The 57,143-nt window shown below is 58.7% G+C and carries 54 protein-coding genes, 1 tRNA gene and 2 riboswitches (2 of these 57 running past the window's edge); of the genes, 30 read left to right on the top strand and 25 right to left on the bottom strand.

Annotated features, from left to right (window positions below):
* Positions 1-1,100, bottom strand: the 5' portion of a protein-coding gene (locus JQR87_RS08860) for an acetyl-CoA C-acyltransferase family protein (RefSeq protein ID WP_407290838.1). The gene continues 88 nt to the left of window position 1, outside the view; the window shows 1,100 of its 1,188 coding nt (coding positions 1-1,100); it begins with the start codon at positions 1,098-1,100; its stop codon lies beyond the left edge, outside the window.
* Between the two features lie 305 nt (positions 1,101-1,405).
* Here JQR87_RS08860 and JQR87_RS08855 point away from each other — a divergent pair, with 305 nt between their 5' ends.
* The 5 genes from JQR87_RS08855 (at position 1,406) to JQR87_RS08835 (ending at position 6,017) form a co-directional block, all read left to right on the top strand.
* On the top strand, positions 1,406-1,717 hold the full coding sequence (locus JQR87_RS08855; RefSeq protein ID WP_407290839.1) for a hypothetical protein: 312 nt from the start codon (positions 1,406-1,408) through the stop codon (positions 1,715-1,717).
* A gap of 77 nt (positions 1,718-1,794) precedes the next feature.
* Positions 1,795-2,088 (top strand): GNAT family N-acetyltransferase, encoded by a 294-nt coding sequence (locus JQR87_RS08850; protein WP_407290840.1) that lies wholly within the window; start codon positions 1,795-1,797, stop codon positions 2,086-2,088.
* Between the two features lie 69 nt (positions 2,089-2,157).
* Complete coding sequence (locus JQR87_RS08845) at positions 2,158-2,511, top strand: YkgJ family cysteine cluster protein (protein WP_407297771.1); 354 nt, start codon at positions 2,158-2,160, stop codon at positions 2,509-2,511.
* Positions 2,512-2,532: 21 nt separating this feature from the next.
* Positions 2,533-2,874, top strand: coding sequence for an FKBP-type peptidyl-prolyl cis-trans isomerase (locus tag JQR87_RS08840; RefSeq protein WP_407290843.1), 342 nt, complete (start codon positions 2,533-2,535; stop codon positions 2,872-2,874).
* A gap of 179 nt (positions 2,875-3,053) precedes the next feature.
* Positions 3,054-6,017 (top strand): PAS domain-containing protein, encoded by a 2,964-nt coding sequence (locus tag JQR87_RS08835; protein ID WP_407290844.1) that lies wholly within the window; start codon positions 3,054-3,056, stop codon positions 6,015-6,017.
* Positions 6,018-6,061: 44 nt separating this feature from the next.
* Here JQR87_RS08835 and JQR87_RS08830 read toward each other — a convergent pair whose 3' ends face one another.
* The 7 genes from JQR87_RS08830 to JQR87_RS08800 form a co-directional block, all read right to left on the bottom strand.
* Positions 6,062-7,324, bottom strand: a complete 1,263-nt coding sequence (locus JQR87_RS08830) for a D-amino acid dehydrogenase (protein ID WP_407290846.1) — start codon at positions 7,322-7,324, stop codon at positions 6,062-6,064.
* 60 nt (positions 7,325-7,384) lie between these two features.
* A riboswitch (glycine riboswitch) is annotated at positions 7,385-7,471 on the bottom strand.
* Positions 7,472-7,475: 4 nt separating this feature from the next.
* Positions 7,476-7,571: riboswitch (glycine riboswitch) on the bottom strand.
* Positions 7,572-7,767: 196 nt separating this feature from the next.
* Positions 7,768-10,878 (bottom strand): ATP-binding protein, encoded by a 3,111-nt coding sequence (locus JQR87_RS08825; RefSeq protein WP_407290847.1) that lies wholly within the window; start codon positions 10,876-10,878, stop codon positions 7,768-7,770.
* A 175-nt stretch (positions 10,879-11,053) separates the two neighbouring features.
* Positions 11,054-11,404: a hypothetical protein gene (locus tag JQR87_RS08820; protein ID WP_407290848.1), complete on the bottom strand. Its 351-nt coding sequence runs from the start codon at positions 11,402-11,404 to the stop codon at positions 11,054-11,056.
* 166 nt (positions 11,405-11,570) lie between these two features.
* The gene (locus JQR87_RS08815) at positions 11,571-12,980 is read right to left on the bottom strand and encodes a DegQ family serine endoprotease (protein WP_407290849.1); all 1,410 of its coding nucleotides are present in this window, start codon (positions 12,978-12,980) and stop codon (positions 11,571-11,573) included.
* Positions 12,981-13,264: 284 nt separating this feature from the next.
* Complete coding sequence (locus tag JQR87_RS08810; protein WP_407290851.1) at positions 13,265-14,527, bottom strand: DUF2254 domain-containing protein; 1,263 nt, start codon at positions 14,525-14,527, stop codon at positions 13,265-13,267.
* Between the two features lie 94 nt (positions 14,528-14,621).
* A complete protein-coding gene (locus JQR87_RS08805) occupies positions 14,622-15,293 on the bottom strand; it encodes an HAD family hydrolase (protein ID WP_407290853.1) in 672 nt (223 codons plus the stop codon).
* Positions 15,294-15,516: 223 nt separating this feature from the next.
* Positions 15,517-16,215, bottom strand: a complete 699-nt coding sequence (locus tag JQR87_RS08800) for an AraC family transcriptional regulator (protein WP_407290854.1) — start codon at positions 16,213-16,215, stop codon at positions 15,517-15,519.
* A gap of 162 nt (positions 16,216-16,377) precedes the next feature.
* Here JQR87_RS08800 and JQR87_RS08795 point away from each other — a divergent pair, with 162 nt between their 5' ends.
* On the top strand, positions 16,378-16,770 hold the full coding sequence (locus JQR87_RS08795; RefSeq protein WP_407290856.1) for a hypothetical protein: 393 nt from the start codon (positions 16,378-16,380) through the stop codon (positions 16,768-16,770).
* Positions 16,771-16,896: 126 nt separating this feature from the next.
* Positions 16,897-17,484 (top strand): LysE family translocator, encoded by a 588-nt coding sequence (locus tag JQR87_RS08790; protein ID WP_407290859.1) that lies wholly within the window; start codon positions 16,897-16,899, stop codon positions 17,482-17,484.
* On the opposite strand, the gene JQR87_RS08785 is transcribed toward JQR87_RS08790, so the two are convergent.
* Entirely contained in the window at positions 17,466-18,344 is an 879-nt protein-coding gene (locus JQR87_RS08785; protein WP_407290861.1) for a helix-turn-helix domain-containing protein, read from the bottom strand. The two genes, JQR87_RS08790 and JQR87_RS08785, sit on opposite strands and share 19 nt — an antisense overlap.
* A gap of 116 nt (positions 18,345-18,460) precedes the next feature.
* Positions 18,461-19,423: a hypothetical protein gene (locus tag JQR87_RS08780; RefSeq protein ID WP_407290863.1), complete on the bottom strand. Its 963-nt coding sequence runs from the start codon at positions 19,421-19,423 to the stop codon at positions 18,461-18,463.
* Between the two features lie 174 nt (positions 19,424-19,597).
* Between JQR87_RS08780 and JQR87_RS08775 the strand changes: the two genes are divergently transcribed.
* A complete protein-coding gene (locus tag JQR87_RS08775) occupies positions 19,598-20,767 on the top strand; it encodes a DUF1615 domain-containing protein (protein ID WP_407290865.1) in 1,170 nt (389 codons plus the stop codon).
* A gap of 58 nt (positions 20,768-20,825) precedes the next feature.
* A complete protein-coding gene (locus tag JQR87_RS08770) occupies positions 20,826-22,079 on the top strand; it encodes a cation:proton antiporter domain-containing protein (protein ID WP_407290866.1) in 1,254 nt (417 codons plus the stop codon).
* Between the two features lie 55 nt (positions 22,080-22,134).
* Here the strand turns inward: JQR87_RS08770 and JQR87_RS08765 are convergent, their stop codons facing one another.
* Together JQR87_RS08765 and JQR87_RS08760 are read right to left on the bottom strand one after the other, a co-directional pair.
* On the bottom strand, positions 22,135-22,746 hold the full coding sequence (locus JQR87_RS08765; RefSeq protein ID WP_407290868.1) for an exopolysaccharide biosynthesis protein: 612 nt from the start codon (positions 22,744-22,746) through the stop codon (positions 22,135-22,137).
* 278 nt (positions 22,747-23,024) lie between these two features.
* Positions 23,025-23,336: a general stress protein gene (locus JQR87_RS08760; protein WP_019339525.1), complete on the bottom strand. Its 312-nt coding sequence runs from the start codon at positions 23,334-23,336 to the stop codon at positions 23,025-23,027.
* A gap of 433 nt (positions 23,337-23,769) precedes the next feature.
* On the opposite strand from JQR87_RS08760, the gene JQR87_RS08755 reads away from it, so the two are divergent.
* Positions 23,770-23,940, top strand: coding sequence for a hypothetical protein (locus JQR87_RS08755; RefSeq protein WP_407290870.1), 171 nt, complete (start codon positions 23,770-23,772; stop codon positions 23,938-23,940).
* 28 nt (positions 23,941-23,968) lie between these two features.
* Here the strand turns inward: JQR87_RS08755 and JQR87_RS08750 are convergent, their stop codons facing one another.
* From JQR87_RS08750 to JQR87_RS08740, 3 genes are all read right to left on the bottom strand, one after another.
* Positions 23,969-25,156 carry an MFS transporter gene (locus tag JQR87_RS08750; RefSeq protein WP_407290871.1) on the bottom strand — a complete coding sequence of 396 codons (1,188 nt, stop codon included), beginning with the start codon at positions 25,154-25,156 and terminating at the stop codon, positions 23,969-23,971.
* 161 nt (positions 25,157-25,317) lie between these two features.
* Positions 25,318-26,223, bottom strand: a complete 906-nt coding sequence (yedA, locus tag JQR87_RS08745) for a drug/metabolite exporter YedA (RefSeq protein ID WP_407290873.1) — start codon at positions 26,221-26,223, stop codon at positions 25,318-25,320.
* 110 nt (positions 26,224-26,333) lie between these two features.
* The gene (locus JQR87_RS08740; protein WP_407290874.1) at positions 26,334-27,563 is read right to left on the bottom strand and encodes a M24 family metallopeptidase; all 1,230 of its coding nucleotides are present in this window, start codon (positions 27,561-27,563) and stop codon (positions 26,334-26,336) included.
* Between the two features lie 162 nt (positions 27,564-27,725).
* Here JQR87_RS08740 and JQR87_RS08735 point away from each other — a divergent pair, with 162 nt between their 5' ends.
* The 6 genes from JQR87_RS08735 to JQR87_RS08710 all read left to right on the top strand — a co-directional run bounded on the left by JQR87_RS08735 (position 27,726) and on the right by JQR87_RS08710 (position 34,328).
* Positions 27,726-28,289 (top strand): cupin domain-containing protein, encoded by a 564-nt coding sequence (locus JQR87_RS08735; protein ID WP_407290875.1) that lies wholly within the window; start codon positions 27,726-27,728, stop codon positions 28,287-28,289.
* A gap of 251 nt (positions 28,290-28,540) precedes the next feature.
* Positions 28,541-30,142, top strand: a complete 1,602-nt coding sequence (locus JQR87_RS08730; protein WP_407290876.1) for an ABC transporter substrate-binding protein — start codon at positions 28,541-28,543, stop codon at positions 30,140-30,142.
* Between the two features lie 171 nt (positions 30,143-30,313).
* Positions 30,314-31,324, top strand: coding sequence for an ABC transporter permease subunit (locus tag JQR87_RS08725; RefSeq protein ID WP_407290877.1), 1,011 nt, complete (start codon positions 30,314-30,316; stop codon positions 31,322-31,324).
* An 11-nt stretch (positions 31,325-31,335) separates the two neighbouring features.
* Positions 31,336-32,247: an ABC transporter permease subunit gene (locus JQR87_RS08720; protein WP_407290879.1), complete on the top strand. Its 912-nt coding sequence runs from the start codon at positions 31,336-31,338 to the stop codon at positions 32,245-32,247.
* A 46-nt stretch (positions 32,248-32,293) separates the two neighbouring features.
* The gene (locus JQR87_RS08715; RefSeq protein ID WP_407290880.1) at positions 32,294-33,322 is read left to right on the top strand and encodes an ABC transporter ATP-binding protein; all 1,029 of its coding nucleotides are present in this window, start codon (positions 32,294-32,296) and stop codon (positions 33,320-33,322) included.
* Positions 33,312-34,328 carry a peptide ABC transporter ATP-binding protein gene (locus tag JQR87_RS08710; protein ID WP_407290881.1) on the top strand — a complete coding sequence of 339 codons (1,017 nt, stop codon included), beginning with the start codon at positions 33,312-33,314 and terminating at the stop codon, positions 34,326-34,328. Before JQR87_RS08715 ends, JQR87_RS08710 begins: the two co-directional genes overlap by 11 nt.
* A 58-nt stretch (positions 34,329-34,386) precedes the next feature.
* On the opposite strand, the gene JQR87_RS08705 is transcribed toward JQR87_RS08710, so the two are convergent.
* Positions 34,387-34,476 (bottom strand) — tRNA-Ser (locus tag JQR87_RS08705).
* A gap of 127 nt (positions 34,477-34,603) precedes the next feature.
* Between JQR87_RS08705 and JQR87_RS08700 the strand changes: the two genes are divergently transcribed.
* From JQR87_RS08700 to JQR87_RS08670, 7 genes are all read left to right on the top strand, one after another.
* Positions 34,604-35,272: a Bax inhibitor-1/YccA family protein gene (locus JQR87_RS08700; RefSeq protein ID WP_407290883.1), complete on the top strand. Its 669-nt coding sequence runs from the start codon at positions 34,604-34,606 to the stop codon at positions 35,270-35,272.
* 87 nt (positions 35,273-35,359) lie between these two features.
* The gene (gene tusD, locus JQR87_RS08695) at positions 35,360-35,752 is read left to right on the top strand and encodes a sulfurtransferase complex subunit TusD (protein ID WP_407290884.1); all 393 of its coding nucleotides are present in this window, start codon (positions 35,360-35,362) and stop codon (positions 35,750-35,752) included.
* A complete protein-coding gene (gene tusC, locus JQR87_RS08690; RefSeq protein ID WP_407290885.1) occupies positions 35,752-36,111 on the top strand; it encodes a sulfurtransferase complex subunit TusC in 360 nt (119 codons plus the stop codon). Before tusD ends, tusC begins: the two co-directional genes overlap by 1 nt.
* On the top strand, positions 36,111-36,413 hold the full coding sequence (gene tusB, locus JQR87_RS08685; RefSeq protein ID WP_407290886.1) for a sulfurtransferase complex subunit TusB: 303 nt from the start codon (positions 36,111-36,113) through the stop codon (positions 36,411-36,413). Before tusC ends, tusB begins: the two co-directional genes overlap by 1 nt.
* Positions 36,410-36,745, top strand: a complete 336-nt coding sequence (locus JQR87_RS08680) for a TusE/DsrC/DsvC family sulfur relay protein (RefSeq protein ID WP_407290888.1) — start codon at positions 36,410-36,412, stop codon at positions 36,743-36,745. The genes tusB and JQR87_RS08680 overlap by 4 nt, the downstream gene beginning before the upstream one ends.
* On the top strand, positions 36,742-37,722 hold the full coding sequence (locus JQR87_RS08675) for a glycosyl transferase family protein (protein WP_407290890.1): 981 nt from the start codon (positions 36,742-36,744) through the stop codon (positions 37,720-37,722). The genes JQR87_RS08680 and JQR87_RS08675 overlap by 4 nt, the downstream gene beginning before the upstream one ends.
* A gap of 84 nt (positions 37,723-37,806) precedes the next feature.
* Positions 37,807-38,805: a glutathione S-transferase family protein gene (locus JQR87_RS08670; RefSeq protein ID WP_407290891.1), complete on the top strand. Its 999-nt coding sequence runs from the start codon at positions 37,807-37,809 to the stop codon at positions 38,803-38,805.
* Position 38,806: 1 nt separating this feature from the next.
* Here the strand turns inward: JQR87_RS08670 and cysG are convergent, their stop codons facing one another.
* The 6 genes from cysG to ftsK all read right to left on the bottom strand — a co-directional run bounded on the left by cysG (position 38,807) and on the right by ftsK (position 46,531).
* Complete coding sequence (gene cysG, locus JQR87_RS08665; protein WP_407290892.1) at positions 38,807-40,204, bottom strand: siroheme synthase CysG; 1,398 nt, start codon at positions 40,202-40,204, stop codon at positions 38,807-38,809.
* Positions 40,205-40,354: 150 nt separating this feature from the next.
* Positions 40,355-41,635 carry a serine--tRNA ligase gene (gene serS, locus JQR87_RS08660; RefSeq protein ID WP_407290894.1) on the bottom strand — a complete coding sequence of 427 codons (1,281 nt, stop codon included), beginning with the start codon at positions 41,633-41,635 and terminating at the stop codon, positions 40,355-40,357.
* A gap of 72 nt (positions 41,636-41,707) precedes the next feature.
* Positions 41,708-42,082, bottom strand: coding sequence for a fluoride efflux transporter CrcB (gene crcB, locus JQR87_RS08655; protein WP_407290895.1), 375 nt, complete (start codon positions 42,080-42,082; stop codon positions 41,708-41,710).
* Positions 42,079-43,404 (bottom strand): replication-associated recombination protein A, encoded by a 1,326-nt coding sequence (locus JQR87_RS08650; RefSeq protein ID WP_407290896.1) that lies wholly within the window; start codon positions 43,402-43,404, stop codon positions 42,079-42,081. The genes crcB and JQR87_RS08650 overlap by 4 nt, the downstream gene beginning before the upstream one ends.
* A 79-nt stretch (positions 43,405-43,483) precedes the next feature.
* Complete coding sequence (gene lolA / locus JQR87_RS08645) at positions 43,484-44,110, bottom strand: outer membrane lipoprotein chaperone LolA (RefSeq protein WP_407290898.1); 627 nt, start codon at positions 44,108-44,110, stop codon at positions 43,484-43,486.
* Positions 44,111-44,125: 15 nt separating this feature from the next.
* A complete protein-coding gene (gene ftsK / locus JQR87_RS08640) occupies positions 44,126-46,531 on the bottom strand; it encodes a DNA translocase FtsK (RefSeq protein ID WP_407290899.1) in 2,406 nt (801 codons plus the stop codon).
* Positions 46,532-46,745: 214 nt separating this feature from the next.
* Here ftsK and trxB point away from each other — a divergent pair, with 214 nt between their 5' ends.
* The 4 genes from trxB (at position 46,746) to infA (ending at position 49,497) form a co-directional block, all read left to right on the top strand.
* Entirely contained in the window at positions 46,746-47,693 is a 948-nt protein-coding gene (gene trxB / locus JQR87_RS08635) for a thioredoxin-disulfide reductase (protein WP_407290901.1), read from the top strand.
* A gap of 46 nt (positions 47,694-47,739) precedes the next feature.
* Positions 47,740-48,420, top strand: a complete 681-nt coding sequence (gene aat, locus JQR87_RS08630) for a leucyl/phenylalanyl-tRNA--protein transferase (protein ID WP_407290903.1) — start codon at positions 47,740-47,742, stop codon at positions 48,418-48,420.
* A gap of 52 nt (positions 48,421-48,472) precedes the next feature.
* The gene (locus JQR87_RS08625) at positions 48,473-49,180 is read left to right on the top strand and encodes an arginyltransferase (protein ID WP_407290905.1); all 708 of its coding nucleotides are present in this window, start codon (positions 48,473-48,475) and stop codon (positions 49,178-49,180) included.
* A 98-nt stretch (positions 49,181-49,278) separates the two neighbouring features.
* Entirely contained in the window at positions 49,279-49,497 is a 219-nt protein-coding gene (infA, locus tag JQR87_RS08620) for a translation initiation factor IF-1 (RefSeq protein WP_002553999.1), read from the top strand.
* A 186-nt stretch (positions 49,498-49,683) separates the two neighbouring features.
* On the opposite strand, the gene clpA is transcribed toward infA, so the two are convergent.
* Positions 49,684-51,954, bottom strand: coding sequence for an ATP-dependent Clp protease ATP-binding subunit ClpA (clpA, locus tag JQR87_RS08615; RefSeq protein WP_407290906.1), 2,271 nt, complete (start codon positions 51,952-51,954; stop codon positions 49,684-49,686).
* A gap of 29 nt (positions 51,955-51,983) precedes the next feature.
* A complete protein-coding gene (gene clpS / locus JQR87_RS08610) occupies positions 51,984-52,346 on the bottom strand; it encodes an ATP-dependent Clp protease adapter ClpS (protein ID WP_407290907.1) in 363 nt (120 codons plus the stop codon).
* A 212-nt stretch (positions 52,347-52,558) separates the two neighbouring features.
* Here clpS and cspD point away from each other — a divergent pair, with 212 nt between their 5' ends.
* Positions 52,559-52,816: a cold shock domain-containing protein CspD gene (gene cspD / locus JQR87_RS08605; RefSeq protein ID WP_407290908.1), complete on the top strand. Its 258-nt coding sequence runs from the start codon at positions 52,559-52,561 to the stop codon at positions 52,814-52,816.
* 58 nt (positions 52,817-52,874) lie between these two features.
* Here cspD and icd read toward each other — a convergent pair whose 3' ends face one another.
* Positions 52,875-54,131 carry an NADP-dependent isocitrate dehydrogenase gene (icd, locus tag JQR87_RS08600; protein ID WP_407290909.1) on the bottom strand — a complete coding sequence of 419 codons (1,257 nt, stop codon included), beginning with the start codon at positions 54,129-54,131 and terminating at the stop codon, positions 52,875-52,877.
* Between the two features lie 367 nt (positions 54,132-54,498).
* Here icd and JQR87_RS08595 point away from each other — a divergent pair, with 367 nt between their 5' ends.
* Both JQR87_RS08595 and JQR87_RS08590 read left to right on the top strand, forming a co-directional pair.
* Positions 54,499-56,724 carry an NADP-dependent isocitrate dehydrogenase gene (locus tag JQR87_RS08595; RefSeq protein WP_407290910.1) on the top strand — a complete coding sequence of 742 codons (2,226 nt, stop codon included), beginning with the start codon at positions 54,499-54,501 and terminating at the stop codon, positions 56,722-56,724.
* A gap of 117 nt (positions 56,725-56,841) precedes the next feature.
* On the top strand, positions 56,842-57,143 hold the 5' portion of the coding sequence (locus JQR87_RS08590) for an NUDIX hydrolase (protein ID WP_407290912.1). 139 nt of this gene lie beyond the right edge of the window; only the first 302 of its 441 coding nucleotides appear in the window; the start codon lies at positions 56,842-56,844; the stop codon falls past the right edge of the window.

The raw sequence follows: 57,143 nt of genomic DNA, 5'->3' as shown, positions 1-57,143 counted from the left end.
TCATGCACCGCTTTGACGGAGATGATCGCGCCGGTCGCACCCACCGGATGCCCAAGCGATATGCCAGAGCCATTCGGATTGACCTTCGCCGGGTCCATGCCCAACTCTTTCATCACGGCGCAGGCCTGGGCAGCAAAGGCCTCGTTGGCCTCGATCAGGTCCATATCCTCCAGACTGAGCCCCGTGCGCTCCAGCACCATGCGCACCGCAGGCACAGGCCCTATTCCCATGTACGCCGGGTCTACACCCGCATGGGCATACCCGACCAACCGAGCCATGGGCTTGAGTCCCAACGCTTGGGCTCGACCAGCCTCTGCAAGTACCAGCGCAGCGGCACCATCGTTCAGACCGGAGGCGTTACCGGCTGTCACGGTGCCGTTCTCCTTGCGGAAGACTGGTTTCAACGCGGCGAGTCGCTCAGCGGTCAGGTCTGAGCGAAGGTGCTCGTCGGTATCGAATAGAACGCTCCCCTTGCGAGTCGTGACGGCCACCGGGACGATCTGACCGCGGAAACGACCGTCCTCCACCGCTCGCGCCGCGCGTTGCTGGCTTTCCAGCGCCAGCTCATCTTGCTGCTTACGGCTGATGCCGTAGCGCTCGGCCACGTTTTCGGCCGTCACGCCCATATGGAATTTGCCCCAAGGGTCATGCAAGAGCGTGTTCATATAGTCGATCGCCTGACCGTCCCCCAACCGTGCGCCCCACCGCATGTTCGGCAGGATGAACGGCCCGCGGCTCATGCTTTCAGCGCCGCCAGCGATCGCCACATCGGTATCGCCCAGCAGAATCGCCTGCGCCGCTGAAATGACGGCCTGCAGGCCAGAGCCGCACAAGCGATTGACATTGAATGCGGGCGTCTTCAACGGGATGCCGGCGTCGACCGCAGCGACGCGCGCCAGGTAGCCATCCCGTGGTTCGGTGGGTATGACATTGCCCATGACGACGTGGCCGACCGCATCGGGCGGCGTACCAGAGCGCTCCAGTGCGCCGCGACAGGCAGTAGTGGCGAGAGAAATCAGGTCGACATCCTTCAGCCCGCCGCCAAAAGAGCCAATCGCCGTGCGCACCGCGCCGACTATTACAATGTCGCGTTGAGCCATGAGCTTTGATCCGTTTGGCAAGCCAGGACCCGATCCTAGCCGGATCAACCAGGAGAGCAATACGCAGCAGTCCAGAAATACTCTGCGTATTTGCAGAACCTGACGGTCTATTTCTGTCTGGCGCGGCACTGCTCTTGTCATGGCGGCAGGCGCACCTTGGGTGTCCCTGCAGTCAAGGCGTCCGCACCCGTTAACAGGGGATGGCACGCCCTGCTGAGTGATGCGCCCGTCGCGCGCTTCGGTCCTGACGGAACGATGCATGCCAAGACCCGGCCCAAGCTAGACAACACAGCGGAGGCCCAGCGATGACCAAGGCAGTCAAACCGGACGCCGAACAACCGTATTTCGATACGCCAGCGCACATCCCCGACGGCAGCGATCACCAAATTCCGCATAGCCACCGACTGGCCTACCGAGACCATGACGTGATCGTGCACCTAACCGGCTATGAATACGAAACCTTTGGCGAAACGCTCTGGGCCGTTGGCGCGGAAGTGGTCAAGGGTTTCGAGATCATCGTCCCGGTGAGCGTGGACCACACGCAACACTACCGCAGCTACGAAGAAGCCCTGGCGCGCGGAACAGAGCTGGGCAAACGCTTGGTCGATGCGCTCTAGCCAGCCGACCAAACGGCTTCATAACGTCCACTCTACCGGCAGCTTGATACTGCCCGAACAAACCGGAGGGTTTATCGATGAACGACACCAACGCCAACGTGCGCCATGACGAAACCGAGCAACGTTACGTACTCGAGGTCGGGGGCGAACAGCTGGGTATGGCCGGCTATCAGGATGACGGGCAACGTAGGATCTTTACCCACACCGAGGTTGACCCGAGCCTTGAGGGTAAGGGAATGGGTAGCAAGCTGGTCCGCGAAGCACTGGAAGATACGCGTCAAAGCGGCAAGCGCATCGTGCCGGTCTGCGAGTTCGTGGCTGCGTATGTGAACAAGCATCACGACTGGGACGACATCATCGACGCCCAATAACATAGCGGGGGGCAGGCACGGCCCGCGCGGGGCGCTACCATGCGCCCCCCTTTGGCTGAAGCACCGCGTATGAGCTGTACCGACCGCACGATAGATCACCTCCGCCGACGCATCCCGGGCTTTGCCTGTGAGCCAGGCTGCCATGACTGCTGCGGCCCTGTTACCGCCTCATCGGAGGAAATGGCCCGGCTGCCTCATAAAAGCGCTGCGGAACATGGCGCCGCACTGGAACAGTGGAACTGTGTGCATTTGGGCCCCGACGGCTGCGAGGTCTATGACGAACGCCCGCTGATCTGTCGGTTGTTCGGTACAACGCCCAGCCTGCCTTGTCCACGGGGTCGCGGCCCGGAATCGCCCACCTCGCCCCAAGTGGAAAAACAAGTGCACCAACTCATTGCCAGTACCCGCCAGGTACTGGTCTAGCCCACATGATCGAGAGAGACGATGAGCGACGAATTACAGATCGAAGACATCCAGCTCGGCGACGGAAAGGCCGTCGTCAAAGGCGCGTTGATTACCACCCACTATCACGGTCAGCTTGATGACGGCACTACCTTCGACTCTTCCTATGACCGGGGCAAACCCTTCCAGTGCGTGATCGGAACGGGTCGGGTAATCAAGGGCTGGGATATCGGCCTGATGGGCATGAAAGTCGGCGGTAAACGAAAGCTCTTTGTGCCCGCCCATCTCGCCTATGGCGATCGTCAGATCGGTGAACACATCAAACCGAACTCGAATCTGATGTTCGAAATCGAGCTGCTCGAAGTGCTTACCCGCGACGATTGAACGTGAAGCCTCGCACAAACAGCAGGGACACGCCCAACTTTGCCGGCTCGCTGCAATCAAAGCGTTTGCAGACACCGGTTTTCAACGTGTTTCGCTAACCAGCCGATTCCTCTGCAGCGTAGACTGCAGGCAACAGGCCAGTATTTCTTTCTCCTTTCGAATCTAAAACGAACCCGTCGATGACAGCAGAAGTTCCCACGGCGCCCGCTGCCGTTCGCCAAGCCGCCTTTCCCATCGAAGGCGGCAAGCTGGGCGAACTCATCCGCGCTCACGACTGGTCTCGCACAGAACTCGGCCCTCCGGAACAATGGCCGCAAAGCCTGAAAACCATCACTTCGATGTTGTTGTCATCGCCCGTCCCCATCGTCCTGCTATGGGGAACCAAGGGCATCATGCTCTACAACGATGCGTATTCGGTGTTCGCTGCAGGTAGACACCCCAAGCTCCTCGGCTCGGAAGTGAGGGCGGGCTGGCCAGAGGTGGCAGAGTTCAATGACCGCGTCATGAGGGTCTGCCTGGCGGGCGGGACCCTCGCCTACCGGGACCAGGAGCTGACCTTGCTCCGCAATGGCCAGCCTGAACAGGTCTGGATGAACCTGGACTACTCACCGGTGCTGGACGAGTCGGGGCAGCCCGCTGGGGTTATCGCCTTCGTTGTAGAGACGACCGAACGCGTCAAAGCGGAACGTCACTTACTCGCCGAAAAGCACAGACTGACCCTGCTGTTCCAACAGGCGCCCGGTATCATGGCCATGCTGAGCGGTCCGGAGCACCGCTACGAAATGGCAAACCCTGCCTACGTCAACCTGATCGGCAACCGGGAACTCATCGGTATACCGGTGCGCGATGCGCTCCCTGAAATCGCTCGGCAAGGGTTCGTCGAGTTGCTCGATCAGGTCTACCGGACCGGCGTTGCCTATGTCGGCAGCTCTGTCGAATTGAACATCTTGCACACGCCGGAAGCCGAGGAAACCTATATCCTGGATTTTGTCTTCCAGCCCGTTATCAACAACCAAGGCACTGTCACCGGAATTTTCATACAGGGGCACGACGTCACACAGCGCGCGCTGGCAGAACGTCGAATGCGCTTTCTGGACGCACTGGGCGAGGCCACAGCGGCCAGCACTGACGCTGACACTATTCTTGCCACCACAACTCGGCTGCTCGGCGAACACCTTGGCGTCTCCGTCTGCGCGTACGCTGACATGGACCCGGATGAAGACGGCTTTACGATCCGTGGCAACTGGGCTGCTCCTGGCGCGCACGGCATCGTTGGTCATTACAGCCTCGCCGCTTTCGGGCAGCTCGCCGTGACCAATCTATCTGCAGGCCAGCCACTTGTCCTCAACGACACGGCGAGACAATTGCCCGCCCATGAGGCGAACACGTTCATTCGTCTCGACCTTGCGGCCACGATCTGCCTACCCCTGATCAAGGAAGGCAAACTCACCGCGCTGATGGCCATCCATGACACCAAGCCAAGGGTCTGGACGGCAGAAGAGCTGGCCCTGCTCACCGAGGTAACGGAGCGTTCCTGGGCCCATATCGAGCGCGTACGCTCCGAGGCCGCCGTTCGACTGGCTGAGCAACGCTTTCGCCATGAACTCGAACGCCAGGTGGCCGAGCGTACCGCTGCGCTCGCACAGAGCGAGGCGCAGATTCGTACCGTTGCGGCCAGCTCGCACCTGTACCAGTGGCTATTGAGTACCGACGGAACCGTCGTTTACGCCAATCCCACCTCTCTCACCGGGATTGACGCCACGGCACCGGACGTGGTCGGTGAGGCGTTCTGGGATACCCCCTGGTTCAGGCACACCCCCGGCATGCACAGCATGGTCATGGCTTGCGTGGCCTCAGCCAGCGAAGGCAATAGCGATAACCTGAGCATGCGACTGCAGCTTCCAAAAGGGACACGGTCGTTCGACTTTTCCATCAGGCCGGTTTTGGATGAAGCCGGCTCGGTCGTCGGCATCGTGCCGGAGGCCGTAGACAGCACCGCACGATTGGAGGCTGAGCAGGCCTTGCAGCAAGCGCAGAAAATGGAGGCGCTGGGTAACCTGACCGGTGGCATTGCGCACGACTTCAATAATCTGCTGACGGCGGTAATGGGTAACCTCGAACTGCTTCGCAAACGTGTGCCGGAAGACTCATCCCTGCTGCGGCTCATTGACAATGCGCGGATTGGCGCCGAGCGTGGTGCTTCGCTGACGCGTCGAATGCTGACCTTCGCCCGCAAGCAGGATCTGCTGGCCGAACGCATCCAGCCCGGCAGATTGATTGCTGAGATGACCGAACTGCTGGAGCGCTCGCTTGATCCGACGGTAACCATCGAAACCTGCGTCGCCCCGAAATTGCCAGAGATCGAGGCCGACCCCAATCAGCTGCAGACTGCATTGCTCAACCTTGCGCTGAACGGCCGTGATGCCATCTGCGGACAGGGGACCTTGATCATCAGCGCTCACCATCAGCGCTCGGAAGGTCAACATGGCATCGCGCCGGGCGAATACCTGTGCCTGTCGGTAACCGATGAGGGCGAAGGCATGGACGAAGCCACGCTCAAGCGCGCCACCGAACCCTTCTTTACCACCAAGGGTGTTGGCAAGGGGACAGGGCTCGGGCTTTCCATCGTGCACGGCTTCGCCCAGCAGTCCGGCGGCGCGCTGATACTTCGCAGTGAAGTGGGGGTAGGTACGACCGCGCAGATATGGTTACCGGCCATTGAGGACAGCCTGTTGCTGCAACCGCTCGAAGCTGATCGGGAGGGGCCCGTGTTAGCAGACCCCGCCCGACTCAACATTCTTGCTGTAGATGACGACGTACTGGTGTTGTTCAACACCGCCGAAATGCTGCGTGATGAGGGATATCAGGTCACCACTGCCCATTCCGCCGCGCAAGCGCTGGAGCTGCTAAGCGAGAACCGATTTGATCTGCTGATCACCGATCACGCCATGCCAAAGATGACAGGTGCGCAGTTGGCGCTCGAAGTGCGCCGGGTACTGCCGGACCTGCCGATTCTGCTGGTCAGTGGCTACGCCGAAATCCCTGCGGGTACCGCCGCGGAACAGCTGCCGCTGCTGTCCAAGCCTTTCTCCCAGGCGGCGCTGATGCAGGCCATCGCGACGGTGACCCGTCGCGATGGCTGACTGACGATGTCGCCACCGCTTCCGGATAACTTTGCCGAGCCTGATCAGGCGTGAGCGGAACGAGCAACAGTCGCTCTCGGCACCGTAGCGCCCATCGTATCGCTCACTACGTCGCCCAGCATGTCGGCTGTAATGGCGCAAAGTGTCCAGCCAAGATGGCCATGACCGGTGTTGTAGAACACACACGGTGAGCGACCACGGCCGATCTTGGGCATCATGTTCGGCATCATCGGGCGCAGGCCCGCCCAGGGCACCACGCTCTGGGTACTGACGCCCGGAAAGCATTCTGCGACCCAATCCACCAGCGGCCGAATCCGGTCCGCACGGATATCACGGTTATAACCGTTGAACTCGGCAGTGCCGGCCACGCGCAGGCGGCTGTCGCCAAGGCGGCTGGTGACCAGCTTGGTTTCGTCATCCAACAGGCTAACGGTGGGCGCAGCGGCACGGCTCGCCTCGTCCTTGAGGTTGACCGTGATCGAATAGCCTTTGACCGGGTAGATGTTCACCCGATCACCCAGTTGTGCAGCCAGCTCGCGACTCGCGGTTCCGGCGCATACAACGATGGCGTCGAACTGTAGCCTTTCCTCGCCCCCTGGCACTCCGATTGTTACGCTGGCACCCTGGCCATCGGTCGCAACCCGGCGAACGTCCTGACCGTAGCGGCAATCGACACCCAGACGAATGGCCGCCGCAGCCAGACCATGGGTGAACATATGAATGTCGCCGGTAGAGTCGCACTCGGTGAAATAGCCACCGTAATACTGGCCTGCCAGGGTTGGCTCGATGGCGCGCATTTCATCCGGCGTCACACTGCGACGGGGCAATCCGCCGTCAGCCAGCAATGCGGACACCTTGCCGGCATGGTCAAACCCGGCTTTGTCGCGGTAGATGTGGAGAATGCCGGCCTTCTTCAGATCGAAGTCGATACCCTCCTCCTCGGCCCAGGCGAACAGGTGCACGCGCGCGGCGATAGCCATGCGAGCCGTTTCGATGGTGTTCTGACGATATTGCGGGATGGAGCCGATGAACTCGGCGAACCAGGACAGCTTGTGCCAGCTGGGCTTGGGATTGACCAGCAACGGCGCATCGCTCTTGAGCATCCACTTGATGCCTTTGAGGATGGTCGACCAATGGGTCCAGACCTCAGCATTCGAAGCGGACAGTTGGCCACCGTTAGCGAACGAGGTCTCCATCGCCGCGTAGCGGTGCTTTTCGAACAGGGTTACGGAGAAACCGCGCTTGGCCAGCGCATAGGCGGTGGTGATACCGGTAATACCACCACCCACAACAGCAATCTTCTTCATCGTGCAATTCCAGAACGTCACAGGTTAGAGCCCGTCCGCGTCACGCGGATCAAGCGCCCCCTCTGTCCTGGACCTGAGAGATTCACGAGCTCGGCTCGCTTGCTCCTTCGGTGCGGCGGGCGACGACGGCCCGACGGCTCTTCAGAGTTCACCGGTGGTAACGGTCCTTTTGCCTGAGAGTTTCCGGGGCGGTTGCTCCTTCGGCGCTGTGACGGCGTGGCCGCACAGTCTCTCCCGATACCACATCACTGCCTTCAGCTAACAGCATCCGGCAGGTAAAACTTAGGCAGGCTGCGTGCCAGGGAAATCCTTCACCAAGTCGTACATCTACCGCAGCGCCACCATTCTTGTCGCATTGCACGGAATAAAGCGCACGCAGTGCCGAAGCGAATCGCTTTTTACAGCAGTTGCCAGGCGGAAGATAGCCCCGGCATGTAATTACATCATTCGCCCACCACGTCGATCAGCCGGGAAATGTCCACTGGCTTGGTCATGTGTATATCGAAGCCCGCAGACACCGCGCTAGCCTTGTCGCTCGGCTGCCCCCAGCCCGTGATGGCGATAAGCCTTACGGAGTCCGACTGGGCACGAATCATCCGTGCCACCTCGTCACCGCGCAGCCCCGGCATGCCGACATCCAGCAATACGACTTCCGGATCGACGTGCTGGTAACGCTCGAGCGCCTCGATGCCATCGAAGGCGACATGCACCTCATGGCCTTCGAGCCGGAGTATTTCAGCCATGGTCTCAGCGATATCACGGTTGTCGTCGGCCAGTAGGATTCTCCGCTTGTTCAGCGTGACGCCCTGGTGAGTATTGGAACTCGTATCGAGCGCGCCTTCAGAAAGAACCGGCAGGGTCAGATTGAACTCGGCGCCCTGCCCCAACCCTTCACTGCGCACCCGTAAGTCCGCCTCGTGCAGCTTCGCCAGGCCCTTGGCCAGCGCCAGGCCGATCCCAAGGCCGGTATTGATCTGGCTGCCTGCAATCGGCACCTGGGCAAATCGCTCGAAGATCACCCTCAGGTTTTCCCGCGCGATCCCGAGGCCGTTATCGCTGACCGATACCATGGCGCTGTCGCCATCCCGTGTCGCCGTGATGCGAATACACCCGCCGTTAGGCGTGAACTTCGCTGCATTATTGAGAAGGTTCGTCAGGATCTGTTCGAGGCGTAACGGATCCGCGTCGACCAGGATTGGTGTTTCCGGCAGGTTCACAACCAACTGATGCTGCTTCGTCTCGATCTTCACCCGAGTGGTTTCGATGGCGGCCTCGATGACCTTGCGCAGGTCCAGCCGCTCCTTGCGCAGGACCAACTTACCGAGAGTGATGCGTGAGATGTCGAATAGATCGTCGAGCAACAGCGCCATATGTCGCACCTGCCGCTCGATGATCTGCTGACTACGGGACTTTTGCGCTTCCGAGGCGCCTGGCGAACCGAAAATGCCGGCAGCCAGGCGAATCGGCGCGAGCGGATTGCGCAACTCATGTGCAAGGGTGGCGAGAAACTCATCCTTGCGCCGGTCCGACTCAAGGATCGCCGCCTCCTGATGCTTGGCATCAGTGATATCAGCAAACCACACAGCGATACTGTTTTCGAAGGGTGTTGCGACCATCCGAACCCAGCGATCCTTTTCAAACGCAGTGCTTCGCAGCTCCACATCACGAGGCTCCCGGAAGCGACTGACGTCTTGCAAGGCCTCAACGGCTTGTGGGTTGGCGCTTGGACCCAGCACCTCTGCCAGGCGACGTTTCATCAAGCCAGAAACCGTGCCCTGCAAGGCGGCGGCGCCGGTTGCGTTGATGAAGTCGATAATGAAATCGTTCGGTTGCACCGTACCATCATTCGCAGGCGAGACGATTGCAAAGGGCACCGTGGACGAATCCAGCGCCACCTGCAGGCGTCGCTCAAGCATGCCGACCTTCGATTGCGCCCGCGCCCGGTCGATGAACACCGCAGCGATTCCAGCAACAAGATCGGCCAGTCGAATCTCCCGCTCGGTAGGCAACCGAGGCTCTTTGAGCTGCACCGTGATGGTCCCAAGCACACTGTCATCGCTATGACGAATGGGCGTGCTATGGACCGAGCGAAACCCCTCGCTACGCGATATGGGGAGTAGCTCATAGAAGCCTGGGTCAGTTTCGGTGTCAGCCACTACAACACGTGACCCTTTTTCCACTGCCATGCCGCAGGGGCCATTGCCAGGCTGCAGGTTATCCATTTTCGCCAATGAATCGGCTGAGAAGCCCTTCGAAGCATGAATACGCAGGGACGGCCCATCACTGATCATCAACAACCCGTGGGACGCGCCGTGGAGCGTGCAGAGCGCATCGAGGATGGCGTCCAGTTGAACGTCTAACTCAGGCATCTGCAGCAGCCGGCGACTGAGGTCCTGCACCAGCTTCAGGTCGCTCACCTGCTGGGTCAGGTCCTGCTGCGTCAGCTCCAGCTGGAACAAGGTGGCATCACGCTCGGACTCGCTCTCATAGCGAGCCCGCGCTGCGCGTTCTAGTGCGCGCCCAACCTCTCGAATCTCAACAATCTCGCTGTCAGGCGCCTGCACCATCTGGCCTTGGCCGATCGCCTGCGCAGCGCGTCGCAGATGTCGCATCGGGACGTTGATGCTGCGGGTGGCGAATAGCGCTGCAGACACTGCAAACAGCAGAGACAACAGCAAGCCCCCGCCATACAAGGTGTACGCCCGCGCCGCGCCCGCCTCCACCACCTCCGTGGGTACGCCGGTGGCTATGACCCACCCGGATGGCTGCAACCTTACAAACGATGTATAGGCTACAGTTCCTTCCATCGTTGTGGAGACGCCCATGCCTTCTTCGCTTGGGTCCTCGGCCAGCAGTTGCGCAAGTGAAGGCGAAGCAGGTTGACCCAGCGTTTCCTCGTGGCGCAGCGACCGAGCAATACGTACGCCATTACCGTCAATAACGGTATTGACCCAGCCTGGCGGTAGCCTGCGGTTGTTGATTACATCGGCGATGGCTTGGGGTTTAACCACCGCCGTCAGCACGTAACGGATCTCGGATCCGACCTGGACTGGCACCCGCAAGGGCATGCCCCACGCACCACTTGGCCCCTGTGCCATATTGCCGACCTGCAAGTCGGCTGAACGCATAAAGTCGGTGAAACTTTGAGGATCGGCCATCGTCGGGGAATCTGGCGAATTGTGCAGCGAGACTCGCCGTAGTACTTGGCCGTCGATGCTGATCACCAGCAGCGCATGCCAGCTCGGAACGGAGGGCAGCACACGTCGAACCATGTCAGCAAAGGTATCGATATCTCCACGGTCCAGAAGCGGCGATTGTGACAGCGCTTGCAGCACATTCAGCGATCGACTCAGCTCGACCTCGACCGCTGTCGCGGCAAGGCGCGTTGCTTCCAGGCTGCGCTGCTTGGCTAGCGCTTTCTGCTCATTGACGATTGACAGCAGACCCAGCCCCGCCACCAGGGCAAGTGGCAAGATCCCGGCCAGCGCAATCGTCAGCAGCCGGCTGCGCAACGGTACGGACCGCACCGGCCTGGCGCCATTCGCCTCAGTCAAGATATTCCTACCCCCGGTGCTCCGCTTGGCAGAGTTTCAGAAACGTCTATACATTGATATCAAACAAGCGAAGCGCTGTAGCTTAAGCGATCCGGATGAAGTGAGCATTGGGCAGTTGATGACTTTAGCCGCATGCGGGTTCGGTCAGGCACCCGTCTGACCATACCCGGCGCACTCATTCGTCGCGAATACAGGTCAACAGCGCGTTGAGTGTCGAGTCACCGTACTCGCCGCTCATCGTTAGCGCACGCCGCCCTTCGGGCGCGATGATGGTGATTGGCGTGCTATCCAGACCAGGAGACGCTTCGGTCTCGCCTGGATGCAGCTGGCACGCCACCTTGAAGCGCTCGTGATTGGTGATAAGCACCTGCACGCGCCCAGACTCGATTCCAGGCTCGGTATAGGTGTCCAGTTCACTCACCTCCACATCGACACGCAGCTCGTTCAGCTCACGCTCCAACTCCAACGGCGCAGCTATCGCCACAGCCGACAGCAAGAGCAACCCCAACGTTAAAGACGGGTTCATAGCAACCTCCTCGGTTCATCCAAACCATATGGAGCTGCCAGCCGATGCTGGAGTTCGGAGTTAATCCGATTCGCCGCCCGCGCATCAAAGCGAAGTCATCTTTGAATAGGGTCCAGACGCAAAAAGGCCCGCACAAGGCGGGCCTCTCGTTTTGCTTGCCGACGGGTTACTTCGGCAGTTTGAAGGTGATGAAGCTGGCGCGACCTTCACGCAGTACACGCATCGATACGGAGCGGTTCTTCGGCAGGTCTTTTACCACCTGGCTGAATTTCTTCACCGAATCGATCGCCTCGTTGTTCAAGTGAGTGATGACGTCACCCGGACGCAGACCGATCATCGCTGCGGGGCCCTGGCTGATGTCGCTGATCACCACGCCGCCGGAGATTTCCAGCGCCTGGCGTTGCGCGTCAGTGAGCTCGGTTACCGAAACACCCAGGCGATTGTTGCTTTGAGTCTTGGCGCTCGGACCCTCTGCGGAGGCCAGTACGTCGCCATCCTCCGGCAGCGCACCGATGTCGATGTTCAGCGTCTTGCGCTGGCCATCACGCACCACTTCAAGCCTGGCTTTGCTGCCTGGCTTCATTGCGCCTACCAGGTGCGGCAGATCACCGGACATGTCGATCGACTTGCCATTGACGCTCAGGATCACGTCGCCGACTTTCAGGCCGCCCTTCGCTGCCGGGCCGCCATCCATGACTTGTGCGACCAGCGCACCAGCGGGACGATCAAGCCCGAACGACTCGGCCAGATCCTTGTTCACTTCCTGAATGACCACGCCAAGCCACCCGCGGCTGACCTTGCCGTCTTCACGCAACTGGTTAGCCACGTCCATGGCAACGTCAATCGGGATGGCAAACGACAATCCCATGAAGCCACCGGAGCGGGTGAAGATCTGGGAATTGATGCCTACAACTTCGCCTTCCAGGTTGAACAGCGGACCGCCTGAGTTACCCGGGTTGATCGCCACGTCAGTCTGGATGAACGGCACATAGCTCTCGTTCGGCAGACTGCGACCTTTGGCACTGACCACACCTGCTGTAACGGTATGGTCGAAACCGAACGGGGAGCCAATCGCGACGACCCATTCGCCTGCTTTCAACTCCTCTGAACTGCCAATCTTGACGGTTGGCAGACCATCCCCTTCGATTTTCAGCAAAGCCACGTCGCTGCGCGGGTCGGCACCCACCAGCTTGGCTTGCATCTCGCTACGATCCGGCAGGCGCACCATGATTTCTTCAGCGTCAGCGACAACGTGGTTGTTGGTCAGAACGTAACCGTCTTCGGAAATGATGAAACCTGAACCCAGCGACTGCGCTTCGCGGCGACGCTCGGGTTGCTGCGGCATTCCACGCTCGAAAAATTCACGGAACATGGGTGGGATGCCTTCAAGATCAGGCATTTGGGCTTGCGCGTTGCCGCGCATCGGCTGCTTCTGCTTGGTGCTGATATTCACCACCGCAGGCGATGCGTCCTCTACAAGCGGGGTGAAATCTGGCAGGTCGGCATGGGCGAGTAGCGTCTGTCCAAACAGCGCTACGCCGGCCACTGCAGCCAGAAAGTTTCTACGAAGAATCATAGTGACTGGTCTCTCCACGATGAAAGAATGGGTTGAACACGACCGGTCTCGCGCCACAGCCGATTCCTGGTCAAAAAAGCAGCGGGTTGCCGCATGCACAATGGCTGACTCTAAGCCGACAGCCGCGTTGCGGCAAACCCACCCAAAGGAGCTAGCTGTTCCGTCAGCCTGATCCAGACTTTACGCCGAAGACAGTCAGCTTGGTGTGTAGCGGGCGTAAAGGAAAAGTAAGGTTTTGCCAGGGTCCCAAGCAGATCCATGATCCCCAAAACCAGTCTGCCCCTCTAGTCCGCGGTTTCCAGCAGCCCCGCTGCGTTTGCAGCTTGACACACACGCCGGTAGTCATCTGGCACCGTCAACGCCGCCTCCGCACGTTTGAGTGCCATCTCCGCATGTCGGTTCGCCGCCAAGGCAACGGCTGCATCCCCAAGTCGTCCCAGTGACGCAAGGGCCTGCTGCAGTCGTATACACACCTCGACGATGGCGGCGCCATCGCGCGCGATGGGCGTAAAGAAATCATCGAGCATGTGCTCTACGCTCAGCCCCGGCGCGAAGACACGATCGAACGTCGGTTCTTCTGGCGGCGTTGGCCTGGACAGGTGAGACAGTACCCGGACGCCCCGGCCGATGACGTCAACCGCTGTGCCCTGGTCGTTGATGCCTGGCGACAGCGCCCGGGACGCGACCTCGGCCAGGACGATAATGCCGTACCGGGGGTCTCGGTCGAAGGTGCGCTGCGCGCCAATCACAAAAGCATCGCGCAGCGCGCCGTCACAGTCCTCAGCAATCCCCACCGACCAGGCGATGGGTTGCGACGGCTCGACGAATATCCCTGGCAATACGCAGACATAGACCGCGCGCTCTTCCGCCTTGGTCAGTTCGCCCAGCGCAGGCATGTCGATGTGCTGCACGAAACCAATCTTGTCGGGGTACAGAGGGCGTGCGCCCGGCAAGACCTTTGGATCCACTTCCAGCGGCCGTCCCCCCAGAAACGGCTGCTCCATTCGTTGGCACAGCGCCTGGGTCGCCGCCTTCTCGACCCTGGCCGTAGTCTCCGCAACGCGGCCCAGCCCCGACAACTGATCGATCCAGCGCAACAGTGCGTAGAGCACCAGAATGACCACGAGGATCGTGGCGGCGAACAGCACTACGCGGCCATTGTCGCCATAAAGGCCGGTACTCAAAGCGATGATGCCGACCAGGCTGAAAATGAACGAGCCGACAAAGGTTGAAAGCGTGTTCTGTGTGGTTGGGTCTTCGACCAACAGGGAAATGGCGCGCGGCGTAACGTTGTTCGTTGCCGAGCCGTAAGCCGCCACCATAATGCTCAGGGAGAAGGTGGTGACGGCAAGCATGCTGGATGCCAACACACCGAGAATATTGTCGACCGCATCGGAACCGATCTTGGTCGGTACGTCATCAGGAATGTACGGAGCCGCTACCAGCGCTACCAGCGCGGTAGCAATCCCCAACACTGAATACAAGCTGGCCCGGAACCAGGGTCGCTTGCTGATGCGGATGAGAAACCACTTCCAACGCTCGATCATTTGTCGCTCGCACTACGTCTGTTTCAGTACAGACAAGCACGTCGGAGGACCGTTGCGTGACTTTGCTGGAATCTTCGTATAGCCGGTCTGCACCTTAGTCAGCCACTAGGCTGGCCACCGTTGCCGGCAGGTCGCGCATGTCATTGATGACCGCCGAAACGCCCATTTCCCGCAACGCCTGACCATGCCCGGCAGGAATGTGGCTGGCCCCGGTAAAACCGATTACCTGCATCCCTGCGGTACGCGCCGCCAGCACACCGGTTGGGCTGTCCTCTACGACCAGGCAGCGCCCTGGCGCAACCCCCATCCGCTCCGCCGCCAGAAGATAGACATCCGGCGCAGGCTTCGGCGAACGAACCATCTCTGCACAGAAAATGTTGCCGGCGACTCGCTCGGTCAAGCCGGCGCGGCGCAGTGACGACTCGACATTATGTCGCCGGCTGTTGGACGCCACCGCCAATGGCAAATCGATCGACATCAGCGCCTCTCGGACGCCGGGAATGGCCTGCACCTCCTCGGCGACCACCTTCTCCGATTGCTGACGAAGGTCGCTGTCGAAGCTTGCTGGCAATGTAAGGCCGAAGCGTTTTTCGATCAGATCGATGATGCTGGGGACCGTTAGGCCGAAAGTACCCTCCAGCGCTTCATGCAGGCGTTCGGCCGGAACGTGAAGGCTCAGTGCCTCGAACAGCACGCGGTGGCTGATGATTTCGCTGTCGACGATCACGCCATCGCAGTCGCTGATCAGTAAGTCAATGATAGCCATCGGGTCTCCCTCGGGTGAAGCACGCTTGGCGTGCAATGCCTCCACAGCGAAGGCAGGCCTTGGACTGCAACAAACCGGGCGAGTTTTACCGCATCATCAAGGCCTTCATCACGCATCGTCAGCGAATCGCTACCGGCTGCTACTGCGCTGGCATGCCGGCACAGCAAGTTCCGCGCCGACTGTCGCCCCTCCGACCTAGCGCTGCATAGCGCAGGGGCTTCCATCAATACCGGCCCGGCGTGACGCCGAACACACGGCGGAACAAGGCAATGAAAGCGCTTACATTGTCATAGCCGAGGTCCAGCGCGATCGCAGTCACCGATCTACCAGTGGCTAGCATCTCCAACGCTTTCGACAAGCGCACACGCTGGCGCCATTCAGTGAACGTAAACCCGGTTTCGGTGATAAACAGGCGGGTCAGTGTCCGTGGCGCAACGCCCGCCCAATCACCCCACTCCTTCAATCGCCGGTCGTCATCAGGCCGTTCGACCAGGGCTTGAGCAATCCTGCGCACGCGTGTGTCCCGCGGCATGGGCAGGCTAAGAGCCACGTGCGGAGCCGAACGAATTTCGTCGAAAATCACGCCTGCCAGCCGAGACTGCGTCGCATCGAGCGCATCGGTGGTCCAGGAGGCGGCTCGCGCAACGGCCTCGCGCAGCAGACCCGAGACTGTTAGGACGCAGGGCTCGCTGTGCAGCTCGGCGCAAACGGTCGGTGCCACGTACAGACTCCAGCCTGAAAAGGGCCCATGCGAACGAACCTCATGCGGCACACCCGGCGGTATCCAGACGGAATGACTGGCAGGCACCACCCAGCGGCTATCTCCAGCATCGACTGTCAACAGCCCTTGCGTCGAGCCCAACAATTGCCCTCGAGCATGGCGATGGCGCCCTGTTACCCGCACGCTGGAGGATAGACGCATTGTGGCCCTCAACAGCGGACCATCGGAGGAAGAGGCTGATGTCGGCAAAATCATCGGCTGAGACATGCTTGGCTTCAAACTTACATTAAATGGCTTACATACCGTACCAGCGCCATCTTTGGCTGCCTACAGTGTTGCTTCCACTAACAGGCAGAAATCCACATGCAACCGACCAACATTCGCTCCGCTCTGGATGACATCCTCAATCACCCTCACCGCCCGCTTGAAGATGTGCTTGATCGTCATTTCAGCCCAGAATATCGACAGCGAACCAATGGGCACTGGGACGACCGCGCGGCGTTTTGCCAGCACGCCCGCAAATTGCGTGAGGTCATAGCATCGGCCCGCATTGAAGTGCTGGATGAATTGCGCGACGGCGCACGCTACGCCGACCGCCATCGTGTCTACGTTACAAAACGCGATGGCACGCACGTCGTGCAGGAGGTGTACCTGTTCGCAAAACTGGATTCCAAAGGGCGTTTCTTACGGGTTGAAGAAACTACCCTGATGCTCGAAGGTGCAGAGGCGGATCGTGATATGGGTCGCGCGAAATAACTAGGGAGCCGTCATTCGCTGCCGGGCCCCAACTGTTGCGCAGGCAGTCGCGCATTTCCTTCAATACACGCGCTCCGCCAACTCCTATCTTCAGGCCGTCTTCTCTGCAAGAATCCAGGAGTTTCGATGAGCCTACTACTCTCCATGGCCGCTTTTGCGCTGGCGTCCTCCATTTCGCCCGGCCCAGTCAACATCGTCGCGCTCAGCGCCGGGGCGCAGTTCGGCTTACGGCCAGCCATGCGTCACGTGAGCGGCGCTACCCTTGGCTTCACGCTGTTGTTGTTACTAATCGGGCTGGGTCTGAACGAACTGCTCGATCATTGGCCTTGGCTGACCGATTCGATCAAGCTGGCCGGCGTGGCGTTTCTGCTGTACATGGCGTTTCGGTTGGCAGCGGACGATGGTCGCTTGAATGCAGACAAGCCCGCGTTGCAACCGACGATGCTGTATGGCGCAACCATGCAGTGGCTCAATCCCAAGGCCTGGCTGGCCTCGGTTGCGGGCATGGGGCTGTTCGCATCAGCGGGCGACGCGCCTTCGGTATGGCGCTTCGCCGCGATTTACTTCGTGATTTGCTATGCCTCGCTGGCCTGCTGGGCATATGCCGGTACATTTCTTCGGCATTATCTCAACGAGCCGGCACGGGTACGGCTGTTCAACCGGGTAATGGCTGCGTTGCTGGTCGCCTGCGCGGCTTACCTGTTGTTGACCTGACGGGTTTCGTAGCGCATGCCTGAGCTTAGGCTCCGGTAGTGTCCGGGCGTGGCGGCAAGCAGTTGCTTGAAAGCGCGCTGCAGGTGCGCCTGGTCGGCAAAACCCGCAGCCAGCGCCACATCTGCAATAGGCCGGCCCCGCCGCAGCTCGGCGCGGGCGAACTGCACGCGCCGGTTGGTCAGATAAGCATGCGGGGTCATCCCGAAATGCTTCTTGAAGGCGCGAATGAGACCCGACGGTGAGATGCCTGCCATCAAACTGATTTCGTCCAGTTTGAGGGAGCGCTGATAGTTGTCGGCGATGAACTCGGCGGCGCGCTGCAGTTTCAAGTCGTTCAGAGGAACGCTCTTTTCGAGTCCCAGCCGCTCGTGTAGCTGAGAGAAGAACGATACGGTGGCCGCTTCCTTTTGCATCAGGTCGGCGTTACCGTCGATAAGTACCGCGTGAAGGCAGCGAAAGCCCGACTGTAGCAGCCGATCATGCGTCATTATTGGGGCGAAGCAGCGAAAGCCGGCGCCACCCATGCCCAATTCGTCTTGCAGTTCGCTCAGCCAGCCAGCATCGACATAAAGCATGCGATACGCCCATGGCTGGTTGTGGATAGGGTTGCAGGCGTGTACGTCTCCGGGGTTCATCAGCACCAGCGTACCGGCTTCGATGCGGCACTCACGGTCGCCGTTGATGTAGGTGCTGGCGCCACTGTCGATCAGCCCGATGGAGAAGGTTTCGTGGCTGTGCCGCGCATAACAGACGCGGCGGCCGTCTTCCACGCTGCGCGACTCGATGAACGGCAGCGCCTCGTCGCGCCAGAAGCTGGAACCTGATGCTGAACGAGACGGGGCAAGGAGGTGCTGATGCATGATTCTATAACGGCGGGTACGGAACCTCAGCGTAGCTGAAATCGGATCATCCGATCGGCAACCCTTTCTTTTTTTCTCCATGCCGTGGCCGTTCGAACACCGGCAGGCGCGGTTTTTTAGAGAATTTCCAGCCCCTCACACTTGTAGTCGCCGATAAAGATGTCGTCCTGTAGCACCTCACCGTCGAGGTTGAAGCAGAACAGGTAGCTCTCGGTCCGATCACCAATCTCGACGCTTTTCAGGCCAACGCACTCATTCGGATAGCCCGGCAGGATCTTGAAGGATGAGATTCCGCGTTCTGGGATACGCTGGCCAATTTCAAGGGTTCGGATCTGGCTGAAGTCTTCGTTGGCAATGATCAATGTGTTGGCGCCACGCTCCCGCTCATCGATCGCCTCGTCGAATGGTTCAGTCGAGATTTTGCGAGGGAAGAAAAGCCATTCGCGGCGATACGGATGCCATTCGGCCGCTTCGTGAATGACATAACCGTCCGGCCCAACGCCGACCGCTTCGCGGATACGTTGATAGCGATCCGACCAATTCACGCTTTGTACGGCGTATTGGCGGTCGAGCAGCTTTACCCATTCCTCCGGCGCCTTCTTGCCGTGGCTGCCGACCACCAATTGGTCGTAATAGAGCGTGGCCCACTCCGCTTTGAAACCCTTGAACGCCTCATCACCGCTGCCGGTCATGAGGATGTTTCGGGGCACCAACTGGTTCTGGTCGCGGATCTCGCAGACCAAACCGGTGCGGTCGTCGAAGGTGACCAAGCGTTTGCCGAACATGACCAGTTCGGAAAATTCGGCACCGCGGCCACCCTCGGCGATGAGACTGACAAGCTGGAACTCGCCGCCCTCGTGCTCCGGAATGTCCTCGAAACGGAAGCGTGCTTTGCCCGTCTGCAGATCAACGTCACGGAGCAACCGATCGTGGCGCAGGGTCGACCTCCAAGCGATCTGGCCGCCATCCAATTCGACCTGGGACGCGTGATCCTCATCGGTGATGATGGCCAGCATGTATTCACGGGTGGTGCTGTCGTAGCGTTCGAGTCGCCGAACGTCGAAGTGCGATTCGCTCATGAAGTCAGGTGCTCGTCTAAGGTAGGCGTCGCCGGTACACCCGGCGGCTTATCAGTTTTCGGACAGCGCGGGCCAAACAAGTTCACCCGTTGTCGCGTCAGTGGCTCAGCGACAGCAGAACGGCTGCGTCTGTTTTGCTGTCGAAATTGGGACAACATATCCAGATGAGACCGCATGATTTTTCAGTCCTTCAAGCGACTGGGTTCGATCGCCGACTCGCACGCGAACCTGCAGACCCTATCCAGTCGAGCCACGCGCCGGCCCGCCGTTACGCTCGCCAGCGCCTTGCTGCTGAGCCTGGCCGGCTGCGGCACGCAAAAACCAGACGTGCCGGCGCCCAGGCCGGACGAAGTCCGCGCCAAAATCGTCCGGCTAATCCCTAGCAGCATTCCGAATCGCCATGGCTGGGCCACCGACATCTACGCTGCATTCGATGCGCTGGCTATCCCGCCGACTGATGAAAACCTCTGCGCCGTCCTAGCCGTCACGGTGCAGGAATCTACCTTTCAGGCGACGCCACCGGTCCCGGGGCTGGCGAAAATCGCCCGCGAAGAGATCTACCGGCGCGCGTCCCGACTTCATGTCCCGCGCTTCATCGTAGATGCAGCCCTGGACGTTGAATCCCCCAACGGCAAGACGTACAGCCAGCGACTTGCAGCGGTGCGCACCGAAGAGCAACTGAGCGCCATTTTTGATGATTTCCTCGGCATCATGCCGCTCGGCAAGCAACTGTTCGGCACGCTCAACCCGGTCAAGACCGGTGGCCCAATGCAAGTCAGCATCGCCTTCGCTGAAGACCGTGCGCGAGACTATCCCTATCGTCGAGAAGGATCTATCAGAGACGAGGTGTTCACCCGCCGCGGCGGTATGTATTTCGGCATTGCGCATCTGCTGGATTATCCGGCGAGTTACACCAAGCCGCTGTACCGCTTCGCTGACTTCAACGCCGGCTGGTATGCCAGCCGCAACGCCGCCTTCCAGGCCGCAGTCAGCCGCGCCAGTGGCATCAAGCTGACCCTCGATGGCGATTTGATCATTCATGGCAGCAGCAAAGCCGGCCAGACCGAACGTGCGGTTCGCTCGCTGGCGGGCAAGCTCGACATGACCGAGACAGCCATTCGCAACGCACTGGAACGCGGCGATACGCACGGATTCGAGAAAACCACCTTGTATGAACGCGTGTTCGCGTTGGCTGAAAAGCGTGCCGGAAAGCCACTGCCCCGCGCGATGCTGCCCGGAATTCGCCTGGAGAGTCCGAAGATCACACGCAACCTGACCACGGCCTGGTTTGCAAATAGGGTCAATGATCGCCATCTGGCGTGCATGAAACGCGCAGGCCGCTAGCGGGAACATTTAGTCATTGCCCCCCTCGCAGTAGAGGTACTGCGAATTCGGAGCCTTCATGTCCCAGCTGAACGTTGCACTTGTCATCATGGGCGGCGTTGCTGTCTGTATCGCCTTGCTGTCGACGCTGATCAAGCGTAGCCCCGTATCCGAGCCGGCGCTCGCCGTGCTGGTCGGCCTTGCTGTCGGTCCCTACGGTTTAAGTTGGCTCGATCTTGCACGCTGGGGCGACACCTTCAGCATTCTTGAGCAAGCGGCGCGGCTTACCCTAGCGATCGGGCTAATGGGTGTTGCACTGCGTCTGCAAAGAACGGCGCTCAAGACCATGTTCAAGCCCGTCATGCTTTTGCTGAGCTTCGTCATGCTCGGTATGTGGATGGTGTCATCTATGCTGGCCGGTTGGCTGCTGGGTTTGTCGCTATGGGCGGCCCTGCTGCTGGGCGCGGTGATCACACCCACCGACCCGGTAGTCGCCAGCTCGATCGTTACCGGCAAGTTCGCCAAGAAGCATTTGCCCTTGCGCCTGCGCGACACCCTGTCAGCTGAATCCGGAGCCAACGACGGCTTGGCCTACGCCTTTATCATGCTGCCAATCCTCATGCTCAGCCATGCGCCTGATCAGGCCTGGTCGCGTTGGCTCATCGAGTCTGTATTGATAGGGATCGGTGGCGCCGCGCTCATGGGTGCAGTGGTGGGTTTCGCAGCAGCCAAGCTGCTGGCCTTTTCCGAGCACAAGAAGCTGGTAGCCAGCTCTTCACTGCTGGGTTACACCGTGGCTTTCTCGCTGCTAACGCTGGGCCTCGCCAAGCTACTGCAAACAGATGGCGTACTAGCGGTATTCGCAGCGGGGCTGGCCTTCAACCTCTCTAGCGAAAAGCACGACGAGCAAGAGGAGGAGAACATTCAGGAGGCAGTGGCAAAACTGTTCACGCTGCCGATGTTCGTGATTTTCGGTATTGCCCTTCCCTTGCACGAGTGGACTACGCTGGGGTGGCCGCTGGTAGCAGCGGCTGTGCTGGTTCTGCTGTTGCGGCGACCGCCGGTGGTCATGTTGGCTTCAGTCGCCTGGCGTAATTCGCTCAATTCCCACGACTCCCTCTACCTTGGCTGGTTCGGCCCGCTGGGCATCGCCGCGATCTACTATGCCGCGCTCGCGCACAGCCATTTGCACGATCCGCTCTACTGGCATGCGGCAAGCGCATTGATTTTCGCGTCAATTATGGTTCATGGCGCATCCGCGGCGCCGCTGTCGCGTCTGTATTCACGCAACCCCGACGCGGCGCCACGGAACAGCGCTCATCTTGACGAGTAATCTGCCTGAGCCAATAACACGCAAATGGGCCGTGCCGAGCCGGGATGGGAGTCCATCAGCCAATCAGCCCCATGCCCGCAAGCACGAAGGCACCAACAGAAAGGACCAGTCCCAACACAATGGCGGCGCCGTCCCGCGTAGTGATGCCGAGACCGAACAGACATATTGCAGAGAACGGAACAGTTGAGGCAAAAGGCAATAATTCCAGCGGTGGCACTGACGTGGCCAGCACGATGCATAGCACGGCGATAAAACGCAGGAAATTCTTACGGGTAGCCCAGGCCAAACGCCGTCTGCTCACCTTATCCAGCCAGCGCACCACCGGCCGGATTTTGTTGAGACCCTTCTCAAGCTTCTGGCCGCTGACGGAGCGATGCGCGAGAAAGCCTGGCATCCAGAAATGATGTCGGCCCAACAATAGCTGGATGGCGAATAACGAGACGATCAGCGCGAGCATGGTCGGCACGCCGGGAATACCTCCAACCGGGCTGATCTCGATGATGGCTGGAACGAACAGGAACGGCCCGAAACTGCGCTGGCCAATTTTGTTTTGGATGTCTCCGACAGATACCTTTGGCTGGTCATCACCCAACTCGACGACACCGTCGATCACCTGTTCAAGGCAATCGTGTTCGTGTTCGTGTTCGTGTTCGTTGGCGTCACTCATGTGGTCCTCCTCATCGCAACTGGCTCTAGATGCGGCAGGATGCCGTTGGATCCCCTACCCGTTTCGCTGATTTAAACGTTATCAGCCACGGCATGCAATTGCCGAAAACGAAACAGCGATATTAATATTACGGGTGTATATTCGACGCAACTTGTACAACTAACACTCTAGGAGCTTATTCTGTTTTATAGTGCAGGCTATCCGAAAAATGAAAAAGCGGAACTTGCATGGCAAGTTCCGCTTTTATTCGCTTACGTTAGCAATAACGCATTAACGCCTTACGAATTGCGACCACCACCGTGGCTGTTCTGACCGCCTTTCTTACCGGCTTCAGAGGCCTTTTCGCGGTCATTGGCAAAGTTGCCACCGCTGTTCTGGCCGCCTTTCTGGCCGGCTTCAGAAGCTTTCTCGCGGTCGTTAGCGAAGTTTCCGCCGCTGTTCTGGCCGCCTTTCTGGCCAGCTTCGGAGGCGCGCTGCGGATCGTTGGCAAAGTTGCCGCCGCTGTTGTGACCGCCCTTTTGACCAGCTTCGGAGGCCTTCTCGCGATCGTTTGCAAAGTTACCCGGATTTCCGCTCTTATCGTTCGACATGAGATTACTCCAGTTACTTGGTGGAACTTAAAAATGGCAACCGCTCTGCAGCCGCCTCACTATATCCGAGGCCAGGAACGGCCGAAGAGTTCTATTAAAACATTATAGGTCGATGAACGGTGGTTGATCCAAAATGCCATTACGATCGCAACGCTTAAGCCGACTATGATCGCATTTAAATAGCAACGAAACGGCAAATGCCTAGCAGGCGCTAGTTCGCACTATACATATGTGCCGCTTAGCATCTGATTACTCATTACACAGTTAAGGTCAAACATAAGCCGCTCATCGGGTCAGGGAAATCAACACCTTTTGTCAACAACCTGTAACCCAATCCGGGCAGTCTCGGAGTCAAGGAAAGCCGCGACGGCTGGCGCAAGGATGCGACCTTTTTCAGGACCACCAACCACTCGACCGAGACATTGGAGGCCATATGAGCAGCAAAACGCTGGAAAACCTGGTGAAGCAATCCGACCTCAGCACCAAACAGCCGCTGGAGCTCTGGAAGCAGTTGCGCCGCAGTAAGCGCGATTACCGGCCAAGCGCCGCTGCACTCGCCAAACGCGCCTCGCTGGACCTGGGCATCTGCGCCCCTGGCCATTGAGCCCGGCGCGGCAGGAGCCTCTAACGGGTCAGCTTACGGCCCTGCGTTCCTGCCGGAGCAGGAGCCAAACGATGAACAGCCCGGCCATCGCCATGAACGCCGCGCCTAAAAAAATGCTCTGCATACCGATATAAGTCGCCAGAGCCCCCATGATTGCACCGGACAGCCCCAGCGCCAGATCGAAAAACATGGCAAATACGCTGAGGCCCGAGCTCCGATTGGCGACCCCAACACGCGACACAACCCCTACCCCCAAGGCTGGATAAAGCAACGACAGACCACAGCCAGTCAGTGCCGAACCGGCCAGTGCAAAAGCTGGCGTCTCGGCCAACCAAAGTAGCGTAAGCCCGAGTATCTCAACCGCAAGGCATACAACTGCTACCGAATAGCCCCCGACTCGATTGATCAAATTGGGGAATGCCAGTCGCGTCCCTATGAAGGCAAACGCAAAAGCGGTCAAACACCAGGCGGCGCCATCCCAGCCTCGAGCGGCGTAATAAAGCGCGATAAACGCAGTCAGGGTGCCATAGCCAATGGTTGCAAGTGCCAGGCTGATTCCGGGTGGCGCCACCTTCCACAATACTTTGCCGAATGGCAGGCGTTCGCCAGGATTGAGCGGCGCGTCACCGCGATGCCACGCCAAGATCAAGCCGGTCGTGGCCAGCAGCATCGTGACCGCACCGAGACTCCACAGTCCCAGCGACTGGGCGAGAAATACGCCCAGCGGTGCACCAATACCGACTCCACCGTAAGCAGCGATGCCGTTCCAGGAAATCATTCGCGCGGTGCTCTCAGGCCCTAGCCGGGTGATCCCCCAACTGATGGCCGAAATTCCCACGAGACTTTGTGCAAAGCCCAGGATCAAACGGCTCGCCAGCATTACGCCAATGCTCGCCATAGGCCAGGAGTCGAGAACGGCTGACGCAAGCAGAAGCAAGCCACTGACCAGGCCCGATGCCATGCCGAGCAAAACGGTTTTTTTCGCCCCCCGCTCGTCTGCCAGACGCCCCGCCAGCGGTCGGCAGAGCAGCGTAGTCAGGTACTGAGCGCCAATGACGATGCCGGCCACAGTAGTGCTGAACCCAAGGGTGTCATGGACGAAACCGGGTAGCGATGCCAGGGGAATACCGATGGAAATAAACGAGATGAAGTTAAAAACGACCAGCGACAGGATGAAAAAAGTGTCGCGAGAATCAGCGTTTTTTGCAGCGGGCATCGGGTCGCCTGTTGGTATCTGAAAAGGACGGTAGCCAGTCCGCACGCGACGACAATCATCGTCGCGCCTATATGCTCACCGGGTCACGACGGAATCGGTGCCATTCGATCCTGGCCAAACGCACTCATCATACAACTGCGGAACGCTTGATGGCGCTCCATTCAGGCGGGTTTCGGCGCAACGGTCGCTTTTGGTCGACGCCACTGAGGTAACCCAATCAAAACGACCGCGCTGACAATTACCGTCATCGCCAGCCATTCCTCCACGCCGATTCGTTCACCGGCAAATGTAATACCCAACAGCACCGCTACCACCGGATTTACGTAGGCATAACTCGTGGCCGCCGCGGGACGTACATGTTTGAGCAGGTAAAGATATGCGCTGAACGCAACTATCGAGCCGAGCAAGGTTAGGTACATGAGGGCAAGCCAACCGGCAAAATCCGGCATGTGCTGCAAGCGTTCTCCGCTGGCTGCGCTGCCGACCAACAGTACAGCGCCACCTATCAGCATCTGCGCGGCGCTCGCCATCGCCCCGCTCGGCAAACTGAGATGCCTGCTCCACATCGAGCCAAACGCCCAGCTTGCTGCCGCGATCAGTACAATCACAGCCCCGAGCGGGCTGGCCTGCAGGTTGTGCCCGAGGTTGAGCAAGCCGATGCCCGTCAGTCCCAGCAGAATACCGCCCCACTCCAGCCCAGTCGTCCGCTGCCCCCATATCAAGCCAAAAACCAAGGCAAACAACGGCACCGTTGCGATCGCTAATGCTGCAACTGCAGAAGCCACACCGAGATGTTCCGCAATGGTTACGCCGCCGTTACCGCAGCTGAGCAATAGAAATCCCACAACCGCACAAGACCGCCACTCTCGCATGGTGGGCAGTGCCACACCGCGCCAGCGCAGCCATACAAACATCAGGCTACCGGCGATCACAAAGCGCAACCCGGCCAGAAGCATTGGCGGCCACGACTGGACGCCAATACGGATTACGAAATAGGTCGAACCCCAGATCAGGTAAAGGGCGAGAAAAGCGCCCACGAGCAACAGCGGGAAGCGGTGCGAAGACATGTGGCGAGGCTCGGAGAGTTTACGAGAAAGTCCATTCTAGATAGCCCACACGCCGGAGATATGTACAGTCGGTTTTTTGTTTAGCGGTGCAGTTGCCGCACCGCACTTGTTCAGCGATCAAGCCCGAAAGGGTCATCAATGCTGTAGCTCGGTTCGGTGAACCAGCGCGGCCCGCTCTCGCTCATGTAGAAGTGATCCTCTAAACGAATGCCGAACTCACCGGGAACGCAGATCATGGGCTCATTGCTGAAGCACATCCCGACATCGATAGGCGTCTGGTCACCACGGACGAGGTAGGGGCTCTCATGGATCTCCAACCCGATCCCGTGACCGGTGCGGTGCGGGAGGCCCGGCAACTGATAGTCCGGACCGAGACCGCAGGCTTCGAGCGAGCTGCGCGCCGCCTCGTCTACTTCCTCGCAGCGCGTACCCAATTGTGCCGCAGTGAACGCGGCCAACTGTGCATCCTTTTCAAATGCCCACAATGCCCGCTGGTGCTCGCTCGGCTCGCCGAAGACATAACTGCGCGTGATGTCCGACAAGTAGCTGTGGACTCGGCAACCCGTGTCAATAAGGACCATGTCGCCGCGTTTGAGCGTCTGAGGATGCTTCACCCCATGGGGATACGCACTCGCCTCGCCAAACAGTACGATGCAGAAGGTCGACCCCGGTGCCCCAACTGCCCGATGCGCGAGCTCGATGAACCGAACCACTTCGGTAGTGCTAATGCCCTCATGCAGGATGCTCGCGGCCGCCTTGTGCACCTCGAGCGTCATGTCCTTCGCCCGCTGCATCAGCGCAATCTCGGCACTCGATTTACGCTGACGGCAATAGCCCGTCACCACACTCGCATCGGTGAAGGCATAGCCTGGGTCAAGCAAGCGAAGACCATTGAACATGAAGAATGGCAAAGATGGGCAGAGGCCGATGCATGGACGAAGACTGGTGTTCGGATGGATGCCCATGCGCTGCAGGCAGTCGAACAGCAAACGATAGGGACTCTCGTGCTCCTGCCATCCGTTGACGACACCATCGACCACCATGAAGTCGCGAATCGTACCCTCTTCAAACGCAGGTGCCAGGTACTGCAACGCACCACTCGCGGGCAGCAATGCACCAACCATGCGCTCGCTCGGGCTCCAGCGGACGCCGGTAAAGTATTCAAGGTTGGCGCCCGCGCTGAGAAAAACGGCGTCCAGACCAAGTTGCCTCATGCGTCCCTGCGCCTTGTCGATACGGACTTGGTACTCACCCAGCGCTATCGGCTCGACGCCATCCAGCATGTTGCGCAGGCGCCCAAGCGCCTCTTCCTGCGTACTGCCGCCGACACCGATAGTCATGCCCGTTCTCCCGAAACCAGCCAAAAATGTCCGCTGAATTTAAGTACAGCTTAATTTTTCTGGCAAAGCTTTTTTCCTTAATGCCGTGTAAAACACGAAATCAAGGCTGGCGTGAGTCTGTCCGGCTGGCCGTATACTGGCCACTTTCACAAGGCGAATTCCATGACAGTCGACCGTATCGGTGAGCGATTGCGCCGTCACAGGCGTGCCGCGAACAAGACCTTGAACCAGGTAGCCAAGGAGTCAGGACTGACAGCGAGCTTCCTGTCACAGGCCGAACGTAACCTTACGGGCGTTTCGATTTCCTCCCTTGCAAACATCGCAAAATCACTTGGAGTACCCCTTAACTCGCTGTTCGATCAGCCCAGCCAATCGCAGCCCGACTCACATCAGGGCGAACGTGTTCGATACACCATCGAAGGGCAGCCACTGGCATATGAGCGCCTGTCTACCAGCTTTCCGGGCAATCTGCTGAACGCCGTCAAAGTCAGCATGCCCGTGGGCTATCAGTCCGAACTCATCGCGCACGAAGGCGCTGAGTTTGCCTATGTGCTAACCGGAAGGATCGTCTACACCGTGGACGGCCGCGACTATCCGTTAGCCAGCGGTGACTCGATCCATTTCGATGCCGGAAAGCCTCATCGCCTGGCCAATGTAGGCGATCAGCCAGCCGAAGTGCTCACCGTAACGACTATGGGCCTCTTTGACGATTTAACCACTCGCTAACTGGCACCGCTATTGCTTGACCTCGACACCTGAAGCTCGCAAGCGAAGTTTAGCTGCGCTTAATTTCTGTTGACCGGGTTTTCAGCATGACTTAATTTCGAGGCAGGCCAGGCTGTGCTCTACGAGAGGCAGCCACCCAACAGTGTTCTACGCCGAGCGGGCGAACCCCCACGGCGACACCGGCGTGCAGTGAGCCACTGTTCGGTCCACCAGACCAACCCTCGATAGACATAAAAAAGAATGAGGTTTGCATGCGAAACAACATCTCCATCCGAGCATTGCTCGCCGCAGGACTGATCCTCGGCTCGCCCCTTAGCTTCGCCGCCAGCAGTCTCGTGTATTGCTCCGAAGGCAGCCCAGCCGGATTCGATCCTGGCCAGTACACCACTGGTACTGATTTCGACGCGGCCTCCGAGACCGTATTCAATCGTCTCGCCCAATTCGAACGAGGCGGCACTCGCGCCCTCCCCGCGCTGGCGACCAAATGGGAGGTCAGCGATGATGGCCTCACCTATACCTTCCATCTGCGTCCTGGGGTCAAGTTTCATACCACTGACTACTTCAAACCCAGCCGCGAATTCAATGCCGACGACGTCCTCTTCACCTTCCAGCGCATGCTCGACAAGGAGCACCCGTTCCGCAAGGCGTACGCCAGCGAGTTCCCCTATTTCGTCGACATGGGCATGGACAAGAACATCCTGAAGGTCGAGAAGCTCGACGACATGACGGTCCGCTTTACCCTCGACAAAGTAGATGCGGCCTTCATACAGAACCTCGCGATGAACTTCGCCGCGATCCATTCAGCTGAATATGCCGATCAGTTGCTCAAAGCTGGCAATAGCGAGCAGATCAACCAGAAGCCGATTGGCACCGGGCCGTTCGTGTTCAGCCGCTACCAAAAAGACGCTCAGATCCGCTTCAAGGGCAACAAGGAATACTGGAAACCTGAAGACGTAAAGATCGATAACCTGATTTTTGCCATTACTACCGACGCCTCAGTCCGTGCGCAGAAGCTTCGTGCCGGGGAATGCCAGGTCACGCTCAACCCTCGCCCTGCTGACCTCGAAGCGTTGCAGAAAGATCCCAACATCGAGGTACCGAGCCAACCCGGCTTTAACCTCGGTTACATCGCCTACAACGTTGAGCACGAGCCACTCGACAAGCTTGAGGTGCGCAAGGCGTTGGACATGGCGGTCGACAAGAAATCCATCATCGAAGCCGTCTATCAAGGATCCGGCCAACTGGCAGTGAACGCGCTTCCGCCAACCCAATGGTCTTATGACGAGAGCATCAAGGGCACCGAATACAACCCGGACAGAGCGCGCGAATTGCTTAAACAGGCAGGCGTCAAGGAAGGCACCGAAATCACCCTGTGGGCAATGCCCGTGCAGCGCCCCTACAACCCCAACGCCCAGCTGATGGCACAAATGATCCAGGCCGATTGGGCTAAGATCGGGATCAAAACACGCATCGTGAGCTACGAGTGGGGCGAATACATCAAGCGCGGCCATGCAGGGGAACATGACGCCATGCTAATAGGCTGGACTGGAGATAATGGTGACCCGGACAACTGGATGAACACCCTGTATGGCTGTGATGCCATAAATGGCAACAACTGGTCCAGATGGTGCGACGCGACGTACGACAAAGTGGTCAAGGATGCCAAGCGCATTACGGATCAGGCTGAGCGCACCAAACTGTATGAACAGGCGCAGCAGATCATTCAAGAGCAGGTGCCCATCACGCCTATCGCCCACTCCACCGTCTATCAACCGATGCGCAGCAGCGTGGAGGGCTTCCAGATCAGCCCCTTCGGGCGCAACTCCTTCTATGGCGTAGAAAACAAGCGCTGATAGTAGCGAAGCCAGGCCTGCCCACGGGCATGCCTGGCTGGCCTCCTTTGCATGTTTTTCGACGGCCGGTCTGCATAGCCAAGCGTCCTCAGCCCAACGATAGCCGCGAATTTGAGAATGGCGATCGTGGCTGTGCTGCCGCGTAACCATAGCTTTACCAGGAGTTCTGCGATGTTCAGCTTCATAGCCCGCCGCGTGGGTCTGCTGATTCCCACCTTTTTCGGCATCACGCTACTCACCTTTGCCCTGATTCGCATGATCCCAGGGGATCCGGTGGAAGTGATGATGGGAGAACGAAAAGTCGATCCGGAGATGCATGCCCAGGCCATGGAGCGGCTGGGTCTGAACAAGCCACTCTACCTGCAGTATTTCGATTACATCGGCAATCTGGCGCAAGGCGATCTCGGCGAGTCGCTGCGTACACGCACCAGCGTCTGGAAAGAGTTCACTACCCTGTTTCCCGCCACCCTCGAGCTTGCCTTAGCGGCACTGATCATCGCCGGCACCCTGGGCCTGCTGGCCGGCGTGGTCGCCGCGCTGAAACGCGGTTCGCTGTTCGACCATGGCGTCATGGGCATTTCGCTGGTTGGCTATTCGATGCCGATCTTCTGGTGGGGGCTGATCCTCATCATGTTTTTCTCCGTAGGCCTCGGCTGGACGCCTGTTTCGGGGCGAATCGACCTGCTCTACGACGTACCGCCCGTTACCGGCTTCATGCTGATCGACACCCTGCTCAGCGAAGAAGAAGGTGCGTTCCTGGACGCTCTGCACCACATGATTTTGCCAGCGATCGTGCTCGCGACCGTGCCGCTGGCGGTCATAGCGCGCATGACCCGCTCGGCCATGCTCGAAGTGCTGCGTGAAGATTACGTCCGCACGGCTCGGGCGAAAGGTTTGTCGCCGAACCGAGTTGTGTTCGTTCATGGCCTGCGCAACGCGCTGATTCCGGTCCTTACCGTATTCGGCTTACAGATCGGCACACTGCTGGCTGGAGCGGTGCTGACCGAGACGATTTTCTCCTGGCCCGGCATCGGCAAGTGGCTGATCGAATCCATCGGCGCTCGCGACTACCCGGTTGTGCAGAACGGCATCCTGCTGGTCGCCTGCCTGGTCATCCTGGTCAACTTCACCGTGGACATCCTCTACGGCCTGGCCAACCCCCGCATTCGTCATCAACGCTAAGAGGCCGGACGATGAGCAGTATTGAAACCCTGCCGGCTGCCGAGCCGACGACCTATTACCCCTCGCCGCTCCGAGAGTTTTGGACCGCATTCAAACGTAACAAGGGCGCGCTGGGTGGCCTGATCTTCATGTTGCTGCTGGTGATCTGTGCCTTGTTCGCCTCGGTGCTAGCGCCCTACAACCCCACCGAGCAGTTCCGGGATTTCCTGCTGACGCCGCCCGTCTGGCAGGAAAGCGGTACGTCCCAATTCCTACTCGGCACCGACGAACTAGGGCGGGATATGCTGTCCCGTCTGATTCACGGCGCGCGTCTCTCACTATTGATTGGCCTGGCCTCTGTCGTCTTCTCGCTGCTGCCGGGCATCCTGCTCGGGCTGTTGGCAGGCTTTTCCCCGACTCGGCTGGGCCCGTTCATCATGCGTTTGATGGACATCATGCTGGCCCTGCCTTCACTGCTCCTAGCGGTTGCCATCGTGGCGATCCTCGGGCCGGGCCTGATCAACACCATCTTTGCCATCGCCATTGTGTCGCTACCGTCTTACGTGCGTCTGACCCGCGCGGCGGTGATGACCGAGCTCAATCGCGACTACGTCACGGCGTCCCGACTGGCGGGTGCCGGCACGCTCCGGCTGATGTTTATCAGTGTACTGCCGAACTGCATGGCGCCCTTGATCGTGCAGGCCACACTGAGTTTTTCTTCGGCCATTCTGGACGCCGCCGCGCTGGGCTTTCTCGGGCTCGGTGTTCAACCGCCAACCCCCGAATGGGGAACGATGCTGGCTTCAGCCAGGGACTACATCGAGCGCGCCTGGTGGGTGGTTTCACTACCGGGCCTGGCAATACTGCTCAGTGTGCTGGCGATCAACCTGCTCGGCGACGGTCTGCGCGATGCGCTGGATCCGAAGCTCAAGAATGCCGCATGAGGGGCTCACCGATGCTTGATTCAATGTCAATGGGGGACCCTCAACCATGAGCCTCCTCGAAATTCAGAATCTGTCAGTACGTTTCGGTGACGACAGCGCGCCACCTGTGGTCGACGGGCTCGACCTCAGCGTTGATCGGGGCGAAGTGCTGGCCATCGTCGGCGAATCCGGTTCAGGCAAATCCGTCACCATGATGGCCTTGATGGGATTGATCGACGCGCCGGGCAAGGTAGCGGCCGATCGTCTCCGGTTCTCCAATCAGGACTTGCTGACTCTAAAAGGACGCCAGCGTCGTCGATTGATCGGCAAAGATCTGGCCATGGTTTTCCAAGACCCCATGACCGCACTCAACCCCAGCTACACAGTGGGGTTTCAGATCGAGGAAGTGTTGCGGCAGCACTTGGGTCTCAAGGGCAAAGCGGCTCGGCAGCGAGCGCTCGAATTGCTCGAACGTGTCGAAATCCCGGGCGCGTCCAGTCGCCTCGACGCCTATCCGCATCAGCTCTCCGGCGGCATGAGCCAAAGGGTCGCCATTGCAATGGCCATCGCCGGCGAGCCGCAGCTGCTGATCGCGGACGAGCCCACTACCGCCCTCGATGTGACTATTCAGGCACAGATCATGGAGCTGCTTTTGAGCTTGCAGCGCGATCAGAACATGGCGCTGATCCTCATCACCCACGATCTGGCGGTGGTAGCCGAAACCGCTCAGCGCGTCTGCGTAATGTATGCGGGCCAGGCGGTCGAGACCGGGCGCGTGCCGGCCCTTTTCGACGCTCCGGCTCATCCATATACCGAGGCGTTGCTGGCCTCGATCCCTGAGCACTCCGACAACCGGCGCCTTGCGACCTTGCCAGGCATCGTACCGGGCCGATACGACCGCCCCGCCGGCTGCCTTCTCTCACCACGCTGTCCGTATGCCCAGCCGCGGTGCGAAGAACGACCGGCGCTCGAGCCGTATGACCGTGGCGAAGTTCGCTGCTTCTTCCCTCGCAACATGACCCCTGGCGAAGCACCTGAAGTATTGCCGGAGGCCCAGCGCCCGAGCCAGCCACCTGGAGAACATCATGTCTATTGAGGCATCGACAGGCAGCGTGCTGTCCGCACGCGAGCTCACCCGCCATTACGAGATTTCACGTGGGCTGTTCAAACCAAACGCCACCGTACGCGCCCTCAACGGCGTGTCGTTCGAACTGGCGGCCGGCGAAACGCTTGCGGTAGTGGGCGAATCTGGCTGCGGCAAGTCCACACTTGCGCGCGCTTTGACGCTCATCGAGGAGCCCACGTCCGGATCGCTGCAGATTGCCGGCCAGGAAGTCGCAGGGGCTGACAAGGCCCAACGCAAACAACTGCGCCGCGACGTGCAGATGGTCTTTCAGAACCCCTACGCCTCGTTGAATCCGAGACAGAAGATCGGCGACCAGCTAGGCGAACCCCTGGTCATCAATACCGGGCTGTCACGCAGCGAACGCCATGAGCGGGTGCAGACGATGATGCAGCAGGTCGGTCTGCGGCCCGAGCACTACCAGCGCTATCCGCATATGTTCTCCGGCGGACAGCGCCAACGCATCGCCCTGGCCCGCGCCATGATGCTGAACCCCAAGGTCCTGATTGCCGACGAGCCCACCTCCGCACTCGACGTATCGATTCAGGCGCAGGTACTCAATCTGTTTATGGACCTGCAGGAGCAGTTCAACGCCGGCTACGTCTTCATCTCACATGATCTGGCTGTGGTTCGCCACGTCGCCGACAAGGTGTTGGTGATGTACTTCGGCAGCCCGATGGAAATGGGTCCTGCCGAGCTGATCTACACCCGGCCGCTTCACCCCTATACCCAGGTGTTGCTGGCCGCTACGCCGAGCATCCGCCCCGATCCGGCAAGGCCGAAGATCCGCGCCAGTGGTGAACTGCCTAACCCACTCGACCCGCCGAGCGGTTGTGTCTTCCACACACGCTGCCCACACGCCACCGAACGATGCAGCGCTGAAGTACCGGCGTTCCGGCCACTGGATGACAGGCTGGTTGCATGCCACTACGCCGAGGAGGTTGGCGCGACAAGCGTCGCGTCTGTGCGTCATGCCTGAAAGACACGCGTAAGTCCAGAAACGAAAAAGGCCCCGATATCGGGGCCTTTTTCTGATATGGCGGAGGAGGTGAGATTCGAACTCACGGAAGAGTTTCCCCTTCGACGGTTTTCAAGACCGTTGCATTCAACCGCTCTGCCACTCCTCCGCAGAGAGCGGGCGCCATAGTACCCGAACGACACACACTGTCAAACACTCTTGTTAGGATGAAACAAAAGCTCTGCTATGATCGGTGTCAGTTAGTTACAGGCTGATCCACTTACAGGAGTGTCGCCATGCTCAAGCAACAGTACGCACCTACGCATACGCAGGTTGAACAAAAGGAAGTCAGCCGCGTCCTGCGTAACACCTATGGTCTTCTGGCCATCACGCTGGGCTTCAGTGCCCTCGTCGCCTACATGGCGATGCAGGCCAATGCTGCCTATCCAAACATTTTCGTGGTGCTGGTCGGTTTCTACGGCCTGTTCTTCCTCACGGTCAAACTCCGCAACTCGGCGTGGGGACTGCTTTCGACTTTCGCCTTGACGGGTTTCATGGGGTACACGCTGGGGCCGATCCTCAACATGTACCTGGGTACCGCCAACGGTGGTGAGCTGATTGCCTCCGCACTGTCGATGACCGCCCTGGTGTTCTTTGGTTTGTCGGCTTTCGTGCTGATCACGCGCAAGGACATGAGCTTCCTCAGCGGCTTCATCACCGCCGGTTTCTTTGTCCTGCTAGGTGCGATGGTTGCTAGCTTCTTCTTTCAGATCAGCGGCCTGCAACTGGCAATCAGCGCTGGCTTCGTGCTGTTCTCGTCGGTTTGTATCCTCTACCAGACCAGCGCCATCATCCATGGCGGCGAGCGTAACTACATCATGGCTACCATTGGCCTGTATGTATCGATCTACAACCTGTTCATCAGCCTGCTGCAGCTGATGGGCATCATGGGCGGCGACGACTGATAGCCGATCCACGATCAAGCCCGCTTCGGCGGGCTTTTTCGTTTCAGAAGCTGGCGTATCATGTCGGCAGTCATGACACGGTGGCCCATGAAATTCGCAATCGCTCTGTTTTCATCTCCCCATTCCCCAGCCTCACGGCGCGCATTGCGCTTTGCGGAGGCAGTGCTGGCGGGCGGCCACGAGATTGTCCGGCTGTTTCTTTATCAGGATGGCGTGCACAGTGCTTCTGCCAACATTGTCGCTGCGCAGGACGAGCTTGACGTTGGCGAACAGTGGGCACGGTTCATCGCTCACCATGGGCTTGATGGAGTCGTCTGCATTGCTGCCGGCCTGCGCCGGGGCGTGCTGGATCGACAGGAGGCGAACCGGTATCAGCGTCCGGCGGCGAACCTGGCTGCAGGGTGGGAGCTGTCCGGTCTGGGTCAACTGCACGAAGCCAGCCAGCAAGCCGATCGGCTCGTCTGCTTTGGAGGTCATTGATGGCCCGCTCGATGCTCATCATCACGCGCCAATCTCCGTGGTCTGGTCCATCTGCACGCGAGGCACTGGATATCGTGCTGGCAGGCGGTGCATTTGAGCTTCCGCTCGGTCTGCTATTTCTCGATGACGGGGTGTTTCAACTGGTATCTGAACAGCGAGCTGCTCGGCTGGAGCAGAAGGACCTGACCGCTAACTTGCAGGCTTTGCCGATGTTCGGCATCGAGTCGCTGTATGCATCGAAACGCAGCCTCAGTGAGCGCGGTTTGGATGATTCAGGATTGTCTCTACCCGTTGAATTGCTGGACGATGCAGGCCTCAGCGCTCTTATCAACCGCTACGACCATGTGATCACGCTCTGATGGCAACCCTGCACCTGCTTTCCCATTCCCCATTTTCGGATGGCCGCCTGGCTAGCTGCCTGCACTTGCTGACCGCAGACGACGCCCTGCTGCTCTGCGGCGATGCGGTCTACGCGCTGCAGGACGGCACCACCCAGCGGCAAGCATTGAATCTGATGCACAACAGCATCGCACTATTTGCGCTTGAGGAAGACGTGGCCGCCCGTGCCCTGAATTCTTTGCCATCGCGCCTGCAGCAGGTCGACTATGACGGCTTCGTCGAACTCTGCTGCCGTTATGACCGGACCAACTCCTGGCTATGAACAGGCTGAACGTCAACGGCATGAGCATTGCAGTGGATCAGGAAGGTTTTCTGGTTGATCTCAACGACTGGAGCGAACCCGTCGCCGAAGCGCTGGCAGCCGCCGAAGGAATCGAACTCCAAAACGAACACCGGGAAATTCTTCAGCTGCTGCGCGAGTTCTATCGGGAATTTGAGCTGTCACCCGCGACGCGCCCGCTGATCAAGTACACCGCACTGAAGCTCGGCCCGGACAAGGGCAACAGCATGCACCTGAACCGTCTATTCAAAGGCACCCCCGCCAAGCTAGCTGCAAAGCTGGCGGGCCTGCCTAAACCGAGCAATTGCATATGAGCGCCATCACTCCTGCTGAACATCCCTTTGCCGTTTTCGTCCGTATTCTCGGAAAAGGCAAGCGCGGCGCGCGCGACCTCACCCGTGAAGAGGCGCGTGAAGCCATGGGTATGTTGCTAGACGGGAAGACCGAGGATACTCAGCTCGGCGCCTTCCTCATGCTGTTACGCCACAAGGAAGAAAGCGCAGAAGAGCTAGCCGGCTTCACCGAAGCCGTGCGCGAACGCCTGCAAGCACCCGCAATAGCGGTGGACATCGACTGGCCGACCTATGCGGGCAAGAGACGGCATCTGCCGTGGTACCTGCTGGCAGCGAAGTGCCTGGCACGCAATGGCGTGCGGATTTTCATGCACGGCGGTGGCGCGCATACCGCAGGGCGCATGTACACCGAGCAGCAGCTCGAGCCGCTGGACATTCCTCGCTGCGAGACCTGGGCCGACGCTGGTGCAGCGCTGGATCGCGACAATCTCGCGTTCATGCCGCTCGGTGCCTGGATGCCAGGCCTTCAGCGCATGATCGATCAACGCAACATTCTCGGCCTGCGTTCGCCTATTCATTCGCTGGCCCGAATCCTCAATCCCCTTGGTGCACGCTGCGGCCTGCAGAGCATCTTCCATCCCGGCTATCAGGCCAATCACCGAGAAGCCAGCCGGCTACTGGGCGATACCTCGATTGTCATCAAGGGCGAAGGTGGCGAAATCGAGGTCAACCCTGACGGCGTCGCCCATCTTTACGGCACACAAGCGAGCGAGTCCTGGGACGAAGACTGGCCAGCCCTATCACCTCATCGCCACGTCAAGCCGGCACAACTCGATCCGCTGCACCTGCTCGCTGTCTGGCAAGGCGCTGAAGATGCGTATGGCGAACTTGCAGTCGTTGCGACCATGGCGCTAGCGCTGCGAGGCCTTGGACAGCCACGCGACGCCGCATTCGTCCAGGCCCGTGAGTTCTGGGCGCAGCGAAATCTATCAGTCTGAACGATTGGTTTGACCCGGCATTACGACTCATCCATCGAACCCTACCACCTAAACTGTTTCCAATTCGAAACATTGGAGGCACGCATGGGACTTCTCGTAAAGGGTCAGTGGCAAGACCGGTGGTATGAAAACAGCAAAGACGGGGAATTTCAGCGAGAGCAGGCCCAACGGCGAGACTGGATAACCGCAGACGGATTACCGGGCCCGGATGACCGTCCCGCCGTCCAGGCGCAAGCCGGTCGCTATCATCTCTATGTATCGCTGGCTTGCCCCTGGGCCCATCGCACCCTTATCTACCGCAAGCTCAAGGGGCTCGAATCGCTTATTGATGTTTCGGTAGTCAGCTGGCTCATGGCCGAACACGGCTGGACGTTCGACAGGGATAAAGGATCCAGCGGCGACGCACTGGACGGGCTGACCTACTTGCATCAGCGTTATACCGCAGACGACGAACGCTATACCGGGCGTGTAACGGTTCCCGTCTTATGGGACCGGCAGCAGCACCGGATCGTCAACAACGAGTCCGCCGAGCTGATCCGAATCTTCAACACCGCTTTCGATGAGCTGACCGGTTCGACACTGGATCTCTATCCGGAGCCGCTACGTGCCGAGATCGATATGCTCAACGAGCGCATCTATCCGCGCATCAACAACGGCGTCTATCGTGCTGGCTTCGCTTCGACCCAAAAGGCTTATGAGGCAGCCTTCGATGAAGTGTTCGCGGAACTCGACTGGCTAGAGCAACGCCTCGATGCACGGCGATACCTGGCTGGTGAATACCTGACCGAAGCCGATTGGCGTTTATTCACCACGATCATCCGCTTTGATCCGGTCTACCATGGTCATTTCAAGTGCAACCTTCGCCGCATCGAAGACTACCCTAACCTTTCAAACTGGCTACGCGAGCTCTACCAATGGCCAGGCATTGCCGAAACGGTTGACTTCAACCATATCAAGCATCATTACTACGCCAGTCACCGGCATATCAACGCTAATGGCATTGTACCCAAAGGTCCTGAGCAGGCGCTCTGCCGCGCGCATAACCGCGACCGTCTTGCTGGCAAAGGCATTTGGTCGCGGTAGATCACCTGTCGCGGTTCTGAGCGCCTTCGAACCAGGCGAGCTTCTCGCGCAATTGCACAACCTCACCAACGATGACCAGAGTAGGCGCTTGCACCTGCTCACTGGCTACCCGCTCAGCTAGATTGGCAAGCGTTCCGGTAAAGACCCGCTGGTTCACAGTCGTACCTTGCTGAACCAGTGCGGCGGGCGTATCGGCTGCGCGACCATGGGCGATCAACTGCTGGCAGATAACGGGCAACCCGACCAAGCCCATATAAAAGACAAGCGTCTGACTGGGTGCAACCAGTTCCGACCAGGCCAGATCACAACTGCCATCCTTCAAATGCCCGGTAACAAAGCGCACCGACTGGGCGTGGTCTCGGTGGGTCAGCGGAATACCTGCATAGGCGGCACAACCGCTTGCTGCAGTAATCCCCGGCACGACCTGGAACGGCACGTCGTGAGCAGCCAGCTCCTCGATCTCCTCACCTCCCCGCCCGAAAATGAAGGGGTCTCCACCCTTCAGGCGCAACACACGCTTGCCCTCCCTGGCCAAGGTCACCAGCAGCTGGTTGATCTGTTCCTGCGGCACCGCGTGCGCTGCGCGCTGCTTACCGACATAGATACGGTCCGCGTCACGACGGCACAGATCGAGGATGGCTGGCGCGACGAGACGGTCATATAGCACCACGTCAGCTTGCTGCATCAAACGCAGCGCGCGAAACGTCAACAGATCAGGATCTCCTGGGCCGGCTCCGACCAGATAGACCTCACCGAGGCTTTTCGGCTCGGCGCCGGACAGCTTCTCAACGAGCAATCGCTCAGCCTCCTGCTGCTGTCCGGCCAGGGCCCGCTCCGCAACCGGGCCCTGGAAAACCTCTTCCCAGAACACGCGACGTTGCTGCACGTCGGCGAACCGGGCTTTGACCTGCCCGCGGAATCTTTTGGCCAGACCAGCCAACTCGCCGTAAACCGAGGGCACCCAGGTTTCGATGCGCGCACGCATGAGTCGCGCCAGCACCGGAGCGTCACCCCCGCTTGAGACTGCGATCATCAACGGAGAGCGATCAACAATCGCGGGGAAGATCACCGTACACAGATCGGGCGAGTCGACCACGTTGACCGGTATGCCAAGCGCTCGGGCATCTTCAGAAACCCTCGCGTTCAACGGCTCATCATCAGTCGCCGCAATGGCAAGCACGCAGCCTGACAGATCGCTGGAGACGTAACCGCGGACCAGAGCCTGACCACTGCCTTCGGTGATCAGTTCGTTCAGCTGTGCTTCTATTTCAGGCGCAACAACCCGCAGCACAGCGCCCGCCTCTGACAACAACCGCGCCTTGCGCAGCGCGATCTCGCCGCCGCCGACGACCAGCACAGTACGGCCATTCAGGTTGTGGAAAAGCGGCAGAAAATCCATGAGCAAGTCCTGGTGACATAGTGAGAGGCCACCTCAGCCGCGACGACTGAGATGGCCTTCGGCGAGAATCAAGGCGTCCGGACGGGGCCGTTGCGCAACGGCTAGCATGCTCGACCGACGCTCAGGCCCACGGAAGCACGACCCGTCCAATCAACCGATTACTTCAATCCCGCCCATGTATGGCATGAGCGCTTCCGGCACGCGAATGGTGCCATCGGCCTGCTGGTAGTTCTCCAACACGGCAACCAGCGTCCGGCCAACAGCGAGTCCGGAACCGTTTAATGTATGCACAAGTTCGGGCTTTCCGGTTTCCGGATTGCGGTAGCGCGCCTGCATACGACGAGCCTGGAAGTCACCACAGCTAGAGCACGAGGAAATTTCGCGGTACTTGTCCTGGCTTGGCACCCACACTTCCAGGTCGTATGTCTTCGTAGCGCCAAAGCCCATATCACCCGTACACAAAGCCAAGACCCGGTAAGGCAATTCCAGAGCCTGAAGGACCTTCTCGGCATTTGCGGTCAGGCCTTCGAGCGCATCGAGTGACTGGCTCGGCTCCACAATCTGCACCATTTCAACCTTGTCGAACTGATGCTGACGAATCATGCCGCGCGTGTCGCGCCCCGAGGCCCCCGCCTCGCTACGGAAGCACGGTGTATGCGCAACGAACTTCAGCGGTAAAAGTTTGGCGTCGAGGATCTCACCGGCAACGATGTTGGTCAGCGAGACCTCTGCTGTCGGGATCAGGTAGAGATCCGCTTCGTTTTCGCGACTGATCTTGAACAGGTCTTCCTCGAACTTGGGCAACTGGCCGGTGCCTTGCAATGCCGGTGCCTGGACCAGATAAGGCGTGTAGGCCTCTTCATAGCCGTGCTCGCGCGTGTGCAGATCGATCATGAATTGCGCTAGCGCACGGTGCAGACGGGCAATCGGTCCGCGCATAAGCGCAAAGCGCGCACCGGAGAGCTTCGCCGCCGTCTCGAAATCCAGCCAGCCGTGTTGCTCGCCCAGCGCGACGTGGTCTTTGACTTCGAAGTCGAATGACCTCGGATTACCCCACCGACGCACTTCGACGTTTTCATCCTCGTCCTTGCCGACGGGGACCGACTCGTGTGGGAGGTTCGGCAGGCTGAGCATCAGTTGATCCAGTTCGCTCTGGATGTTCTCAAGTTCCGCCTTTCCGGCTTCGAGTTCGGTACCCATGCGATCAACGTCGGCAAGCATTGGTGCAATGTCTTCACCGCGCTGTTTCGCCTGACCGATGGTTTTGGAGCGAGCGTTACGCTCAGCCTGAAGTTGCTCGGTACGGGTCTGCACGGTTTTACGCTGGGCTTCCAGCGCCTCGATACGCGCTACATCCAGCTGATAGCCGCGAGTAGCGAGGCGCTCTGCCACATCGTGCAGCTGTGTGCGTACCAGTTTCGAATCAAGCATGGTGGGTCTCGTCTGTGAAAGCTTTGAGGAAAGGCGAAGAGGATCGGAAGTTTACTGCGATATGTTCCAGGTTCATAACCGGCCAAGCGTAAGCCCTGCCCAGGTAGCCAGCAGACCACCGCACACACTCATGCCGATATAGGTGAACGCTGTTGCAGCCTGACCGCTTTCCAGCAGACGCAATCCGTCGAGAGAAAAGCTGGAAAAGGTGGTTAACGCCCCGAGGAAGCCAATGATCAGGCCGCTTTTCAGCTCCGGAGAAAGGTCAGGCCGGTGCAGAAACGTGGCGTAAAGGTAGCCAATCAGCAAGCAACCGAGCAGGTTGACTGCCAGGGTTGCCAGGTAGAAGTGCTTCGGCCAAAAAACCGAAGCCCAGGCAGAAACACCGAAGCGAATCAGCGTACCGACAACCCCGCCCGCAACCACGGCCAGCACCATGCGAATCATGTCTTCCTCCGCTGACGGGGACTTTGCCGGTCCAGCTGCGCCAGATGATCGAGTTTTTCGCGGATCTTGCTCTCCAACCCGCGGGGGACAGGATGGTAGTAGTGGCGCGGCTCGATCGTATCGGGAAAATAATCTTCGCCAGCGGCATACGCGCCGGGCTCGTCGTGTGCATAGCGATATTCTTCACCATAACCCAGCTCTTTCATCAACCGGGTCGGCGCATTGCGCAGGTGGAGCGGGACCTCTTGGGAGCCGTTTTCACGAACATCACGCATTGCGGCATTGAAGGCGCTATACACCGCATTACTTTTGGGTGCGCATGCGAGATAGACGATTGCCTGTGCCACAGCCAGCTCACCCTCTGGACTGCCAAGCCGTTCCTGTACATCCCACGCCGATAGACACAAGCTCAGCGCTCGCGGATCGGCATTGCCCACTTCTTCACTGGCCATGCGCACCACACGCCGCGCGATGTACAGCGGGTCGCAGCCGCCATCGATCATCCGCGCGAACCAGTACAGCGACGCATCCGGGTTCGAGCCGCGGACCGATTTGTGCAGTGCGGAAATCTGGTCATAGAAGGCTTCTCCGCCTTTGTCGAAGCGACGCCGGCTGTCACCCAGCAGATCCTGCAGCAACCCAACGGTGATCTCACCGCCCTCTTCCGCCAGATCAGAGGCGTTTTCAAGGAGATTCAGCAAACGACGGCCATCACCATCCGCAGCGGCCATGAGCATTCGAAAGCTTTCGTCCGGCAGGCTCAGATGCAACGCTCCGAGGCCTTTCGGTTCAGTCAAGGCGCGCGTGACCAGCCGGCGCAGCGCGGCTTCGTCGAGACTCTTCAGCACATAGACGCGAGCACGTGAGAGCAACGCATTGTTCAGCTCGAACGACGGATTTTCGGTGGTCGCACCGATAAAGATCAGCGTGCCATCTTCAACATAAGGCAGGAAGGCATCCTGCTGGGACTTGTTGAAGCGATGAACTTCGTCAACGAAGAGAATGGTACGTCGCCCATACTGGGCCGCCTGTTGTTTGGCTATTTCGACTGCTTGCCGAATCTCCTTCACACCAGCGAGCACTGCGGAAACAGTTTCGAAATGAGCGTCAGAGACCTTAGCCAACAACCGAGCCAGCGTCGTCTTGCCAACACCCGGCGGCCCCCAAAACACCATCGAGTGCAAAGCGCCCTGCTCCAGTGCCTCGCGGAGTGGCTTACCGCGCGCCAGCAGGTGCTCCTGCCCGACATACTCGTCAAGGCTAGCGGCGCGCAGACGTGCAGCCAAAGGTTGGGCAACAGGTTCGCGACTGAACAGGTCCATCAGCGACGCTGGCCTCTCATGCAAACGGCCTGCGCTAAGCAGGCCGTATTTGTGAACGGAATAGGCGAGTGGCGAATGCTCATTCGGAGATTACATCGGCTCCCTCAGGAATCTCGAAAGTAAACAGATCCGACTTGAGCGGCTGATTCAACTTGACGCCCTGAAACAGGATGTTGGTGCGCTGCCCAACACCGTCGATCATCTGCATATCGTTGATGACCCCGCCGCGAAAGGACAGACGGAGACTGTCGAACAGGGTGTCCGTGGCTTTCGGCTTGAGCGTGAAGTCGACAACATCACCGGCTTCCTTGTGCGACACATCGAAATTCTCACTGATCGCCGAGACATCACCGGACAACAGCAACGCGGGCGTGTGCGTCAGGCGTTGATCAAGCGTCTGGATAGTGACCTGCTCCAGGTCCGGATCGAACAGCCAGACCTTCCTGCCGTTGGAGACCAGCAACTGCTCCATCGGCTCATCGGTATGCCAGCGGAACTGGCCTGGACGTTTCAACGCCATCTCGCCGGAGGTTTCCTGCAGCTGGGTCCCGGTGCCGTCCAAGGACAGCTGAGAAAAGCGCCCGGTAAGGGTCTCCGCCTTCTGCAGGAGCCCGGTGAGGCGTTGCACAGAGGCAGCCTGGTCAGCCTGTGCCGGCACCATGGAGAACAGCAGAGCGGATGCAAACAACGCACGAATCAATTGCATGAGGCCCTCAGCGACTCAGTCGCGGGTAGGTGGCGGCGCGAGCACTTCGCGCGAGCCGTTGGTATTCATGGAGGTCACGACGCCGGCCATTTCCATGGCTTCGATCATTCGCGCGGCGCGGTTGTAACCAATCTTGAGTTTGCGCTGGACAGCAGAAATCGAGGCGCGGCGGCTTTCGGTTACGAAACGGACCGCCTCGTCATAAAGCGGATCCTCTTCACTGCCCTCGCCGCTGCCGCTCTCGCCGCCACCCCCATCGAAGCCGCTGCCGGAATCTTCCACGCCCACTAGAATTTCTTCAATGTAATCGGGCGCGCCGCGTGCTTTCCAGGCTTCGACGACACGATGAACCTCATCATCAGAGACAAAGGCACCGTGGACGCGTATTGGCAGGCCGGTACCCGGCGGCAGATAAAGCATGTCGCCGTGCCCAAGCAGCTGCTCGGCTCCACCCTGGTCGAGGATGGTCCGGGAGTCGATCTTGCTTGATACCTGAAACGCCATACGCGTTGGTATATTCGCCTTGATCAAACCGGTGATGACATCGACCGAAGGCCGCTGGGTCGCCAGGATCAAGTGAATGCCTGCTGCCCGAGCCTTCTGAGCGATACGCGCAATCAGTTCTTCAACTTTCTTACCGACGATCATCATCATGTCGGCAAACTCATCGACGACCACGACGATGGTAGGCAGCTTATGCAGCAGCGGCGCCTCATCTTCCATGCTTTCGCGGCGATACAGCGGATCGGTCAATGGTGTGCCGGCCTCTTCGGCATCCTTGATCTTGCGGTTGAAGCCGGCCAGGTTCCGCACGCCCATCGCCGCCATCAGTTTGTAGCGACGCTCCATTTCGGCAACGCTCCACCGTAGAGCATTAGCCGCCTCTTTCATGTCGGTCACCACCGGACACAGGAGGTGGGGGATGCCTTCGTAGATAGAGAGCTCGAGCATCTTCGGGTCGATCATGATCAGCCGCGCATCTTCGGGCGTAGATTTGAATAGGATCGAAAGGATCATCGCGTTCACACCGACGGATTTACCCGAACCGGTGGTTCCGGCGACCAGAAGATGCGGCATTTTTGCGAGGTCAGCGATGACTGGCTTACCGCCGATATCGTGCCCTAACGCGATCGTCACAGGCGACTTTGCGTCATCGTAAGGCGCCGAGGACAGCACTTCCGAAAAACGTACGATCTGACGATCTTCGTTGGGTATCTCGATACCTACGGTCGTTTTACCCGGAATCACCTCGACAACGCGAACGCTGATCACCGCTAGCGAGCGCGCAAGGTCCTTCGCCAGGTTGGATATTCGACTGACCTTCACGCCTGCGGCGGGCTGAATCTCGAAACGCGTGATCACAGGGCCCGGATGAACCGACTCGACGATGACCTCTACGCCGAATTCCTTCAGCTTGATCTCCAGCAGCCGCGACATTGCTTCAAGAGACTCGGGCGAGTACTGCTTCTGTTGTTTTTCAGCGACATCGAGAAGCGACAGTGGCGGGACACTGCCCTCGATCATCGGATCAACGAACAGGTTGGCCTGCTTTTCCTTATATACGCGCTTGCTCTGCTCGACCGGTTTGGCTGTCGGCGGAGGCGGAATGACCAATGAGGGTCGCTTTTCACGCTCGGTCATATGCTTGTTAAGCGACTCCTCGCGCTCAAGAAGCCGCTCTTTGACCTTGGCACGTTCACGTTGATCAGGAAGCGAACCTGCAACGTCATTGACGACCTCATCGGCTTCGCGCAACTGCGCAACAATCTGTTTGCGTTCGTTACGAGCGGACCACCATCGACTGAAAAAGCTCTGAATCAGCTCTATCAGATCAAGCGTAATCTTGCCCGTCAGGTCCATCACCTTGAACCAAGACAGGTCAGTGAATACCGTCAGACCGAACAGGAAGAACGCCAACAACAGTAATGTGCTGCCCTGTACGTTCAGCGCAGCCTCGGCGAGCTGGCCGAGGCTTTCGCCCAGAGCGCCGCCCGCAGATGCTGGAAGGCTGTTGGCAAACTGGAAGTGGATATAAGCGAGGGCCGACCCAGAGAGGATCAAAAAGACGAGCCCGATCAGCCTCCAGGAGAACAGCCACCCATTCCAGGTCCAGGGTTGATGCCGTGCACGAAAGACCTGCCAGGTCTTGACCCCTAACAACAACGGAAACAGAAAGGCGAAATAGCCAAGCGCCATGAACAGCACGTCAGCGAACCAGGCGCCGGCGCGGCCAGCAGCGTTGTGGACCTGCTGAACATTACTTGTATGTGTCCAACCAGGATCGGCAGGGTCGTAAGTGAGCAATGCCATCCAGAGATAGGCGCAAAGTGCACCGAGCGCGATCAAAGCGCCCTCTTTCAGACGGTAATGCAACTGCTGTCGCCAGACGGAAGCTGGCGCGGTAGAGGAGGTATTCTTCAAAACGCTTTATTTCCTGCGCCCGCGGCGCGCTCTATGAACCGTAGTCAGCCTGAACTTGCACATTGTACGGGTTTGTCGATTCGATGGCATTGCCGGTTCCGTGCCGGCTTGGGCTTTTCTAAGTGCTTCGGTGTAGCATAAACGCCAGTTTTTAAAGTGTGACTCGACTGGAGCACGCTTATCCATTTGCAACAGAGGCTTATGAGGGCTTTTTATGAATGAAGTCAAGCATTCACGTCTGATCATCCTCGGCTCGGGCCCGGCCGGCTATACCGCAGCCGTATATGCAGCCCGTGCCAACCTGAAACCGTTGATGATCACAGGCATTCAGCCCGGCGGCCAGCTGACCACCACCACCGAAGTCGACAACTGGCCAGGAGACGTTGAAGGTCTGACCGGCCCGGCGCTGATGGAGCGAATGCAGAAACATGCAGAACGCTTCGATACAGAGGTGGTGTTTGACCACATCCACACGGCTGAACTGCAACAGCGTCCGTTTATCCTCAAGGGCGACAGCGCAACCTATAGTTGCGATGCGTTGATCATCGCAACTGGGGCGTCTGCCCAATATCTCGGACTGCCCTCGGAGGAAGCGTTTGCCGGGCGAGGCGTGTCGGCATGCGCGACCTGCGACGGCTTCTTTTATCGCAACCAGGTCGTGGCTGTGATTGGTGGAGGCAATACAGCGGTCGAAGAAGCGCTTTATCTGTCGAACATTGCCAAGGAAGTCCACCTGATACACCGCCGCGACAAGCTTCGCTCCGAAAAGATTTTGCAGGACAAGATCATGGAGAAAGCAGCGAACGGCAATATTCGTCTGCACTGGAACCACACCCTGGAAGAGGTGCTTGGCGACGCGAGTGGCGTGACAGGGGTCAGGCTGAAGAGCACCGAATCCGGAGAGGAGAAAGAACTGGCACTGGCAGGCGTATTCATAGCCATCGGGCACAAGCCCAACACAGACCTTTTCCAAGGCCAGCTCGAGATGAAGGATGGTTATCTTTTGATCAAAGGGGGCAACGAGGGAGACGCTACCAGCACTACAATCCCGGGCGTATTTGCAGCAGGCGACGTGGCCGATCACGTTTATCGTCAAGCCATCACCTCGGCCGGCGCTGGCTGCATGGCTGCGCTGGATGCCGAGAAGTTCCTGGACCTGTAACCCTGCTCAAGGCGGATGCCTGCATCCGCCTATGTGATCAATCAATATGCTTACCTGGCTGCAGCGCGACGACCTGTCGTTTCCACCATTGGACAAAGCCATGCGCGAGCCCAACGGGCTGCTTGCCGCTGGAGGCGACCTATCGCCTGAACGTTTACTGGCCGCCTACCGCCATGGCTGTTTTCCGTGGTACCAGGACGGGCAACCGGTGCTCTGGTGGTCACCTGACCCACGTACAGTTCTGTACCCGGAAGAATTACATGTCTCTCGCAGCCTGAGAAAAACAATACGCCAGGAAACCTTCAGCATTACTTTCGACAAAGCCTTCCGGGACGTGATCGAAGGCTGCGCAGGCCCTCGCAATTACACCGACGGCACATGGATCACGACGCCAATGCAGACCGCTTACACACAACTGCATCAACTTGGCATCGCTCATTCGGTGGAAGTCTGGCAAGACGAACGGTTGGTCGGCGGCCTCTATGGACTCGCCATGGGTCGACTATTCTTCGGCGAATCGATGTTCAGTCGTACTACTGATGCATCCAAGGTGGGATTCGTGGCACTAGTGGAACGTCTCCGAGAATGGGGATTCCAATTGATTGACTGTCAGATGCAAACGCAACACTTGGTCAGTTTCGGTGCCAGGAGCATACCTCGCCAGATCTTCGCCAAGACACTTGCACGCTATCTGGACGAACCCAGCACAGCCCGATGGGGGTCCTAGTCGACGAAGCCAAGCTGACCTACACTGAATTCAGGATTTTCGAGAGCTGACCATGACTTCACTGGCTCGTCTCAAGTTCTACGCCACCCAGCCTCACGCCTGCAGCTATCTGCCAGATGAACAGGCCACTACGCTCTTCCTTGACCCCAGCCAGCCAATGGACGTACAGGTCTACGCAGAGCTTTCCGAGATGGGCTTCCGCCGCAGCGGTGATCATCTCTATCGTCCCCACTGCCAACGCTGCACCGCCTGCATTCCTGCCCGGATACCTGCTGAAGGCGTGCAACTCAGTCGCCAGCAGAAACGCATCCTCAAACGCAACGCCGATTTAACCGTTCGAGACGTAAGGCCTTCGTTTACTGAAGAGTACTACGCGCTTTACGCGACTTATATCGAGCAGCGTCACGCGGATGGCGACATGTACCCCCCAAGCAGAGACCAATTCCAGACCTTCCTGGTCCGTGAGCTTCCGTTTTCCCGCTTCTACGAGTTCCGATTGGAAGGCCGCCTGCTCGCCCTTGCCGTCACCGACCTGCTACCCAACGGCCTCTCTGCCGTCTACACCTTTTATGATCCCAGCGAAGAGCGTCGCAGCCTCGGCCGTTTCGCAATCCTCTGGCAGATCAGCGAGGCTGCCCGCCTCGGGCTGAAGGCTGTTTACCTAGGGTACTGGATCAAGAACTGCCGCAAGATGAACTACAAAACCGAATACCGTCCTATTGAATTACTGGTTAACCAACGCTGGATAACGCTGACCTGACCCTTGGCTCTCGTGACCCTTTCAGGCACAATACTTGCCGCTTTTACCCGGGCATTCTTCGCGCCGGGTCTATCATCGGACACCGAGGGCTTTACTGAATGTCGAAAGAAGACAGCTTCGAAATGGAAGGTACTGTCGTCGACACCCTGCCCAACACCATGTTTCGAGTGGAGTTGGAAAATGGGCACGTCGTTACTGCGCACATCTCTGGCAAGATGCGCAAGAACTACATCCGGATTCTTACCGGTGACAAGGTTCGCGTGGAACTTACACCTTACGACCTGAGCAAAGGCCGCATCACGTACCGCGCCCGCTGACAGGACGCGAGCATGAACGCCCGGTCATTACCGGGCTTTTTGTTTTCTGCGGACCGGACAGCCAGACCCTACCAGCTCCGGCACAACCGCGCCGGACCGCAACCACCTGGCGCAAGCTGAGCGATGAGCTGTAACAAAAACGCCCGGCAATACCGGGCGTTTCTGTTATCAGCGTTCCACTCCGCACTAAGCCAGCTCAGCGGATGTCTCGAAGTCGAAGTACGGCTCTCCGTCGCGGATATCGATGTGCACCACTCCGCCATGCTCAGCCAATTCCCCGAACAGTATTTCTTCAGCTAGCGGCCGCTTGATCTTGTCCTGAATCAATCGAGCCATTGGGCGGGCGCCCATTTGCACGTCGTAGCCACGCTCAGCCAACCAGCTTCGCGCCGCATCGGACACCTCAAGCGTGACATGCTTGTCTTCAAGCTGCGTCTGCAACTCGATGAGAAACTTATCGACAATGCTCTTGATGACTTCGTGACTAAGGCGACCGAACTGAATGATGGTGTCCAGACGGTTACGGAATTCCGGCGTAAAGCTCTTCTTGATCACTTCCATCGCATCAGAAGCATGATCCTGATGGGTGAAGCCAATCGAAGCTCTCGCTGCGGTTTCCGCGCCCGCGTTCGTCGTCATGATAATGATGACATTGCGGAAATCCGCCTTGCGCCCGTTATTGTCGGTCAGGGTCCCGTGATCCATCACCTGTAGGAGCAGGTTGAAGACTTCAGGGTGCGCCTTCTCGATCTCATCGAGAAGCAGAACGCAGTGTGGCTGCTTGGTTATTGCCTCGGTCAGCAAACCACCCTGATCAAATCCCACGTAGCCAGGCGGCGCACCAATGAGGCGAGACACCGTGTGACGCTCCATGTACTCGGACATGTCGAAGCGCACCAACTCGACACCAAGCGCCCGAGCCAGCTGACGCGCTGCTTCTGTCTTACCAACGCCCGTAGGACCGGCGAACAGGAAGGACCCCACCGGCTTATCTGGAGCCTTGAGCCCTGCACGAGAGAGCTTGATGGCCGTGGCAAGCGAATCAATCGCGTCATCCTGCCCAAAGACCGTCAACTTCAGATCACGCTCCAGATTGCGCAACAGCTCCTTGTCAGACGTGCTGACATGCTTCGGAGGGATGCGGGCAATCTTGGCTACGATATCTTCAACCTGCTCTACATCAATGCGAGATACTCGCTTGTCTTCAGGTTGCAACCGCTGATACGCACCCGCTTCATCGATCACATCGATTGCCTTATCGGGCATGTGCCGATCATTGATGTAGCGAGAGGCAAGCTCTGCCGCCGCACGAAGCGACTCGTCGCTGTATTCGATGTTGTGATGTTGCTCAAAGCGGCCCTTGAGCCCCCTGAGGATGCCAATGGTGTCTTCAACCGAAGGCTCCGATACGTCAACCTTCTGGAAGCGCCGAGCGAGAGCCCGATCCTTTTCGAAAATCCCCCGAAACTCTTGGAACGTGGTTGATCCAATGCACCGGATCTCACCCGATGACAATAGCGGCTTCAGCAGATTGGAGGCATCCATGACGCCGCCCGAAGCAGCACCAGCACCTATGATGGTATGGATTTCATCTATGAACAGGACGGCATGAGGCCGCTTGCGCAGCTCGCTCAGGAGCGCCTTGAAGCGCTTTTCGAAATCACCACGATACTTGGTACCTGCCAGCAACGCGCCGAGATCGAGCGAATAGACCACGCTGTCTGCCAGTAGCTCTGGTACTTGGTTGTCAACGATACGCTTGGCAAGCCCCTCTGCAATTGCAGTTTTACCGACGCCGGCCTCTCCGACGAGGAGTGGGTTGTTCTTTCTCCGGCGCGCCAGAATCTGCGCGACTCGCTCAACCTCGTGCTCCCGGCCAACCAATGGATCAATCCGGCCCTGGCGAGCCAGATCGTTCAGATTGCTTGCATAGGCATCGAGAGGATTTCCAGCGGTTGACGACTCTCCGCCCTCCTCATCCTGCATCTCCGCATCGCTGTCAGGACTGCCATTATTGCCCGGCACCTTTGAAATACCATGAGCAATGTAGTTGACGACATCGATGCGGGCGACATTTTGCTGCTTGAGCAGAAAAACCGCCTGACTCTCTTGCTCGCTGAAGATCGCAACCAGAACGTTGGCGCCAGTCACTTCCCGCTTACCCGAACTCTGGACATGAAAAACGGCGCGCTGAAGCACACGCTGAAACCCGAGCGTAGGCTGAGTTTCACGCTCTTCGTCATGCTGGGGAATGAGAGGAGTGGTGGAATCTATGAACTCCTGTAGGTCATGACGCAGTTTATCGAGGCTGGCTCCACAGGCGCGCAAGACTGTTGCGGCTGCTTCGTTATCCAGCAGGGCTAGCAGAAGGTGCTCAACCGTCATGAACTCATGACGCTTGGTACGTGCCTCCTTGAAAGCCAGATTCAGAGTGACTTCGAGCTCACGGTTCAACATAGCTTTCACCTCTTACCCAGCAGTCGGGTTTAACCGTCCTTCTCGATCTCACAAAGCAACGGATGCTGGCATTCCCTTGCATATTGATTGACCTGCATTGCTTTGGTTTCAGCAACGTCGCGTGTGTAGACCCCACAAACGGCTCGCCCCTCGGTATGAACCGCCAGCATGATCTTGGTGGCGAGCTCCCGATTGTGATTGAAAATTCCTTCGAGCACCTCCACGACAAAATCCATCGGCGTGTAGTCGTCATTGAACATGACAACTTTAAACATCGGTGGTGCCTTCAGCTGCGGCTTGGCTTCTTCGACAGCCAGACCGGAAGAGTCATCGTCCGACGGTTTCGGACGATCCTGATTGAATGTTAGTCGAATCTCGGGAAATGCACGCATGCGTATAACAGTTCTAGATCGGGGCGCCGAGGCCGGTAAATAGAAGGGCTTCACAGCCACCTGACGAGTCGCCTTGACTATCCGCAAAACGATGATACAAACAGTATGTGCCACAACGGCAACGGGCTGCGCATGTGGGCCATGTGCTGCATCAGCGCGGAATGAAATGGATGTTACTCCAGTGATGGACTCCTTTGCAGAGGGATAACAGCATGCTAAGCGGTAAGGTCAAGTGGTTCAACAACGCTAAAGGCTATGGTTTCATCGTAGCAGACGGCGGCGATGAGGACCTGTTCGCCCATTACTCTGCCATTCAGATGGAAGGGTACAGAACTCTGAAAGCTGGGCAAGCGGTCATATTCGACATCCTGCAAGGTCCCAAGGGCTTGCACGCAACTAACATCCGGTCGCTGCAGACCGCTGCTGAGGTGGTAGCACCTGCCTCACAGGGGGCGACGGTGGACGCCTGATCTCTAGGCGACAAAAAGGCCGATCATCGATCGGCCTTTTTGTGTTGCTGCCGCAAAATTACATATGGGAGATCATGGCGTCGCCGAACTCCGAGCAGGACATCAGCTTCGCGCCATCCATTAGACGCTCGAAGTCGTAGGTCACAGTCTTGGCGGCGATGGCACCTTCGGTCGATTTGATGATCAGCTCCGCCGCTTCCACCCAGCCCATGTGACGCAGCATCATTTCAGCCGACAGGATCAGCGACCCCGGGTTGACTTTATCCTGACCGGCGTATTTCGGTGCCGTGCCGTGAGTGGCCTCGAACATGGCGACAGTATCAGACAGATTGGCCCCGGGGGCGATGCCGATACCGCCCACTTCTGCGGCTAGCGCGTCAGACAGGTAGTCGCCATTGAGGTTTAGCGTGGCGATCACATCGTAGTCGGCCGGACGCAGCAGGATCTGCTGAAGCATGGCGTCCGCGATAGCGTCCTTCACGACAATATTCTTGCCAGTGGTGGGGTTCTTGAACTGCATCCAAGGGCCGCCATCCAATAGCTCGGCACCGAATTCATCGCGCGCAACCTCGTAGCCCCACTCTTTGAATGCGCCCTCGGTAAACTTCATGATGTTGCCTTTGTGGACCAAGGTAACCGAACTGCGATCGTTGTCGACTGCGTATTGCAGTGCTTTGCGCACTAACCGCTTGGTACCTTCGAGCGACACTGGCTTGATACCGATCCCGCAATTTTCGGTGAAGCGAATTTTCTTGACGCCCATTTCCTCAGTGAGGAATTTGATCACTTTCTCGCACTCAGGCGAACCGGCTTTCCACTCCACGCCAGCGTAGATATCTTCGGAGTTCTCCCGAAAAATGACCATATCCACATCGGCGGGCTTCTTGACTGGGCTGGGCACACCGGTAAACCAGCGAACAGGGCGCTGGCACACATAAAGATCGAGCTCCTGCCGCAGAGCAACGTTCAAAGAGCGTATCCCGCCACCGACGGGAGTGGTCAGTGGCCCTTTGATTGAAACCACGTAATCACGGACAACCTCCAGCGTTTCCTTGGGTAGCCAAGTATCCTGGTCATACACCTGGGTCGCCTTTTCACCGGCATAGACCTCCATCCAGGCGATCTTGCGCTCACCGCCGTAGGCTTTCTCTACAGCCGCGTCGACTACCTTGATCATGACCGGGCTGATATCCACGCCAATGCCGTCACCCTCTATATAGGGGATGATCGGATTATTCGGGACATTCAGGGTGTTATCGCTATTGACGGTGATTTTGTCACCGTTGGCAGGCACCTGGATCTTTTGGTATCCCATGCTGGACTCCGTTTTTGTGGTTAAACATTAAACAGTGGTCATCGTCGAAGAGTAACCCAGTTGAATCGGCCCGAACCATATGTTCGTTCGTCGTATGGCCCGGGCATTCTTTGACAACAGGCAGCGGTGATATACTGCTTAGGTGACTAACGAGTCATGAGCGGCAGCCAATCTCTAAGGAGATTGATGCCTCTGCACCGCCAGACTGCCAACCGCAGCCGGTCGGGTTAAAACACTCAACACTCAAGTGGTGCTGCATCCAACATCATCGCGGCGAATCTCGTGACTGGCACGGCAAACGCAGCCAGGCGCCTACCTGCGCAACTCGGGATTCTGTGCACGCTCAGCAAGAGAGAGTCAACTCTACATGTCCACCCGCTCGAAGATTATCTACACCTTCACTGACGAAGCCCCGGCGCTGGCCACCTATTCGCTTCTGCCCATCGTAGAAGCCTTTGCCGCCTCCGCTGATATAGCCGTCGAAACCCGTGACATCTCTCTCGCAGGGCGCATCCTTGCCAGTTTTGCCGACCAGCTTGATGCTGATAAAGTCGTTGAAGATGACCTGGCCAAGCTGGCCGAGCTGACCAGCCAACCCGACGCCAACATTATCAAGCTGCCGAACATCAGCGCCTCCATACCCCAGCTCAAGGCGGCGATTGCCGAGCTGCAAGCGCTCGGCTACAACATCCCAAACTTCCCGGAAGATCCGCAGACCGACGCAGACAAGGACGTACGGGCGCGTTATGGCAAGGTACTCGGTAGCGCGGTGAACCCGGTTCTGCGCGAAGGCAATTCCGATCGACGCGCCCCGGCAGCTGTAAAGGCCTTCGCCCGTAAGCATCCGCATTCCATGGGCAAGTGGAGCAAAGCTTCGCAGTCTCATGCTGACTACATGCGTGGCGGCGACTTCTTCTCCAGCGAACAGTCGATCACCATGGATAAAGCCGGTGATGTGCGCATTGAGTTCGTGGGCAAAGACGGCAAGGTCGAAGTCAAGAAGCAGCTCGCTCTACAGGAAGGCGAAGTGCTGGACGGGATGTTCATGAGCTGCAACAAGCTGCGGGCGTTCTTCGAAGAGACGCTGCAGGACTGCAAGGCAACCGGCGTTATGTGGTCCCTGCACGTCAAGGCCACCATGATGAAGATTTCCCATCCGATCGTATTCGGCCATGCCGTCAGCGTTTACTACAAAGACGTTTTCGACAAGTACGGTGAGCTGTTCAAAGAATTGGGCGTAAATCCGAACAACGGCATCAGCAGTGTTTACGACAAGATCAAATCGCTACCGGACTCGCAGCAGGAAGAAATCCTTCACGACATCCATGCCTGCTATGCAGAGCGTCCCGAGATGGCGATGGTTGACTCGGTCAAGGGGATCACCAACCTTCACATTCCAAGCGACGTGATCGTCGACGCCTCCATGCCAGCCATGATTCGCAACTCTGGTCAGATGTGGGGCAAGGATGGCAAGCAGAAAGACACCAAGGCGGTAATGCCGGAAAGCACCTACGCCCGCATCTATCAAGAGATGATCAACTTCTGCAAGACCAACGGTGCGTTCGATCCCGTCACCATGGGCAGCGTACCCAACGTCGGCCTCATGGCGCAGAAGGCCGAAGAGTACGGCTCGCACGACAAGACCTTCGAGATGCAAGCTGACGGCACCATGCGCGTCGTGCTGGCAGATGGCACCGTGCTGATGCAGCACGAAGTCGAAAAAGGTGACATCTGGCGCGCATGCCAGACCAAGGACGCGCCGATTCGCGACTGGGTCAAACTGGCTGTTACCCGCGCCCGCCAATCGGATACGCCAGCGATCTTCTGGCTTGATCCGGAGCGCGCCCACGATCGCCAGCTACAGAAAAAAGTAGAAACCTACCTGCAGGATCACGATCTGACCGGTCTGGACATCCGCATGATGGGCTACAACGAAGCCATCCGCGTGAGCATGGAGCGTCTGGTTCGCGGCCAAGACACGATCTCCGTAACCGGCAACGTGCTTCGTGATTACCTGACCGACCTGTTCCCGATCATGGAGTTGGGCACATCTGCCAAAATGCTCTCGATCGTTCCGCTGATGGCGGGTGGCGGCATGTACGAAACCGGTGCTGGCGGCTCGGCACCGAAGCACGTCCAGCAGCTGATCGAGGAGAACCACCTGCGCTGGGATTCGCTCGGTGAGTTCCTGGCATTGGCAGTATCGCTGGAAGAGACCGGCATCAAAACCGGCAATAGCAAAGCCAAGCTGCTAGGCAAAACCCTGGATGCGGCTACCGGCAAGCTGCTCGACAATAACAAGTCGCCCTCTCGCCGTACTGGCGAGCTGGACAATCGCGGCAGTCACTTCTATCTGGCTCTGTACTGGGCGCAGGAACTCGCAGCACAAACCGAAGACACTGAGCTGCAGGCCCATTTCGCACCATTGGCCAAGCAGCTACAGGATAACGAGGAAGCGATTGTTGCTGAGCTCACTGAAGTTCAGGGCAAACCAGTGGAGATCGGCGGTTACTACCGCTCCAATCCAGAGCTGACCAGCAAGGCGATGCGCCCCAGCGCAACGTTCAACGCTGCGCTCGCCGCCCTGGCATGACCTTAACTGGCGATACCGCTTCATGAGATAAGGAACCCCGGCGCTACGCCGGGGTTCTTTTTTTACGACGCAAACAATGCGCCAGCATATTTTTTTGTAGACGAGCTGAGGCCGAACATGACCTGGCATCCACACATAACCGTGGCGACCATTGTCGAAGCTGACGGGCGCTTCCTGATGGTGGAGGAAGCAAAAGGAGGCCGACTGGTACTGAATCAACCTGCTGGCCACCTTGAGCCCGACGAGACCCTGCGCGATGCAGCAATACGCGAAACCCGTGAAGAAACAGGTTGGGAGGTCAAGCTGGAAGGCGTCGTGGGGGTATACCTGTATACGGCGCCTAGCAACGGCGTGACCTATCAGCGCGTCTGCTTCGCGGCCTCGCCGCTGCGCCGCGACCCGCAGCCCACACTCGATAC

Source organism: Stutzerimonas stutzeri (genome assembly GCF_051028275.1).
GTDB classification, from domain to species: Bacteria; Pseudomonadota; Gammaproteobacteria; order Pseudomonadales; family Pseudomonadaceae; genus Stutzerimonas; species Stutzerimonas stutzeri_AS.
This window is presented reverse-complemented; position numbering and strand designations above follow the sequence as displayed.

Bases quoted from the DNA above. Each gene is read 5' to 3' on its own strand.
- JQR87_RS08710 (WP_407290881.1), top strand. From the start codon at position 33,312: ATGTCTATTGAGGCATCGACAGGCAGCGTGCTGTCCGCACGCGAGCTC.
- JQR87_RS08750 (WP_407290871.1), bottom strand. From the start codon at position 25,156: ATGCCCGCTGCAAAAAACGCTGATTCTCGCGACACTTTTTTCATCCTG.
- JQR87_RS08625 (WP_407290905.1), top strand. From the start codon at position 48,473: ATGACTTCACTGGCTCGTCTCAAGTTCTACGCCACCCAGCCTCACGCC.
- JQR87_RS08790 (WP_407290859.1), top strand. From the start codon at position 16,897: ATGAGCCTACTACTCTCCATGGCCGCTTTTGCGCTGGCGTCCTCCATT.
- JQR87_RS08835 (WP_407290844.1), top strand. From the start codon at position 3,054: ATGACAGCAGAAGTTCCCACGGCGCCCGCTGCCGTTCGCCAAGCCGCC.
- clpA (WP_407290906.1), bottom strand. From the start codon at position 51,954: ATGTTGAACCGTGAGCTCGAAGTCACTCTGAATCTGGCTTTCAAGGAG.
- crcB (WP_407290895.1), bottom strand. From the start codon at position 42,082: ATGATTCGCATGGTGCTGGCCGTGGTTGCGGGCGGGGTTGTCGGTACG.
- JQR87_RS08765 (WP_407290868.1), bottom strand. From the start codon at position 22,746: ATGAGTGACGCCAACGAACACGAACACGAACACGAACACGATTGCCTT.
- JQR87_RS08650 (WP_407290896.1), bottom strand. From the start codon at position 43,404: ATGGACCTGTTCAGTCGCGAACCTGTTGCCCAACCTTTGGCTGCACGT.
- JQR87_RS08780 (WP_407290863.1), bottom strand. From the start codon at position 19,423: ATGAGCGAATCGCACTTCGACGTTCGGCGACTCGAACGCTACGACAGC.
- JQR87_RS08730 (WP_407290876.1), top strand. From the start codon at position 28,541: ATGCGAAACAACATCTCCATCCGAGCATTGCTCGCCGCAGGACTGATC.
- JQR87_RS08820 (WP_407290848.1), bottom strand. From the start codon at position 11,404: ATGAACCCGTCTTTAACGTTGGGGTTGCTCTTGCTGTCGGCTGTGGCG.
- JQR87_RS08715 (WP_407290880.1), top strand. From the start codon at position 32,294: ATGAGCCTCCTCGAAATTCAGAATCTGTCAGTACGTTTCGGTGACGAC.
- infA (WP_002553999.1), top strand. From the start codon at position 49,279: ATGTCGAAAGAAGACAGCTTCGAAATGGAAGGTACTGTCGTCGACACC.
- JQR87_RS08595 (WP_407290910.1), top strand. From the start codon at position 54,499: ATGTCCACCCGCTCGAAGATTATCTACACCTTCACTGACGAAGCCCCG.
- JQR87_RS08675 (WP_407290890.1), top strand. From the start codon at position 36,742: ATGAGCGCCATCACTCCTGCTGAACATCCCTTTGCCGTTTTCGTCCGT.
- JQR87_RS08670 (WP_407290891.1), top strand. From the start codon at position 37,807: ATGGGACTTCTCGTAAAGGGTCAGTGGCAAGACCGGTGGTATGAAAAC.
- JQR87_RS08785 (WP_407290861.1), bottom strand. From the start codon at position 18,344: ATGCATCAGCACCTCCTTGCCCCGTCTCGTTCAGCATCAGGTTCCAGC.
- tusD (WP_407290884.1), top strand. From the start codon at position 35,360: ATGAAATTCGCAATCGCTCTGTTTTCATCTCCCCATTCCCCAGCCTCA.
- JQR87_RS08810 (WP_407290851.1), bottom strand. From the start codon at position 14,527: ATGATCGAGCGTTGGAAGTGGTTTCTCATCCGCATCAGCAAGCGACCC.
- JQR87_RS08770 (WP_407290866.1), top strand. From the start codon at position 20,826: ATGTCCCAGCTGAACGTTGCACTTGTCATCATGGGCGGCGTTGCTGTC.
- JQR87_RS08850 (WP_407290840.1), top strand. From the start codon at position 1,795: ATGAACGACACCAACGCCAACGTGCGCCATGACGAAACCGAGCAACGT.
- JQR87_RS08855 (WP_407290839.1), top strand. From the start codon at position 1,406: ATGACCAAGGCAGTCAAACCGGACGCCGAACAACCGTATTTCGATACG.
- JQR87_RS08700 (WP_407290883.1), top strand. From the start codon at position 34,604: ATGCTCAAGCAACAGTACGCACCTACGCATACGCAGGTTGAACAAAAG.
- JQR87_RS08805 (WP_407290853.1), bottom strand. From the start codon at position 15,293: ATGGCTATCATTGACTTACTGATCAGCGACTGCGATGGCGTGATCGTC.
- tusB (WP_407290886.1), top strand. From the start codon at position 36,111: ATGGCAACCCTGCACCTGCTTTCCCATTCCCCATTTTCGGATGGCCGC.
- JQR87_RS08775 (WP_407290865.1), top strand. From the start codon at position 19,598: ATGATTTTTCAGTCCTTCAAGCGACTGGGTTCGATCGCCGACTCGCAC.
- JQR87_RS08840 (WP_407290843.1), top strand. From the start codon at position 2,533: ATGAGCGACGAATTACAGATCGAAGACATCCAGCTCGGCGACGGAAAG.
- aat (WP_407290903.1), top strand. From the start codon at position 47,740: ATGCTTACCTGGCTGCAGCGCGACGACCTGTCGTTTCCACCATTGGAC.
- clpS (WP_407290907.1), bottom strand. From the start codon at position 52,346: ATGCGTGCATTTCCCGAGATTCGACTAACATTCAATCAGGATCGTCCG.
- lolA (WP_407290898.1), bottom strand. From the start codon at position 44,110: ATGCAATTGATTCGTGCGTTGTTTGCATCCGCTCTGCTGTTCTCCATG.
- JQR87_RS08680 (WP_407290888.1), top strand. From the start codon at position 36,410: ATGAACAGGCTGAACGTCAACGGCATGAGCATTGCAGTGGATCAGGAA.
- JQR87_RS08800 (WP_407290854.1), bottom strand. From the start codon at position 16,215: ATGCGTCTATCCTCCAGCGTGCGGGTAACAGGGCGCCATCGCCATGCT.
- tusC (WP_407290885.1), top strand. From the start codon at position 35,752: ATGGCCCGCTCGATGCTCATCATCACGCGCCAATCTCCGTGGTCTGGT.
- JQR87_RS08830 (WP_407290846.1), bottom strand. From the start codon at position 7,324: ATGAAGAAGATTGCTGTTGTGGGTGGTGGTATTACCGGTATCACCACC.
- cspD (WP_407290908.1), top strand. From the start codon at position 52,559: ATGCTAAGCGGTAAGGTCAAGTGGTTCAACAACGCTAAAGGCTATGGT.
- JQR87_RS08720 (WP_407290879.1), top strand. From the start codon at position 31,336: ATGAGCAGTATTGAAACCCTGCCGGCTGCCGAGCCGACGACCTATTAC.
- serS (WP_407290894.1), bottom strand. From the start codon at position 41,635: ATGCTTGATTCGAAACTGGTACGCACACAGCTGCACGATGTGGCAGAG.
- JQR87_RS08740 (WP_407290874.1), bottom strand. From the start codon at position 27,563: ATGACTATCGGTGTCGGCGGCAGTACGCAGGAAGAGGCGCTTGGGCGC.
- JQR87_RS08735 (WP_407290875.1), top strand. From the start codon at position 27,726: ATGACAGTCGACCGTATCGGTGAGCGATTGCGCCGTCACAGGCGTGCC.
- JQR87_RS08845 (WP_407297771.1), top strand. From the start codon at position 2,158: ATGAGCTGTACCGACCGCACGATAGATCACCTCCGCCGACGCATCCCG.
- JQR87_RS08760 (WP_019339525.1), bottom strand. From the start codon at position 23,336: ATGTCGAACGATAAGAGCGGAAATCCGGGTAACTTTGCAAACGATCGC.
- JQR87_RS08815 (WP_407290849.1), bottom strand. From the start codon at position 12,980: ATGATTCTTCGTAGAAACTTTCTGGCTGCAGTGGCCGGCGTAGCGCTG.
- cysG (WP_407290892.1), bottom strand. From the start codon at position 40,204: ATGGATTTTCTGCCGCTTTTCCACAACCTGAATGGCCGTACTGTGCTG.
- JQR87_RS08725 (WP_407290877.1), top strand. From the start codon at position 30,314: ATGTTCAGCTTCATAGCCCGCCGCGTGGGTCTGCTGATTCCCACCTTT.
- icd (WP_407290909.1), bottom strand. From the start codon at position 54,131: ATGGGATACCAAAAGATCCAGGTGCCTGCCAACGGTGACAAAATCACC.
- JQR87_RS08795 (WP_407290856.1), top strand. From the start codon at position 16,378: ATGCAACCGACCAACATTCGCTCCGCTCTGGATGACATCCTCAATCAC.
- JQR87_RS08755 (WP_407290870.1), top strand. From the start codon at position 23,770: ATGAGCAGCAAAACGCTGGAAAACCTGGTGAAGCAATCCGACCTCAGC.
- trxB (WP_407290901.1), top strand. From the start codon at position 46,746: ATGAATGAAGTCAAGCATTCACGTCTGATCATCCTCGGCTCGGGCCCG.
- yedA (WP_407290873.1), bottom strand. From the start codon at position 26,223: ATGTCTTCGCACCGCTTCCCGCTGTTGCTCGTGGGCGCTTTTCTCGCC.